44 protein-coding genes and 2 pseudogenes (1 of these 46 running past the window's edge) are annotated in these 57,671 nt (G+C 50.0%); 35 read left to right on the top strand and 11 right to left on the bottom strand.

Annotation, left to right across the window (positions count from 1 at the left end):
* The 7 genes and pseudogenes from yegQ to mdtA all read right to left on the bottom strand — a co-directional run.
* Positions 1-935 carry the 5' portion of a tRNA 5-hydroxyuridine modification protein YegQ gene (gene yegQ / locus F4V61_RS17265; RefSeq protein ID WP_024131826.1) on the bottom strand. The gene continues 427 nt to the left of window position 1, outside the view, so the window shows 935 of its 1,362 coding nt (coding positions 1-935); its start codon is at positions 933-935; the stop codon falls past the left edge of the window.
* 155 nt (positions 936-1,090) lie between these two features.
* The gene (gene baeR / locus F4V61_RS17260; RefSeq protein ID WP_079798980.1) at positions 1,091-1,813 is read right to left on the bottom strand and encodes a two-component system response regulator BaeR; all 723 of its coding nucleotides are present in this window, start codon (positions 1,811-1,813) and stop codon (positions 1,091-1,093) included.
* A complete protein-coding gene (gene baeS, locus F4V61_RS17255) occupies positions 1,810-3,213 on the bottom strand; it encodes a two-component system sensor histidine kinase BaeS (RefSeq protein WP_000870086.1) in 1,404 nt (467 codons plus the stop codon). Before baeS ends, baeR begins: the two co-directional genes overlap by 4 nt.
* Positions 3,213-3,702: pseudogene (locus F4V61_RS17250) on the bottom strand (hypothetical protein); the annotation flags it as partial. The pseudogene F4V61_RS17250 and the gene baeS, both read right to left, overlap by 1 nt.
* Positions 3,703-3,743: 41 nt before the next feature.
* Complete coding sequence (gene mdtC / locus F4V61_RS17245; protein ID WP_080161235.1) at positions 3,744-6,824, bottom strand: multidrug efflux RND transporter permease subunit MdtC; 3,081 nt, start codon at positions 6,822-6,824, stop codon at positions 3,744-3,746.
* Positions 6,825-9,947 carry a multidrug efflux RND transporter permease subunit MdtB gene (mdtB, locus tag F4V61_RS17240; RefSeq protein WP_079781369.1) on the bottom strand — a complete coding sequence of 1,041 codons (3,123 nt, stop codon included), beginning with the start codon at positions 9,945-9,947 and terminating at the stop codon, positions 6,825-6,827.
* Complete coding sequence (gene mdtA, locus F4V61_RS17235) at positions 9,947-11,185, bottom strand: multidrug efflux RND transporter subunit MdtA (protein ID WP_080161236.1); 1,239 nt, start codon at positions 11,183-11,185, stop codon at positions 9,947-9,949. Before mdtA ends, mdtB begins: the two co-directional genes overlap by 1 nt.
* Positions 11,186-11,468: 283 nt before the next feature.
* Here mdtA and F4V61_RS17230 point away from each other — a divergent pair, with 283 nt between their 5' ends.
* Positions 11,469-11,528, top strand: a complete 60-nt coding sequence (locus F4V61_RS17230) for a type I toxin-antitoxin system Ibs family toxin (RefSeq protein WP_114064816.1) — start codon at positions 11,469-11,471, stop codon at positions 11,526-11,528.
* A gap of 97 nt (positions 11,529-11,625) precedes the next feature.
* On the opposite strand, the gene yegD is transcribed toward F4V61_RS17230, so the two are convergent.
* Positions 11,626-12,978, bottom strand: coding sequence for a molecular chaperone (gene yegD, locus F4V61_RS17225; RefSeq protein WP_058345126.1), 1,353 nt, complete (start codon positions 12,976-12,978; stop codon positions 11,626-11,628).
* Positions 12,979-13,111: 133 nt separating this feature from the next.
* Between yegD and alkA the strand changes: the two genes are divergently transcribed.
* Entirely contained in the window at positions 13,112-13,981 is an 870-nt protein-coding gene (alkA, locus tag F4V61_RS17220) for a DNA-3-methyladenine glycosylase 2 (RefSeq protein WP_000494730.1), read from the top strand.
* On the opposite strand, the gene F4V61_RS17215 is transcribed toward alkA, so the two are convergent.
* A complete protein-coding gene (locus F4V61_RS17215; RefSeq protein ID WP_080161237.1) occupies positions 13,949-16,939 on the bottom strand; it encodes an MASE1 domain-containing protein in 2,991 nt (996 codons plus the stop codon). The two genes, alkA and F4V61_RS17215, sit on opposite strands and share 33 nt — an antisense overlap.
* A 330-nt stretch (positions 16,940-17,269) precedes the next feature.
* On the opposite strand from F4V61_RS17215, the gene udk reads away from it, so the two are divergent.
* From udk to asmA, 3 genes are all read left to right on the top strand, one after another.
* Entirely contained in the window at positions 17,270-17,911 is a 642-nt protein-coding gene (udk, locus tag F4V61_RS17210; protein ID WP_000132082.1) for a uridine kinase, read from the top strand.
* A 90-nt stretch (positions 17,912-18,001) separates the two neighbouring features.
* Positions 18,002-18,583: a dCTP deaminase gene (dcd, locus tag F4V61_RS17205; protein ID WP_001234784.1), complete on the top strand. Its 582-nt coding sequence runs from the start codon at positions 18,002-18,004 to the stop codon at positions 18,581-18,583.
* 40 nt (positions 18,584-18,623) lie between these two features.
* On the top strand, positions 18,624-20,480 hold the full coding sequence (gene asmA, locus F4V61_RS17200; protein WP_080161238.1) for an outer membrane assembly protein AsmA: 1,857 nt from the start codon (positions 18,624-18,626) through the stop codon (positions 20,478-20,480).
* An 88-nt stretch (positions 20,481-20,568) separates the two neighbouring features.
* Here asmA and F4V61_RS17195 read toward each other — a convergent pair whose 3' ends face one another.
* On the bottom strand, positions 20,569-22,149 hold the full coding sequence (locus F4V61_RS17195; RefSeq protein WP_038395385.1) for a TerC family protein: 1,581 nt from the start codon (positions 22,147-22,149) through the stop codon (positions 20,569-20,571).
* A 512-nt stretch (positions 22,150-22,661) separates the two neighbouring features.
* Positions 22,662-22,895, bottom strand: a complete 234-nt coding sequence (locus F4V61_RS22085; protein WP_170243780.1) for a hypothetical protein — start codon at positions 22,893-22,895, stop codon at positions 22,662-22,664.
* Here F4V61_RS22085 and F4V61_RS17190 point away from each other — a divergent pair.
* From F4V61_RS17190 to F4V61_RS17045, 30 genes and pseudogenes are all read left to right on the top strand, one after another.
* Positions 22,831-23,970 (top strand): polysaccharide export protein, encoded by a 1,140-nt coding sequence (locus F4V61_RS17190; RefSeq protein WP_079798987.1) that lies wholly within the window; start codon positions 22,831-22,833, stop codon positions 23,968-23,970. The two genes, F4V61_RS22085 and F4V61_RS17190, sit on opposite strands and share 65 nt — an antisense overlap.
* Positions 23,971-23,975: 5 nt before the next feature.
* Positions 23,976-24,425, top strand: a complete 450-nt coding sequence (gene wzb, locus F4V61_RS17185) for a low molecular weight protein-tyrosine-phosphatase Wzb (protein ID WP_000482223.1) — start codon at positions 23,976-23,978, stop codon at positions 24,423-24,425.
* A complete protein-coding gene (gene wzc / locus F4V61_RS17180; protein WP_000137210.1) occupies positions 24,422-26,581 on the top strand; it encodes a tyrosine-protein kinase Wzc in 2,160 nt (719 codons plus the stop codon). The genes wzb and wzc overlap by 4 nt, the downstream gene beginning before the upstream one ends.
* A gap of 86 nt (positions 26,582-26,667) precedes the next feature.
* On the top strand, positions 26,668-27,510 hold the full coding sequence (gene wcaA / locus F4V61_RS17175) for a colanic acid biosynthesis glycosyltransferase WcaA (protein ID WP_079832687.1): 843 nt from the start codon (positions 26,668-26,670) through the stop codon (positions 27,508-27,510).
* A gap of 2 nt (positions 27,511-27,512) precedes the next feature.
* Positions 27,513-28,001: a colanic acid biosynthesis acetyltransferase WcaB gene (gene wcaB, locus F4V61_RS17170; protein WP_038395390.1), complete on the top strand. Its 489-nt coding sequence runs from the start codon at positions 27,513-27,515 to the stop codon at positions 27,999-28,001.
* Entirely contained in the window at positions 27,998-29,215 is a 1,218-nt protein-coding gene (gene wcaC / locus F4V61_RS17165; RefSeq protein ID WP_038395392.1) for a colanic acid biosynthesis glycosyltransferase WcaC, read from the top strand. Before wcaB ends, wcaC begins: the two co-directional genes overlap by 4 nt.
* Positions 29,190-30,404 carry a colanic acid polymerase WcaD gene (gene wcaD, locus F4V61_RS17160; protein ID WP_080161239.1) on the top strand — a complete coding sequence of 405 codons (1,215 nt, stop codon included), beginning with the start codon at positions 29,190-29,192 and terminating at the stop codon, positions 30,402-30,404. Before wcaC ends, wcaD begins: the two co-directional genes overlap by 26 nt.
* 12 nt (positions 30,405-30,416) lie before the next feature.
* Positions 30,417-31,163, top strand: a complete 747-nt coding sequence (gene wcaE / locus F4V61_RS17155; RefSeq protein WP_000480139.1) for a colanic acid biosynthesis glycosyltransferase WcaE — start codon at positions 30,417-30,419, stop codon at positions 31,161-31,163.
* A gap of 15 nt (positions 31,164-31,178) precedes the next feature.
* Positions 31,179-31,733 (top strand): colanic acid biosynthesis acetyltransferase WcaF, encoded by a 555-nt coding sequence (gene wcaF, locus F4V61_RS17150; RefSeq protein WP_079781377.1) that lies wholly within the window; start codon positions 31,179-31,181, stop codon positions 31,731-31,733.
* 23 nt (positions 31,734-31,756) lie between these two features.
* Positions 31,757-32,878 (top strand): GDP-mannose 4,6-dehydratase, encoded by a 1,122-nt coding sequence (gene gmd / locus F4V61_RS17145; RefSeq protein WP_000048166.1) that lies wholly within the window; start codon positions 31,757-31,759, stop codon positions 32,876-32,878.
* A 2-nt stretch (positions 32,879-32,880) separates the two neighbouring features.
* The gene (gene fcl / locus F4V61_RS17140) at positions 32,881-33,846 is read left to right on the top strand and encodes a GDP-L-fucose synthase (protein ID WP_058819090.1); all 966 of its coding nucleotides are present in this window, start codon (positions 32,881-32,883) and stop codon (positions 33,844-33,846) included.
* Positions 33,847-33,848: 2 nt separating this feature from the next.
* Positions 33,849-34,322 carry a GDP-mannose mannosyl hydrolase gene (locus F4V61_RS17135; RefSeq protein ID WP_080161240.1) on the top strand — a complete coding sequence of 158 codons (474 nt, stop codon included), beginning with the start codon at positions 33,849-33,851 and terminating at the stop codon, positions 34,320-34,322.
* A complete protein-coding gene (wcaI, locus tag F4V61_RS17130; RefSeq protein WP_080161241.1) occupies positions 34,319-35,542 on the top strand; it encodes a colanic acid biosynthesis fucosyltransferase WcaI in 1,224 nt (407 codons plus the stop codon). The genes F4V61_RS17135 and wcaI overlap by 4 nt, the downstream gene beginning before the upstream one ends.
* Entirely contained in the window at positions 35,539-36,981 is a 1,443-nt protein-coding gene (gene cpsB, locus F4V61_RS17125) for a mannose-1-phosphate guanyltransferase (RefSeq protein WP_080161242.1), read from the top strand. Before wcaI ends, cpsB begins: the two co-directional genes overlap by 4 nt.
* Positions 36,982-37,091: 110 nt before the next feature.
* A complete protein-coding gene (gene cpsG, locus F4V61_RS17120) occupies positions 37,092-38,462 on the top strand; it encodes a colanic acid biosynthesis phosphomannomutase CpsG (protein ID WP_080161243.1) in 1,371 nt (456 codons plus the stop codon).
* Between the two features lie 53 nt (positions 38,463-38,515).
* Positions 38,516-39,910, top strand: coding sequence for an undecaprenyl-phosphate glucose phosphotransferase (wcaJ, locus tag F4V61_RS17115; RefSeq protein ID WP_058345114.1), 1,395 nt, complete (start codon positions 38,516-38,518; stop codon positions 39,908-39,910).
* A gap of 154 nt (positions 39,911-40,064) precedes the next feature.
* Positions 40,065-41,543, top strand: a complete 1,479-nt coding sequence (gene wzxC / locus F4V61_RS17110) for a colanic acid undecaprenyl disphosphate flippase WzxC (RefSeq protein WP_080161244.1) — start codon at positions 40,065-40,067, stop codon at positions 41,541-41,543.
* 62 nt (positions 41,544-41,605) lie between these two features.
* On the top strand, positions 41,606-42,886 hold the full coding sequence (gene wcaK / locus F4V61_RS17105; protein ID WP_038397742.1) for a colanic acid biosynthesis pyruvyl transferase WcaK: 1,281 nt from the start codon (positions 41,606-41,608) through the stop codon (positions 42,884-42,886).
* Entirely contained in the window at positions 42,883-44,103 is a 1,221-nt protein-coding gene (gene wcaL / locus F4V61_RS17100; RefSeq protein WP_080161245.1) for a colanic acid biosynthesis glycosyltransferase WcaL, read from the top strand. Before wcaK ends, wcaL begins: the two co-directional genes overlap by 4 nt.
* Before the next feature lie 10 nt (positions 44,104-44,113).
* Positions 44,114-45,517 carry a colanic acid biosynthesis protein WcaM gene (gene wcaM / locus F4V61_RS17095; protein WP_080161246.1) on the top strand — a complete coding sequence of 468 codons (1,404 nt, stop codon included), beginning with the start codon at positions 44,114-44,116 and terminating at the stop codon, positions 45,515-45,517.
* 176 nt (positions 45,518-45,693) lie between these two features.
* Positions 45,694-46,587, top strand: coding sequence for a GalU regulator GalF (gene galF / locus F4V61_RS17090; protein ID WP_023183910.1), 894 nt, complete (start codon positions 45,694-45,696; stop codon positions 46,585-46,587).
* A 467-nt stretch (positions 46,588-47,054) separates the two neighbouring features.
* Positions 47,055-48,080, top strand: coding sequence for an EpsG family protein (locus F4V61_RS17085; RefSeq protein ID WP_080161247.1), 1,026 nt, complete (start codon positions 47,055-47,057; stop codon positions 48,078-48,080).
* A complete protein-coding gene (locus tag F4V61_RS17080) occupies positions 48,077-48,946 on the top strand; it encodes a glycosyltransferase family 2 protein (protein ID WP_080161248.1) in 870 nt (289 codons plus the stop codon). Before F4V61_RS17085 ends, F4V61_RS17080 begins: the two co-directional genes overlap by 4 nt.
* Positions 48,919-50,121, top strand: coding sequence for a hypothetical protein (locus F4V61_RS17075; RefSeq protein ID WP_080161249.1), 1,203 nt, complete (start codon positions 48,919-48,921; stop codon positions 50,119-50,121). The genes F4V61_RS17080 and F4V61_RS17075 overlap by 28 nt, the downstream gene beginning before the upstream one ends.
* A complete protein-coding gene (locus F4V61_RS17070) occupies positions 50,118-50,774 on the top strand; it encodes a glycosyltransferase family 32 protein (RefSeq protein ID WP_080161250.1) in 657 nt (218 codons plus the stop codon). The genes F4V61_RS17075 and F4V61_RS17070 overlap by 4 nt, the downstream gene beginning before the upstream one ends.
* A complete protein-coding gene (locus tag F4V61_RS17065; RefSeq protein ID WP_171776261.1) occupies positions 50,771-51,535 on the top strand; it encodes a glycosyltransferase in 765 nt (254 codons plus the stop codon). The genes F4V61_RS17070 and F4V61_RS17065 overlap by 4 nt, the downstream gene beginning before the upstream one ends.
* Before the next feature lie 278 nt (positions 51,536-51,813).
* Complete coding sequence (locus tag F4V61_RS17060; protein WP_080161251.1) at positions 51,814-52,941, top strand: glycosyltransferase family 4 protein; 1,128 nt, start codon at positions 51,814-51,816, stop codon at positions 52,939-52,941.
* Between the two features lie 29 nt (positions 52,942-52,970).
* A complete protein-coding gene (gene galE / locus F4V61_RS17055; RefSeq protein WP_080161252.1) occupies positions 52,971-53,990 on the top strand; it encodes a UDP-glucose 4-epimerase GalE in 1,020 nt (339 codons plus the stop codon).
* A 658-nt stretch (positions 53,991-54,648) separates the two neighbouring features.
* A pseudogene (locus tag F4V61_RS17050) lies at positions 54,649-55,779 on the top strand (ISAs1 family transposase).
* Between the two features lie 436 nt (positions 55,780-56,215).
* Complete coding sequence (locus F4V61_RS17045) at positions 56,216-57,340, top strand: acyltransferase family protein (protein ID WP_141029343.1); 1,125 nt, start codon at positions 56,216-56,218, stop codon at positions 57,338-57,340.
* The last annotated feature ends 331 nt before the right edge of the window (positions 57,341-57,671 follow it).

Below are 57,671 nucleotides of genomic sequence, written 5' to 3'. Positions count from 1 at the left end.
GCGTCGTCGATGGCTTTACGGTAGACCTGCGCGGTACGGGCGCAGTAATAAAAGGATTTGGTGCGACCTTCGATTTTCAGCGAGTGGACGCCCATTTTTGTCAGGCGTTCAACATGGGCGATAGCGCGTAAGTCTTTTGAGTTCATGATATAGGTGCCATGCTCGTCTTCAAACGCAGTCATGTACTCGCCCGGTCTTTGGGCTTCTTCTATCATAAATACTTTATCCGTCGGAGCGCCGATACCGAGTGTTGGCTCAACGTTCTGTACCGGAATCGGTTCGTGCTTATGTACGATGTTGCCGACAACGTCTTCTTTTCCTTCCTGCACGTTATATTCCCAACGGCAGGCATTGGTGCAGGTGCCTTGGTTAGGATCGCGTTTGTTGATGTAGCCGGAAAGCAGGCAGCGACCGGAGTAGGCCATGCATAGCGCGCCGTGGACGAAAATTTCTATTTCCATATCAGGCACCTGCTGGCGAATCTCCTCAATCTCTTCCAGCGACAGCTCGCGGGAAAGAATCACACGGGTCAGCCCCATCTGCTGCCAGAATTTTACCGTCGCCCAGTTTACGGCGTTAGCCTGTACCGACAGGTGAATCGGCATTGTCGGGAAATGCTCGCGTACCAGCATAATCAACCCAGGATCGGACATGATCAGCGCATCCGGGCCCATCTCGACGACGGGTTTCAGATCACGGATAAAGGTTTTGAGCTTGGCATTATGCGGAGCAATGTTCACCACCACGTAGAATTTTTTCCCGAGCGCGTGGGCTTCGTTGATGCCAAGCTGCAAATTTTCGTGGTTGAATTCGTTATTACGCACGCGCAACGAGTAGCGCGGTTGGCCCGCATAGACGGCATCGGCGCCGTAGGCAAAAGCGTAACGCATGTTTTTCAGCGTTCCCGCCGGCGAAAGGAGTTCTGGTTTAAACATCATTTTCTCGTTCTGATGACAGGTCAGAACCGCCTCACCTGATGAGGCGGCTGGAGCTGGAGGAGAGTCCTCACTTTAAGGGCAGGCATTGTAGCGCTGTGGCGCGGGGAGGTAAAGGATAACGCCGGAGGGCGGGCCTGATAAGCGAAACGTCATCAGATAATTCTGCACGCATCCGCTTCCCAGCGATACCCCACCCCGTAGACTGCGCGTATAAATGACTGTTCGGCATCCAGCGATTCCAGTTTACGGCGCAGGTTCTTAATGTGGCTGTCGATAGTGCGATCGGTCACCACACGGTAATCATCGTAGAGGTGGTTCAACAATTGCTCGCGGGAAAAAACTTTACCCGGTTCAAGCGATAAGGTTTTTAGCAGGCGGAATTCAGCGGGCGTTAAATCCAGCGCTTTACCACACCAGGAGGCCAGGAAGCGGCTTTCATCAATCATTAACGGACTTTCGGCATCCAACTGCTGGAGTTCGCGCTGCGGTTTGCAGCGGCGCAAAATGGTTTTAACGCGGGCCACGACTTCGCGCGGGCTGTAAGGCTTACAGATATAATCATCGGCGCCGATTTCCAGCCCAAGCAACCGATCGATCTCTTCGATTTTTGCCGTGACCATCACAATGGGGATATCGGAAAAACGGCGGATCTCCCGGCATAGCGTCAGGCCATCCGTACCCGGCAGCATCAAATCCAACAGAATCAGATCCGGCGGCGTTTGACGCACATACGGCAGTACCTTGTCGCCGTGATTGATGAGCGTGGGGGTGTAACTCGCCGCGCGCAAATAGTCGATAATCAACTGTCCCAACTTGGGTTCATCTTCAACGATCAAAATGCGCGGCGTGTTTTCATCAATGGGTAATTCAGTCATACATCTCTCTGTAAATCGCGATCCAGCGGTAACTCTACTGTAATGCTAACCCCGCCAAAAGGCGAATGAGCGGCGTGAAGATGACCATTATGCGCGTGTACAATATTGACGCATATCGCCAGCCCCAGCCCTGAGCCCCCGCTGGCGCGGTTACGGGACACTTCCGTCCGGTAAAAGCGTTCAAAAAGCTTTTGTAACTGCTCATCACTGACGCCTGGCGCGGAGTCGGCAAAGGTCAGGAATAATGATTTGTCGCGTTGTTCGGCGGAGATATGCAGACCGCCGCCGCTGTCGGTGTAGCGTAGACTGTTTTCCAGCAGATTATTAAACAGTTGCATCAGGCGATCCGGGTCGCCAAAGACAGTCATGCTATCAGGCAATGCGTAATGTAGCGTCAGCTCTCGGCTGGTAAAACGTTCGCTGAACGCGCCGCCAGCGACTTCAAGCAGGGGAACAAGGTCGACGGTGGTTTTTTGGTAAGCCAGCGCGCCTTCGTCAGACAACGAAAGCTGATGTAGATCGTCAACCAATTTCGTGAGCGTACCGACTTCCGCCTGTAGCGATATAACGGATTCAGGCGTGAACTGGCGAACGCCATCCTGAATGGCTTCCAGTTCGCCGCGCAATACGGCCAGCGGCGTGCGTAGTTCGTGGGAAATATCCGCCATAAAGTCGCGGCGCATCTGCTGGTTTTTTTCCAGCGTGCTGGCAAGCTGGTTAAAGTCCTGCGCCAGTTTTCCCAGCTCATCAGCGCTGGTTGGAGTCACGCGCGTGGTAAAATCCCCCGCCGCCAGTCTGTGCGTACCCTCGACCAACCGTTTGACGGGGGCGAGCAGGCCGCGCGCCAGCAAAAACGTCGCTAGCGCGGCCAGCAACGTTGATAACGCCACGATCATCCAACTGGCGCGCCGCTGCTGCTTATCAAAATTAATATCCGTACTGCGCGTCAGCCGCTCGACAGGGGAGGCGATAACCGCGCCGACTTCGGCGCCATTGACCAGAATGGGCCGACGAGTACCGTCATGCGGCACCGGGCTGCGTGGGCCGACCAGCACCCTGCCATTTTGATCGACCACCCAGAACTGGGTACGCCAACCGTGCGGCGGCATACCAGGGCCGGGTTTATCACGGTCGTTGTCGTGCTCAAATGAACGCAGAATCTGAAAAACGAAGCGATCGTTGTTGCGTAAAAAACGCCAGTTGCCGTGCTGCTGGTACTGCTCGCCAAGCGCATCGCCCAGCATTTGTAGTCGCTGCTCGTTGCCGTGTTTGATATAGTCAATAAATCCGCGTTCAAAACTGACGCGCACGGCCCAATGCATACTGATCAGCAACACGATGCAGGTAGCGAAAATCGCCAGAAACAGCTTGCCGGTAATACCGGGCCGCCAGACTTTCATTACAGGCTCCTTTTACGCCGTGAAATGACCATATTTTGTTGTGTATCGTTCGGCAAGCGGGCAAAAATTATCGCCGGTAGCGCGATAATAACCGCCATACATGGCCAGGTATACATAAAGACGTGATGTGTAGCGCTACTGTCTACACCAATAAAAACCAAGACCAATTTGCAAAAAAACCGGCGTGATAAACGGCTGCATACCGCTGCCGATACGCCCGGCAAAACGGTCCTGTAACCCCAGTGAAAACGTGGGCGTGCGGAACAATCGCAGGCTAAATAACGAGCCTGATTTTTTTGCATGAAAGAGATAGAGCAGAATTGCTGCCGCGCCGCCCGCAGCAAGTGCGGCTAATACCTGGGGCGAGATCCCCATGCTTTTACTGCCGTTCAGCGCCAGTACCGCCATGCCGATGGCTAACTTCGCCATAGAGGGCAGCGCAGTGTTGACGATTATGGTATCTGGCGACGGCATAAAAAAGCCGAATGCCATGCTCCAGAGTTGCCGGCGGCGGCTGTCAGGACATTCTGTCATATCTCTACTACCGGTTTGCTATTTTTACGCGAAAAACGCAGCCGCAGACGGTCGAAAAAGAGGTACACCACCGGCGTGGTATAGAGAGTCAGGAGCTGACTCATGACCAAACCGCCGACAATGGTTATCCCCAGCGGCTGCCGTAATTCCGAACCGTCTCCGCCAGATAACACCAATGGCAATGCGCCGAACATCGCCGCCAGCGTGGTCATCATTATTGGACGGAAGCGTAGCAAGCAGGCCTGGAAAATGGCTTGTTCCGGCGTCAGGCCGCCGCTTCGTTGCGCTTCAAGCGCAAAATCGACCATCATAATGGCGTTTTTTTTCACAATGCCAATTAAAAGCATGATCCCTATCAGGGCGATTAGACTGAAAGGAGCATTGAAAAGCTCCAGCGCCAGAAGCGCCCCAACGCCCGCTGATGGCAGATTAGAGAGAATGGTCAGCGGATGGACGTAGCTTTCGTACAGTATCCCCAGCACAATGTAGACGGTAGCGATCGCCGCCATGATCAGAATAAGCTGCGAATTCATGGTCTGCTGGAAGACTTGCGCCGTTCCGGCAAAACTGCCGCGTACCGTCGGGGGGACGCCAAGCTGCGTCATGGTGCGATTAATAGCTTCCGTCGCCTGTGATAACGATGTGCCGTTCGGCAGGTTAAAGGCAATAGTGGACGCCGCGGAGAGCCCCTGATGGTTCACCGACAGCGGCGCATTGGCTGGTCGCCATTGGGCGAAATAAGAGAGGGGGATCGCTTTTCCGTCGTGATTGATAACAAACATTTTCTCCAGCGCGCTGATATCCTGGGAATAGCGCGGATCGACTTCCATCACCACTTTATACTGGTTCATCGGTTGATAAATAGTGGAAATTTGCCGCTGGCCGAAGGCATTATTTAACAGACTGTTTGCGGCCTGGACATCAATGCCCAGCCGTGACATGGTGTCGCGGTCATAGATAAGATTCATCTCCGCGCCGTTATCCTGATGGTCGGAGTTAATGTCCGCCAGTTGCGGCAGGGCAGAGAGCGCTTTGCGTATTTTCGGCTCCCATTCGCGCAGCGCCGCCAGAGAGTCAGACAGCAACGTGTATTGATAACTGGCGTTAGCCTGACGCCCACCGATGCGAATATCCTGTACCGCCATCAGAAACAGTCTGGCGCCAGGTTCTTTTGTCAGTTTGACCCGCAGCCGGTCAATGATTTGCTGCGCGCTCTCTTTGCGCTCGCCGCGCGGCTTCAGCGTAATAAACATCATACCGCTATTTACACGCGATCCGCCGGTAAAACCGGTAACATTATTCACCGCCGGATCGTCGCGAATAATTTTCATAAAATCCTGCAGCTTGCCGCGCATGGCCTGGAAAGAGATACTCTGGTCGGCCTGAATACCGCCCATTAGCACGCCGGTGTCCTGCTCTGGAAAGAATGTTTTAGGGATGGCGATATAAAGCCAGATGTTCAGCGCAATGGTGCCAAGAAAAACCACGCCGACAAGGCGCGTATGGTTGAGCACCCATTTTAACGACGTGCCGTAACTCTGTTGCAAGGCCACCAGCAGGCGACCAACGCCCCGTTTACGCGGCTGGGTGCGCGGTTTGCTTGATTTAAGCATCCAGCCGCACATCATCGGCGTCAGGGTGAGCGAGACGACCAGCGAAATGCCAATCGCTACCGAGAGGGTGACGGCGAATTCACGTAATAACCGCCCCGGCAGGCCGCCCATTAATAGCAGCGGCAGAAATACCGCTACCAGCGACAGGCTCATGGAGATGACCGTAAACCCGACTTCCTGCGTGCCCTGCAATGCCGCTTGCAAAGGTTTCATTCCCGCTTCCAGATGGCGGGTGATATTTTCCAGCACCACAATCGCGTCATCAACGACAAATCCGGTCGCGATAGTCAGCGCCATCAACGACAGATTATTGAGGCTAAAACCGCACAGATACATGGCGGCGAAAGTGCTGATGAGCGAAACAGGAACGGCGACGGCGGGTATCAGCGTGGCGCGCCCGGAACGCAGGAATAAAAACACCACCAGAATCACCAGCGCGACAGAGATAGCCAGCGTTTCTTCTACCTCTTGCAGTGACGCGCGAATCGTCGGCGAACGATCCTGAGCGATTTGTAAATCGATAGCAGCGGGGATCATTGCCTGCAGTTCCGGCAGTTTTGCCCGGATGCTGTCTACCGTCTGAATAATGTTGGTCTCCGGCAGCTTACGGATCATCAATAAAATAGCGGGCTTAGCGTTTGTCATCCCGGCGTTACGGACATCCTGTACCGAGTCGGTGACGCTGGCGACGTCGTCCAGACGCACTGCCGCGCCATTTTTATAGCGAATAATCAGCGGCTGGTACTCGGCGGCGGTTTTCAGTTCATCGTTGGTCTGTATTTGCCAGCGGTGGACGTTATCTTCAATCGCGCCTTGCGGTCGACGTACGTTGGCGCTATCGATCGCTTTGCGAACCTCATCCAGCGAGACGCCCTGGTTAAACAGCGCCTGCGGGTTTAAACCTATGCGTACCGCGGGCAGGGAACTGCCGCCGACGTCAACATCGCCGACGCCGTCAATTTGCGCGATGGTTTGCGCCAGTTGGGTAGAGGCGAAATCATACAGTTCGCCCTGTGACCAACTGTCCGAGGTGAGCGTTAAAATCATAATCGGCGCGTCGGACGGGTTGGCCTTGCGATACGTCGGGCGACTGGGCATTCCGCTTGGCAACAGGTTTTGCGCGGCGTTAATGGCGGCCTGCACGTCTCGCGCCGCGCCGTTAATATCGCGATCGAAATTAAATTCGAGAATAATGCGCGTACTGCCGAGCGAGCTGCTGGAGGTCATTTCATTGACGCCTGCAATGCGCCCCAGAGAGCGTTCCAGCGGCGTTGCTACCGACGAGGCCATGGTTTCCGGCGAGGCGCCCGGCAGCGAGGCTCTAACCATAATCACCGGGAAATCGACCTGCGGCAGCGGGGCGACCGGCAGCAGCCGAAAGCCCAGAATGCCGCACAGCGTAATGGCGGCAGCAATCAAAATGGTGGCGACCGGGCGGTAGATGAAAAGGGCGAAAAAGCGCATCTACGCCTCCTCTTTATGGCGCGGAAAACGGCTTTTCACGTACAGCGACAGGCGATCGAACAGCAAATAGATTACGGGTGTAGTAAACAACGTTAATATTTGGCTAACCAGTAAGCCGCCCACCATCGCAATCCCCAACGGGCGACGTAATTCCGCGCCAACGCCGGTGCTCAACATTAATGGCAATGCGCCGAGCAATGCCGCCAGCGTGGTCATCAGAATCGGTCGAAAACGCAGCAAACAGGCCTGGAAGATAGCGTCGCGCGGATACATTCCCTGTTCGCGTTCGGCGGCGAGGGCGAAGTCAATCATCATGATGGCGTTTTTCTTTACGATGCCGATCAGCAAAATAATGCCGATAATAGCGATAATATCCAACTCGCTTCCGGCAATCATCAGCGCCAGCAGCGCGCCGACACCTGCCGTGGGCAGCGTTGAGAGAATCGTGATCGGATGGATAAAACTCTCATACAGCACGCCGAGTACGATATACATCGCCACCACGGCGGCGACAATAAGCCAGACGGTATTGCCCAGTGCCGCCTGGAAAGCGAGCGTACTGCCCTGAAACTGCGTGGTAATATCCGCTGGCAGGGCGAGCGTTCTTTCCGTATTGAGGATCGCCTGCACCGCATCGCCGAGCGAATAGCCCTCTGGCACGTTAAACGAAAATGTCGTCACCGGGAACTGATCTAAATGATTGATGGAGAGCGGAGTGAAGCGTTGCTCAATGCTGGCAATCGCGCTGAGCGGTATGGTGCCGCCGTCGTTGCCCGTCAGGCGAATGGTCTCCAGCGCCGCCAGTCCCGGCTTGTTGGCGGTATTGTGTTCCAGCACGACGCGATACTGGTTCGCCTGGGTATAAATCGTCGAAATCAAGCGTTGTCCGAAGGCGTTGTAGAGCGCGTTATCCACATCCGCCATACTGATGCCCAGACGGCTGGCGCTATCACGGTCGACATTCACCCAGGCCGCTAATCCCCGATCCTGCCAGTCGCTGCTTACCTCAGAGAGCTGCGGTAACGACTGTAAGGCGTTCAGCAGTTTTGGCGCCCAGTGGCTGAGCGCATCGAGCGTAGTGGCCCGCAGTGTAAACTGATACTGCGTGCGGCTGACCTGCGTGTCGATGGTTAAATCCTGCGTCGGCTGGAGATACAGCGCCACGCCGGGAATAGTCGCCACGGCAGTTTGCAGCCGGGAAATCACCTGTTGTACGCGGTCATCACGCTCATCCAGCGACTTGAGGTTAATTTGCAGGCGCGCGCTATTCAGCGTGGGATTAGCGCCGTCTACGCCGACAAAGGTGGTCAGGCTTTGCACCGCCGGGTCTTGTAATATCCGCTCCGCAACCTGATGCTGACGCTGGGCCATACTGGCATACGATGATGATTGCGGCGCCTGCAGCGTCCCCTGGATAATGCCGTTATCCTGTACCGGAAAGAACCCCTTCGGGATGACTATCCACAGCATAACGCTGAGCAGTAGCGTGGCGAATGCCACGCTCAATGTGAGCCACGGATGGTTGAGCACTTTCGCTAATCCGCGTCCGTAGCTGGCGATCACGCGGTCAAACAACCGTTCACAGGCGCGGGAAAAGCGATTTTGTTTACGCAAAGATTGCTGGCTGAGCATACGCGCGCACATCATGGGCGTTAGCGTCAAAGAGACGACGGCGGAGATCAAAATCGCTACCGCCAGCGTCACCGCAAATTCGCGGAACAGTCGACCAACAATATCGCCCATAAAGAGCAGCGGGATCAGCACCGCAATCAGTGAAAAGGTGAGGGAAATAATGGTAAAGCCGATTTCGCCCGCGCCTTTGAGCGCCGCCGCCAGCGGTTTTTCTCCTTTTTCGATGTAGCGCGAGATGTTCTCGATCACCACAATCGCATCGTCCACCACGAAACCCGTGGCGATAGTGAGCGCCATCAGCGTCAGGTTATTAATGGAAAAATCCAAAAACACCATCACCGCAAAGGTGCCGATAAGCGACAGCGGTACGGCGACGCCGGGAATAATTGTGGCGGGAATATTACGTAAAAACAGATAGATAATCATGACAACCAGCGCGATCGCCAGCATCAGTTCAAACTGGGTATCGCGCACGGAAGCGCGAATATTGGTGGTGCGATCGGACAGTACCGTAACCTTCACCGATTTCGGCAGGCTTTCGGTCAACTGGGGCAGCATCTGGCGAATGCTGTCCGCTGTCGCAATGATATTGGCGCCGGGCTGGCGCTGAACGTTCATCACGATAGCCGGCGCTTTATTCGCCCACGCGCCGAGCCAGCTATTTTCCGCCCCTTGTTCAACGGTGGCGACGTCGCCCAGTCGTACCGGCGCGCCGTTTTTATACGCGATGATAAGCCTGCGGTATTCGTCGGCAGACTGCATCTGATCGTTAGCGGAAAGTGTCACCGCCCGTTCAGGCCCATCCAGACTGCCTTTCGCCGAGTTGACGTTGGCGCCGGTAATGGCGGTACGGATGGTTTCGCTGGTCAGACCGAGCGCGGCGATGGCCTGAGCATTCAGTTTTACGCGTACCGCAGGGCGTTGGCCGCCGGCAAGCGTTACCAGCCCGACGCCGGAGACCTGCGAGATCTTCTGCGCCACGCGGGTTTCTACCATGCCTTCTACCTGTGTCATCGGCACTGCGTTTGAGGTTACGGCAAGCGTCATAATCGGCGGGTCCGCTGGATTGACTTTGCTGTAAATCGGCGGATTTGGCAGGTCGGAAGGCAATAAATTGGTGGCTGCGTTAATCGCCGCCTGTACTTCCTGCTCGGCGACATCCAGCGGCAGCGTCAACTGAAACTGTAGCGTCACCACCGATGCGCCGCCGGAGCTTTGCGACGACATCTGTTTTAGCCCTGACATCTGGCCGAACTGGCGCTCAAGCGGCGCGGTAACGGCGGAGGTCATCACATCCGGGCTGGCGCCAGGGTAGAGCGTAACAACCTGAATGGTGGGGTAGTCAACTTCCGGCAACGCGGCGACGGGCAGGAAGCGGTAGCCGATAATTCCGGCGAGTAACATCGCCGCCATCAGCAGCGTGGTGGCGACGGGGCGCAGAATAAACAGGCGCGACGGGCCGCCCGTGCTGCCCGGAGGTAATACCTGCATCAGGCGCGCGCTCCTTTTTGACCCTCATGGCGGTTGGGTGATTTTTCATCCGCCGCGGTGAGTTGCGGCTTAACGACTTCGACTTTTGCGCCTTCCGTCAGCCGATCGATACCATCGGTAACGACGCGATCGCCTGCGGACAATCCTGCGCTGATTACCACGTTTCGGTTATCCTGAATACCGACTTTTACCCGCTTCTTGCTGACGTTATTTTCGTCGTTCAGCACCCACACAAAGTGGCCCTCATTGCCCATCTGCACCGCCGCGGCAGGCACCACAACGGCATTTTGTTCGGTATCGACCAGCATCCGGGCGTTCACAAATTGATTAGGGAACAGCGTATCGTCCTGATTAGTAAAGCGTGCTTTAATTTTGATCGTTCCCGTCGTGGGATCAATCTGGTTGTCCAGACTGAGCAATACGCCTTCGCTCAATTTGTGCGAGTTAGTCCGATCCCAGGCTTCTACGGTCAGCGTTTTCCCCGCTTTTTGCGCCTGAACCACGGTGGCGATATCGCTTTCCGGCAGGGTAAAAATGAGATCAATCGGGTGCGTTTGTGTAATGACGACAATACCCGCAGTATCGCCGCTGGAAATCTGATTGCCGATATCTACCTGTTTCAGACCGACACGACCCGCGACCGGGGCGGTGATACGACTCCAGTCGAGCTGTAACTGAGCGCTGGCGACGTTGGCTTCATCCGCTGTAATTGTCCCCTGGAGTTCATTGACCTGCGCCTGTTGCGCATCCAGTTCCTGACGGGAAACCAGATTGCTTTTTGCCAGTTGCTGATAGCGGGCCAGATCGCGACGCGCATTCGCCAGCGTCGCGTTATCTTTTGCCAACTGTCCCTGGGCCTGCGCCAGTGCGACCTTAAACTGGCTGGGATCGATTTGCGCCAGCAGATCGCCGGCGTTGACCTGCTGGCCTTCCTGAAAGTGCAGGGCGATGAGTTGACCATCCACGCGGCTACGCACCGTAACGGTATTTGCGGCGGTCACGGTGCCCAGCCCGCTCAGATAACGCGGTACGGCCTGCGTGGTCGCCGTCGCGGCTTGTACCGGCGCCAGAGGACCGTAGCGCATCCCGCGGCGACCTGCGGCGGTATGCGGCGCTTGTGCGGCGACGCCCGGCGCGGCGGTCAGGCTTTCGCTACGGCTATGCCAGAACCAGAACGCGGCGGCGGCCACAACAACCCCAATCGCTATTGCCCAGCGGAAAGTATTACTGCCTTTCATCGTTTTAAGTTTCTCATCCTGAAACGTTTTGCGGAATGTTGCTCCCTCTATTGTAGTCAGCAGGGAAGGGAGAAAAATGGAGGAATTATGGAACACGGTCGGGATTATTCTGAATGGCGACCTCGCGTTGCGAGTCGCTACGCAGCTATCATCGGTGAAAATCGTTCACGCGGCAAAGTGCGGTTAAGTGGCGGTACGACAATGGAGGTAAGCCACCGATTTCAGCAGGACGCTGAAACAGGAAAGCCCCTCCCGAGGAAGGGGCCAAAATAAGGAAAGGGTTATGATGACGTCAGTCATCATACTGGTGATACTCTTAGTGATTAGCTTCCAGACTTACTAAGATGCCAGGGGGAGGAGAATCCTCCCTTACCCTCACTCCTGACGTTAAGCCACATTAAGAATAATGTCAATTCATCAGCGCTGAGCTTGCGAGGCGCTTAGCGGAAAACGACCTCCGCCCAGCGCGCCAGCCCTGCGGTGACGGAGCCGAAATCATCGCCGCCCGCGATGGGTATGCCCGGTAGCTGTTCAGAAAGCGCTTTTTTAATCAATGGCGAACGGGCGCTGCCGCCGGTCAGATAGATGACATCCGGTTTTTCCTGCGCGCTTTCCAGCGCCAGTTGCACCTGTTCCAGAATGCGCGCTAATGGCTGATCCAGCGCCGCTTCCAGCCCTTGCTGGCTGATAGCGACCGCCAGTTCGTCACTGATAAATGGCAGTCTCGCCGTCACATCCGCTTGTCCGGAAAGGGCGATTTTGCTCTCTTCCGCGCAGCGTACCAGGCGGTAGCTAAGCCGCTGACGCCAGACCTTGAGCAGCAACGCGACCTTGTCTGCTTCACGCGCGTTGCGAACTAACTCATTCAACAGACGACCATTCGCGCTGCTGTAAAAATCGCTTTGCGCCGGGACGTCGTTAATCGCGACGGCGTTCCACCACGGCAGCACCGGCAGGGCGATGCCTTTTTCGGTTTCGCCGCCCATGCCCAGCAAAGGCATCAGATTTTTAAAGGCCAGCGCGATATCCAGATCGTTTCCGCCCACGCGGCAACCGCTGTGTCCCAGCAGGCTGTTTTCACGATCGGCGCGCTGACGCCACTGCGGCCCCATCAGCAGCATGGAACAGTCGGTGGTGCCGCCGCCAATATCCACGACCAGCACGCGCTTCTCTTCCTGCAGCGTGGCCTCGTAGTCCAGGCCCGCCGCGACCGGTTCATACTGAAATACCACCTCCTGAAAACCGGCGCGTTTTGCCGCCCGCTCCAGAATACCTTGCGCCTGGCGGTTTGCGTCGTCGCCGCCAAGCCCCTGAAAGTTGATCGGACGACCAATTACCGCCTGGGTAATAGCCTCCGGTAATTGGCTGTGCGCCATAGTGCGGATATGTACCATCATGGCGCAGACCAAATCTTCAAACAGCGCGACCTGCTGCGGCTTCAGGCCGCTGGCGCCTAGAAAAGATTTTGGCGATTTGACGAACCAGACTTCCTGGGGATCGTCAATATAGTGCGCCAGCGACGCCAGACCAAACTGTACGCTTTGCGCGTGAACCTCAATATCTTCCTCGCGGTTGTAGCGTATTGCGCGGCGCAGCAGCGCCTGGGTTTCTTCATCCGTTGCCGGCACATCATAATGGCGGTATAGCCACTCGCTCACCGCTTCACGCGTCGGCGCGCACAGCATAGACGGCAGCAACGTGCTGTTATTTTCCATCGTAAGCAACTGTGGACGCCCGTTGCGCATAATAGCGACAGAGCAGTTTGCCGTACCGTAGTCAAATCCAATAAACACCTTAAAATCCCCATGCCAGTGAAGAAGGGGCGTGACTTTAGCGAAATGTCGTCGCGACGACAACTGGAATATGAAAGCAAGGCGTTACGCGCGATTAGCGTTTATGCTGAAGCGTCGAATAAAGGAGAAAAGCATGTTTACCCTGAGCTGGCAGCCGCCTTATGACTGGTCGTGGATGTTGGGCTTTCTTGCCGCGCGTGCGGTGGATGGCGTTGAAACGGTGGGTGAGGGCTTTTATGCGCGCAGCCTGGTTGTGGGGGAGCATCGCGGGCTGGTAAGCGTAAGGCCCAATCTGTCTAACCATACTTTGCAGATTACCTTGAGCGCCGGCTTGCTCCCTGTCGCGTCGGCGTGTCTGGCGAAGATTTCGCGTCTGTTTGATCTTGACTGCCAGCCCGCGCAGGTCGCCGTCGCGCTGGGGCGACTGGGCGAGGCCAGGCCGGGGTTGCGCTTACCGGGGTCAGTCGATACCTTTGAGCAAGGCGTGCGGGCGATACTGGGGCAACTGGTGAGCGTCGCGATGGCGGCAAGGTTGACGGCGAAAGTGGCGCGCCGCTATGGCGAGACGCTGCCGGACGCGCCTGATTATGTCTGTTTTCCCGGTCCGGAAACGCTGGCGTTGGCCGATCCGTTGGCTCTGAAAGCGCTGGGGATGCCGCGTCGGCGTGCCGAAGCGCTGATTCATCTGGCGCAGGCGACGCTTGTGGGAAAACTTGCGCTCACCGCGCCGACGGATATTGAGCAGAGCGTTAAACATTTGCAAACATTTCCGGGCATTGGACGCTGGACGGCGAACTATTTCGCCCTGCGCGGCTGGCAGGCAAAAGATATCTTTTTGCCCGATGATTACTTAATTAAGCAGCGATTCGCCGGGATGACGGCCGCGCAGATCCGACAATACGCGGAGCGCTGGAAACCGTGGCGTTCTTACGCGCTACTGCATATCTGGTATACCCACGGCTGGCAGCCGTCAATGGATAGCGAAATAGCTGGTATTCAGTAACAGATCCAGCGGCTGAGTTTCGGCGATGGCATCGCCATAAATCAGATCCACGCCAATGCTGGAGAGCGTATCCAGCACCTGTGAGTTTTGTACCGGCCCGGCGAGCGTTTTGATGTCCAGACGCTGGGCGTGCCCCTGGATAATCGAAGCCAGCATTTCATCCATTAAACTCTCATGAATGTTGGCGATAAGGTCGCTATCCAGCAGTAAATAATCGGCGATATGCGGGTTCAGTAAATTAAAAAGATGTAAATCGCGCCCGACCTGGCTGAGAATAATTTGGCAGCCGCGTTGCCGCAATTTTTGCAGAGTCGCAACGGCGGTCTCCGCCTGCTTAACGATAACGTCAGCCGGAATAATCAGGTGTAATAACCGTGGCGGCAGTGGGCTATGCTCCCGTTGCTCCAGTAGTTCATCAATAAGGGTGGCGCTGCATAATCCTGCGGCAGACAGCGGCAGCGCGACGCTTAATCCTTTGCTGGCGACGGCGGTCGCCGCATGGTGGAAAAATTCATGGAATACCCGTCGGTCGAGCGCGTGATGCAGCGCGGGATCGGCTAATCCTGCCCGGAACGCGCGCTCTTCCATGACGTCCCCTTCGCTGGTCCACAGCCTGAGCGAGACCAGCCAAAAGCTGGTAGCCTCCGGTGTACGCGGCGCCACGACGTTTCTGGCAAGCATCAGCAGATGGTTAGTTTTAATCATGCGCCACTGTTCTTCCAGCGGCATCATTCCCCTTGACGGGGTTAATACATCCTGCGGTTCGTACACGGTCAGACGGCTGCGGCCGCTATTTTTCGCGGCGTAGCAGGCAATATCTGCCTGAGACACGACCTCTGTGAGCTGGCAGTTATGTTCATTTATCATCGTGATCCCGGCGCTGGCGCCGATCCGATGCAGGCGCCCTTCCCACATAAAATGATAATCATTAATGGCGTTGATAAGCCGCGTCACGGTAAAGCACGCGCTGTCACTATTACAATCCGGCAGCAGCAGCCCAAACTCGTCGCCGCCCAGACGGGCTAAGAGATCGCCGGATCGAAGCATACTGAGCATCAGCGACGCGAGTTCGCGCAACAAGGCGTCGCCGGCGGCATGGCCCGCGCTGTCGTTAACCGCTTTAAAACGGTCCAGATCGATAAACACCAGCGCATGATGTTGAGGCGATTCCTGTATCGTTTGCAGGCGCTGTTGAAGCCGTTTTTCAAAACTTGCGCGGTTGGCGAGATGGGTAAGGGCGTCGTGGGTTGCGCTGTAGCTGAGCTGGCGTAACATTTTTCGTGATTCGGTGACATCCTGGATAACCAGAACCGAACCAATATTGTCGCCGTCAAGCGTACTGAGCGGCGTGATGCTGTAATGAATATCGTAGCTGCCGCCGTTACGACAATGGAGCACCACCTCCTGTTCCATGTCAGATCGCGACCTGTCGGCGCGGTAAATATCCTCCAACAGCGGACCATTATTACCTGACGTAATGCGTAGAACCGTTAATAACGGCACGCCTAAAGCATTTTCTTGCCGCCAGCCGCTCATCTTCTCAGCGATCGGGTTCATAAAGGTGATATTCATATCGACATCAATACACACCACTGCTTCTCCGATAGAGTCGAGAGTGATGTGCAACCGCTCTTTTTCCTGAAATAGCGCTTCGTTCGCCAGCGTAATACGCTCCATCAACCGCTGGTTCTCCTGCTCGCTTTGCTTTAGATCGTTAATATCTTCGATCTGGGCAATAAAATAGAGAGGTTGATTGTCTTTATGACGAACCAGCGAGACGGCCAGCAGCGCCCAGACAACCTCGCCGCTGCGGGTGTAGTAGCGTTTTTCCATGGAATAACTGTTGATATCGCCGCGCACCAGCATGTTTAGCTGCTCAAGATCGTTGTTCAGGTCTTCCGGCCAGGTCAGTTGCTGAAATGTCATCGCGCGTAATTCATCCTGGCTGTAGCCAAGAAAATGGCTCAGGGATTTATTGACCTGTAGCCACTGGCCCTCCATACCAACCAGCGCCATGCCAACAGCAGAATATTCCATCGCGTTGCGAAAACGGGCTTCGCTTTCCGTGATGTGCTTACGCTCCGTGCGAAACGCGTACATTACCATCGTCATCATATTGGCGGGCAGCAGGATCATTAAAAAAGGCAGCCACGGCATATTGACCATCACGTCGATTTTCGGCGTGGCGAGCAGAGTAGGGTCATTGGCCAGCATTAGCGAGACCATAATAACGGTAGCCAGAAAAATTAAAAACGCCTCCATTCGCGGCAGGCGCACCGCGCTCCACATCAGCAGGACGATAACGCATGTAAATGGCCACGGGATATAGCGCATGGCGAGCCAGCTTAGCGTCAGCGTAATCACCAGCGTCAATAGCGTTTCCAGCAACAGATGTGGATCGCGATGACGTAACAGATAGTGTGGTTTAAACAGTAAACCTAATGGCGCCAGCGCCAGAGCGCCGATGGCTTCCGATAATACCCAAATCAGACTCGCTTTCGAGGCGACCGCTTCCGGCGCCATCAGCCAAAATAACAGGCCGCCGAGTAGCGGAGGAATCACAGCGCTGCCGATAGCCAGACGGAACCAGTCATTCAAATTTTGTAAGGGGTTATACCGGGGGAGCAACTTTCGCAGCAGTAGCGCGCCAGTGACCGCTTCGATAATATTAATTGCCATCCAGCTAAAATTAAGCGAGGCGGCTGGAAATAAAGTCAGCGAGGCGCCGATACTGCCAAGCGAGCAGGCGACCGCGATCCCCGGCCACAGACGGCCCGCATGGCGGTAAAACGCTACCATCATAATGGAGGTGGGGAACCACAGCGGCGCGAGTTGGGTGCCGAAACGCGATAACGCGAGCGAAAAGAGCGTAAAGACAAACGCGACCAGGCCTAAACTGACCAGACGCAATAGCGGGTGGGGGACGGTAACGAAAACATGTTGGGATGGTTTACTCATTACCGCTCTATCCGAATCGCCGGTAACGTCGCGGAATACCGGACGCGTCAGTTTACTCTGTTATTATGCTAGTATAAACGCGTAATGATTTATACGCTGGCTGTATATAAATTGTGGTGCCTGGCATATTCATCCTCCAGATGGGGCTTTAAATCCGCCGCCCGCGTTAAAACTGAACGCTTTTACGTCGCGACGTCGAATGTACCGCCGGCAAATTAACCGTGGCACAGCGCCGGACTGGTATCGCGCCGCTGAAATCCCTATAATTGCCGCGTTTGGCGTTTCGGCGCCGCCCTTCCTTACATCCAGGTTAATCAGGTCGCTAAATTTATGACTGATCAGTCTCATCAGTGCGTCATTATTGGTATCGCTGGCGCATCGGCTTCCGGCAAGAGTCTTATTGCCAGTACCCTTTACCGCGAATTGCGTGAACAAGTGGGTGACGAACATATTGGCGTTATTCCCGAAGACAGTTATTACAAAGATCAAAGCCATCTGTCGATGGAAGAACGCGTAAAAACCAACTATGACCATCCGAACGCGATGGATCACAGCTTGCTATTTCAGCATCTCCAGGCGCTTAAGCGCGGTTCGGCGATTGAATTACCGGTATATAGCTATGTTGAGCATACCCGTATGCAGGAAACGGTTCGCGTAGAACCGAAGAAAGTGATTATTCTTGAAGGCATTCTGTTACTGACCGACGCGCGTTTGCGTGAAGAGATGAACTTCTCTATTTTTGTCGATACGCCGCTGGATATCTGTTTGATGCGCCGTATCAAACGCGATGTGAACGAGCGTGGTCGCTCAATGGATTCGGTGATGGCGCAATATCAGAAAACGGTGCGTCCGATGTTCCTGCAATTTATTGAGCCTTCCAAACAATATGCGGATATTATCGTGCCGCGCGGCGGTAAAAACCGCATCGCTATTGATATTCTGAAAGCGAAAATCAGCCAGTTCTTTGAATAAATCTGGCGAATTGTGTACCGTTCAGTGATAACCTGGTTAGCCCTTGATGTGCATGATTTAAGGGCTTGATGCGCGAAAGGAGAAAGTGCCATGCGTTTATGCGACCGAGATATTGAAGCCTGGCTGGATGAAGGCCGTTTGTCTATCACCCCGCGACCTCCCGTAGAGCGCATTAACGGCGCGACGGTCGATGTACGTCTTGGCAATAAATTTCGAACCTTCCGTGGCCATACGGCGGCGTTTATCGACCTGAGCGGGCCGAAAGATGAAGTGAGCGCGGCGCTTGATCGCGTGATGAGCGATGAAATTGTTTTGCCGGACGGCGAGGCATTTTATCTGCATCCGGGCGAACTGGCGTTGGCCGTAACCTATGAGTCCGTTACCCTGCCGCCGGATTTAGTGGGATGGCTGGATGGCCGTTCCTCGCTGGCGCGTCTGGGACTGATGGTGCATGTGACCGCGCACCGTATCGATCCCGGCTGGTCAGGTTGCATTGTGCTTGAGTTTTACAACTCAGGGAAGCTGCCGCTGGCTTTACGTCCGGGTATGCTCATCGGCGCCCTGAGCTTTGAGCCGCTGTCCGGCCCGGCGGCGCGGCCTTATAACCGCCGTCAGGATGCCAAATATCGCGATCAGCAGGGCGCTGTTGCCAGCCGGATTGATAAAGACTGAGAGCTATTCGGCGCAATACAGCCGGTCCATTGAGGGTAGCATGAGACGATTTCTGACGACGCTGATGATTCTCCTGGTCGTGCTGGTGGCCGGATTCTCTGCGTTGGTATTGTTGGTCAATCCGAATGATTTCCGCGCCTATATGGTGCAGCAGGTTGCCGCGCGTAGTGGGTATCAGTTGCAACTGGACGGGCCGCTGCGTTGGCACGTATGGCCGCAGCTCAGTATCCTTTCCGGGCGGATGACGCTAACGGCGCAAGGCGCCAGCGAACCGCTGGTGCGGGCTGACAATATGCGCCTGGACGTCGCCTTATGGCCGCTATTGAGTCATCAGCTTCATGTTAAGCAGGTCATGCTGAAAGGCGGGGTGATTCAACTGACGCCGCAAACGGAAGCGGTACGCAGTGATGATGCGCCGATCGCGCCGAAAGACAATACGTTGCCGGACGTAGCGGAAGATCGTGGCTGGTCGTTTGATATCCGTAGTCTGCGCGTTGCCGACAGCGTACTGGTTTTCCAGCATGAAAATGATGAACAGGTCACGGTGCGCGATATTCATCTGAATATGGAACAGGACGCCGAACATCGCGGCACGTTTGATTTTTCGGGGCGCGTGAACCGCGATCAACGGGATCTTTCGTTATCGTTCAACGGAACGGTGGATGCTTCCGATTATCCGCATAATTTAACCGCCGGTATTGAACAACTGCGCTGGCAATTGCAGGGCGCGGATCTACCGGCACAGGGGATTGAAGGGCAGGGACAATTCCAGGCGCAGTGGCAGGAGGCGCAAAAACGTCTTTCATTTAATTACTTAAATTTAACGGCGAATGACAGTTCACTGACCGGCCACGTTCAGGTCACGATGGCGGAACGGCCGGAATGGCAAATTGACCTTCAGTCCGCCAGGCTTAATCTGGATAATCTGTTGCCGCATCATAACACCGTGGCACAGACGAACGGCGCGGCGTCGCAAGTACAAAATACGCTCCCTCTGACCAGGCCAGTTATCGCGGCGCGTGTTGATGCGCCGCCCTATCAGGGGCTGCAAAGTTTTACGGCGGCGATTTCTTTGCGGGCGGATTCCGTTCGCTGGCGGGGAATGGACTTTACCCAGGTTTCGACGAAGATGATTAATCAGGCCGGGTTGCTGGATATTAACGAGTTGCAGGGGAAACTGGCCGACGGTCAGCTATCGCTGCCCGGCACTCTGGATGCCCGCACGACCAGTCCGCGTGTCATATTCCATCCTCGTCTCAACGATGTTGAGATTGGGACTATCCTGAAAGCCTTTCATTATCCGATTAGCCTAACCGGTAAGATGTCGCTGGCTGGCGATTTCTCTGGGGTGGATATTGACGCGGAGGCTTTTCGTCACAGTTGGAAGGGAAAAGCGCATGTTGACATGAGCAATACGCGCCTTGAAGGAATGAATTTCCAGCAACTGGTGCAGCAGGCCGTCGAGCGGAGCGGCGGCGACGCGCAGCAGTCGCAGGATAATATGGACAACGCGACCCGGCTGGACCGCTTCACTACCAATCTAACGCTGAACAAGGGCACGCTGACGCTCGACGATATGGTCGGACAATCTTCCATGCTGGCGTTAACCGGCAGCGGAACGCTGGACCTGGTTGAGCAGAATTGCGATACGCAATTTAACCTCCGCGTGCTGGGCGGCTGGAGCGGCGATAGCAATCTCATTACCTTCCTGAAAGAGACGCCGGTGCCGCTGCGGGTATATGGCAAGTGGCAGGAGTTGAATTACACTCTGCAAGTTGATCAGTTATTGCGTAAGTATTTGCAGGATGAGGCTAAGCGTCGACTCAATGACTGGGCGGATCGCAATAAAGATACCCGCAACGGTAAAGATGTGAAAAAACTACTGGATAAGCTGTAGTTTTTGGTCAAAGGGGAGTGCCGGATGGCGACGCCGACGCGTCTTATCCGGCCTCCGAGCAATCAGGCAGGGGAAGGCGTGCCCGGCGTTACACCTCATATTCAGATTCATCGTTATGCAGCGGAATTAACTGCACTTTCTGCACACGATGGCTTTCCACCTGTAATGTTTTCAGCAAATAATTACCCACCTGAACCTCTTCGCCTGTTTTTGGTATTCGCTGCAAATATTCCATCAATAATCCGGCAATCGTATGGTATTCCCGCTTTTCATCCAGCGGTAGCGGCACGTACTGCACCAAATCCTCCAGCGGCATATGACCATTTGCCGTCCATGATCCGTCCGGATTTTTCTGGATGTCGTGGCGGGCGTCAATTTCCTCGACTTCATTCGGCAGATTACCGGCGATAGTCTCCATGACATCGCTTAATGTCACAATGCCTTCAACGGAGCCAAACTCATCTACAACAAAGGCAAAATGCGTTCTGGCGTTACGGAACTGCTCAAGCGCAGGCAGCAGCGGCAACGTTTCCGGGAACACCAACGGTTGGCGAATCAGCGCCCGCAGGTTGAGCGGTTCGCCGCGAAGGGATTGTTGCAACAGATCGATGACATGGACGACGCCGAGTAAATCTCCCTGCTCATTTTCGCCGGTCACGACCAGACGCGTATGCTGGTTTTTTTCCAGCAGAGCGCGGATTTCCGCTTCCGGCGCGTTGAGATCGATATGCTCAATATCGTGACGCGACGTCATGATGCTACTCACGGTACGCTGGTTAAGATTCAGCACTCGCTCAATCATCCTGCGCTCCTGCGGATTAAAAATCTGGCTGTCGTCATGGTCTGCCAGCATCGCGGCGGTTTCCGCATCCAGTTCGGCATCCTCTTTTTTACCGCTAATCAGACGCATCACAGCTTCCGTTGTGCGCTGGCGCAGTGTATGGTTAGCGGAAAGAAAACGGCGGCGGTTAAAAATCGCCAGTTGGTTGAGCGCCTCGATCATCACCGAGAAGCCGATAGCCGCGTACAGATATCCTTTCGGAATATGGAAACCAAACCCTTCCGCCACCAGGCTAAAGCCAATCATCAACAGGAAGCTAAGGCACAAAATTACAATGGTCGGATGGTTATTCACAAACCGGGTAAGTGACTTGCTGGCCAGCAGCATCAGGCTAATGGCGACGATCACTGCCGCCATCATGACCGCCAGGTGATCGACCATCCCCACGGCGGTAATCACGGAGTCGAGAGAAAAGATAGCGTCCAGTACTACGATCTGCGCAACGACCGCCCAGAATTTCGCGCCCTTACGCTGGGTAGGGTTGGCGCTATCTTTCCCTTCCAGCCGTTCGTTAAGCTCCATCGTGGCTTTAAAGAGCAGGAAGAAGCCGCCGAACAGCATAATGAGATCGCGGGCGCTGAAGCTAAGCGCCTGCACGCTAAAGAGCGGCTTAGTCAGGGTGACCAGCCACGAGATTGACGCCAGCAGCAGCAGGCGCATGACCATCGCCAGTATCAGGCCGGTAATGCGCGCGCGGTCGCGCTGCCCCGGCGGTAGTTTTTCGGCGAGGATGGCGATAAAGACCAGATTATCAATGCCGAGAACAAGTTCGATAACGATTAACGTCACCAGTCCGGCCCAGATTGACGGATCGGCAATCCATTCCATAGTAAGAGCAATACCTTCTGTAATATGACAATTGTCACAATTCGATCATGGATAATGCTGCGGGAAAATGCAATGGCGCAGAGCAACTTCTCTTTATTCCGGGGCTATAAAATAAATTTAAAATAGCAGTAATGTTTCTGTCAGAAACTAAATAATGTTAAGAATATATTTAGGAAATATCTCAGGTTGAACGGCGTAAATAAATATTGTCAACATCAATAAAATCCTAAAATTATCTGTTAACTCATTTAATATTAATCTTAAAAATAAAGAATGGCAGGTTTGTTACCTTGCCTGCTATTAGGTTAGCTGCAACAATTCTTGCAGGATTAAGATAGCGTTCATAAATATCCTGTCACGACGTCGAGAAAACTATTAATACGTAACCTTTATTTCACTGAAGATTTTTATCTGAATGAGGATGAAATCGCAGGGGGAGTGAGAAAATTTAAAATAATCAGTGCATTGGTAGCCAGGAAGCCAGGGGCGGTAGCGTGCCTGAAAGCCTGGTTCTAAGCCTTTATTACTCTGTCAATAGCCTGCGGATGAATCCATTTTTTTTCAGAATGATGCCAGTTAATTTTCTCTTCCATTAACTGCAAGGTAAAGGTAAATGTGCATGAATGAAGCTGTTGTTTAAATTGCACAGGATAATGACTCTGCCAAAGTGATAAATAATCAATGATGAAATCCAAAATGAAATTGATGCCATTATTGGCGTCGCTCAGCTTGATAAGTGGTTGCACAGTTCTTCCGGGCAGCAATATGTCTACGATGGGGAAAGATGTGATCAAACAGCAAGACGCTGACTTTGATCTCGACCGGATGGTCAATGTGTATCCGCTGACGCCACGGCTGGTTGAGCAATTACGTCCGCGGCCCAATGTCGCGCAACCAAATATGTCGCTGGACCAGGAGATTGCCAGCTATCAGTATCGCGTCGGGCCTGGCGATGTGCTGAATGTCACCGTCTGGGATCACCCGGAATTGACCACGCCAGCGGGCCAGTACCGTAGCTCAAGCGATACCGGCAACTGGGTACAGCCGGACGGCACCATGTTTTATCCCTACATTGGCAAGGTTAGCGTCGTCGGTAAAACTTTGTCAGAGATTCGCAGCGATATTACCGGGCGTTTAGCGAAGTACATCGCGGACCCGCAGGTGGATGTCAATATCGCCGCTTTCCGCTCGCAAAAAGCGTACATCTCCGGCCAGGTGAATAAATCCGGCCAGCAGGCGATTACTAACGTGCCGCTAACCGTCCTGGATGCGATTAACGCCGCGGGCGGCCTGACCGATATGGCGGACTGGCGCAACGTCGTGTTGACGCACAACGGCAAAGAACAGCGCATTTCGCTACAGGCGCTGATGCAAAATGGCGATCTTAGCCAGAACCGCTTGCTCTACCCAGGCGACATCCTGTATGTGCCGCGCAATGACGATCTGAAAGTCTTTGTGATGGGCGAAGTGAAAAAACAGAGCACTCTTAAAATGGACTTCAGCGGCATGACGCTCACCGAAGCGCTAGGCAATGCGGAAGGCATCGATCTGACCACCTCCAACGCCAGCGGCATCTTTGTGATTCGTCCGTTGAAAGGCGAGGGGGGACGCGGCGGCAAGATCGCCAATATTTACCAGCTTGATATGGCTGACGCTACCTCGCTGGTGATGGCGACGGAATTCCGACTTCAGCCTTACGATGTGGTGTACGTCACGACCGCGCCAGTCGCTCGATGGAACCGTCTGATCAATCAGTTGCTGCCGACCATTAGCGGTGTCCGTTATATGACGGATACGGCCAGCGACATTCATTCCTGGTAATCGTTATGTTTAACAAAATTTTAGTGGTCTGTGTGGGGAATGTTTGCCGTTCCCCGACGGCGGAACGTTTGCTAAAGCGTTTTCATCCCTCGCTGACGGTCGCGTCCGCCGGGTTAGGCGCGCTGGTCGGCAAAGGGGCCGATCCTGCGGCGGCGAGCGTGGCGAGCGCCCACGATCTGTCTTTGGAAAACCATTGCGCAAGGCAAATTTCCGCGCGTCTGTGCCGGGAATATGACCTGATTCTGACGATGGAGAAATGTCACATCTCTACCCTGTGCGATATTGCGCCGGAAATGCGCGGCAAGGTAATGCTGTTTGGTCACTGGGACAGCGAGCGTGAAATACCGGACCCGTATCGCAAAAGCCGCGATGCGTTTGAGGCGGTGTACACATTACTGGAAAGGTCTGCCCGCCAGTGGGCGCAGGCACTGAATGCAGAGCAGGGAAAACCATGACAGAAAAAGTAAAACAATCTGCGGCGGCAACGGGTAGCGATGAAATCGATATCGGGCGTCTGGTAGGAACGGTGATTGAAGCGCGCTGGTGGGTATTGGGGACGACGGCGATATTTGCGCTGTGCGCGGTGATTTATACGCTTTTCGCCACGCCCATTTATAGCGCCGATGCGCTGGTGCAGATTGAACAAAACACCGGTAATTCGCTGGTACAGGATATTAACAGCGCATTAGCGAATAAGCCGCCGGCTTCCGATGCGGAAATTCAACTAATCCGATCGCGTCTGGTGCTGGGGAAGACGGTTGACGATCTGGATCTGGATATTGCCGTGACCAAAAATACCTTTCCGCTGTTCGGCGCCGGGTGGGATCGGCTGATGGGACACCAGAATGAAACGGTGAAAGTCACGACATTCACCCGGCCAGAGGCGATGAGCGGACAGATTTTCACCCTAAAGGCGCTGGACGATAAACGTTATCAGTTGGTCAGCGACGGCGGATTTAGCGTGCAGGGCGTTGTGGGGAAGACGCTGAATAAAGGCGGCGTGACGATGCGGGTAGAGGCGATTGACGCCCGTCCCGATACGGAATTTACGGTGAGTAAATTCTCAACGCTCGGCATGATCAATAATCTGCAAAATAACCTCACCGTGACGGAAACAGGAAAAGACACCGGGGTCCTGAGCCTGACGTTCACTGGAGAGGATCGCGACCAGATCCGCGATATTCTCAACAGTATTACCCGTAACTATCTGGAACAGGATATTGCGCGTAAATCTGAAGAAGCAGGGAAGAGCCTGGCGTTTCTGGCAAAACAGTTGCCGGAAGTCCGCAGCCGTCTGGATGTGGCGGAAAATAAGCTAAACGCTTTCCGTCAGGATAAAGACTCGGTGGATTTGCCGCTGGAGGCGAAAGCGGTACTTGATTCGATGGTTAATATTGATGCCCAGTTGAATGAGTTGACGTTTAAAGAGGCGGAAATTTCCAAGCTCTTTACCAAAGCGCATCCGGCTTACCGCACCCTGCTGGAAAAACGTAAAGCGCTGGAAGATGAAAAAGCCAAACTGAACGGGCGGGTGACGGCGATGCCGAAAACCCAGCAGGAGATTGTGCGTTTGACCCGCGATGTGGAGTCAGGTCAGCAGGTCTATATGCAACTGCTCAATAAGCAGCAGGAGCTGAAAATCACCGAAGCCAGCACCGTTGGCGACGTGCGCATCGTTGACCCGGCGATTACCCAGCCGGGCGTGTTGAAGCCGAAAAAGGCGTTGATTATTCTCGGCAGCATTATTCTGGGATTATTGTTATCGGTTATTGGCGTGCTGCTGCGCTCGCTCTTTAATCGCGGTATTGAAAGCCCGCAGGCGCTGGAGGAGCACGGGATCAGCGTCTATGCCAGTATTCCGCTGTCGGAATGGCAAAAAGCGCGCGATAGCGTCAAAACCATTAAAGGGATTAAGCGCTACAAGCAGAGCCAGTTGCTGGCGGTGGGCAACCCGACCGATCTGGCGATTGAGGCGATTCGTAGCCTGCGCACCAGCCTGCATTTCGCCATGATGCAGGCGCAAAATAATGTCCTGATGCTTACAGGCATCAGCCCCTCTATCGGCAAAACCTTTGTTTGCGCCAACCTGGCGGCGGTCATCAGCCAGACGCATAAGCGGGTATTGCTGATCGACTGCGATATGCGCAAGGGCTACACCCACGAACTGCTCGGCACCAATAACGTGGACGGTTTATCTGACATTCTGGCGGGTAAAGGGGAGATGACCTCCTGCGCGAAATCTACGGCAATCCCTAATTTTGATCTTATTCCGCGCGGTCAGGTACCGCCTAATCCATCGGAACTGTTGATGAGCGAGCGCTTCGGCGAGCTGATTGCCTGGGCAAGCAGCCGCTATGACCTGGTATTAATCGACACGCCGCCGATTCTGGCCGTTACTGACGCCGCGATTGTTGGTCGCCACGTAGGGACGACGCTGATGGTGGCGCGTTATGCCGTCAACACCTTAAAAGAGGTGGAAACCAGTCTGAGCCGTTTTGAACAGAATGGCATTCAGGTCAAAGGCGTGATCCTCAACTCCATTTTCCGTCGGGCGACTGGCTACCAGGATTACGGCTATTACGAGTATGAATACCAGTCAGATGCCAAATAAAAAATGAAGCGTGCCGGGTGGCGCGGCCTGCGACGGCAGGCCGGATAAGCATAGCGCCATGCGGCAAAACTATCTGGGGAACAAGCATGACAACAGACAATCCGCTGATCTCAATTTATATGCCAACCTGGAACAGGCAGCAGTTGGCTATTCGGGCGATTAAATCGGTACTACGTCAGGACTACCAGCACTGGGAGATGATCATCGTAGATGATTGCTCCTCGTCTTATCAGCAGCTACAACAATTTGTTGAGGATCTGAACGACTCACGCGTTCGTTATACTCATAACGAGAGTAACACTGGCGCCTGCGCGGTACGCAATCAGGCCATTATGCAGGCGCAAGGGCACTATATTACCGGTATTGACGATGACGATGAATGGACGCCAAACCGTCTGAGCGTGTTTCTGGCCCATAAGCATCAGCTCACTACGCACGCTTTTTTGTATGCCAACGACTATGTGTGCGAGGGCGAGGTCTACTCTCAGCCTGCCAGCCTGCCGCTGTATCCGAAATCCCCTTATTCGCGCCGCTTGTTTTATAAGCGCAATATTATTGGCAACCAGGTTTTTACCTGGGCCTGGCGTTTTAAAGCATGTCTGTTCGATACCGAGCTCAAGGCGGCGCAGGATTATGACATTTTTCTGCGCATGGTGGTGGAGTATGGCGAACCGTGGAAAGTCGAAGAGGCGACGCAAATTTTACATATCAACCACGGCGAGATGCAGATTACCTCTTCGCCGAAAAAGTTCTCCGGCTATTTCCATTTTTACCGTAAGCACAAGGATAAATTCGATCGCGCCAGCAAAAAATACCAGCTTTTTACGCTGTACCAAATTCGCAATAAGCGAATGACCTGGCGCACGTTACTGACGTTGCTCTCCGTGCGTAATAGCAAACGTCTGGCGACCGGGCTGCGGGGGCGATAACGATGCTGGAAGACTTACGCGCGAATAGCTGGAGTTTACGACCCTGTTGTATGGTGCTGGCCTACCGTATCGCTCATTTTTGTTCCGTCTGGCGCAAAAAGAATGTGCTGAATAATCTGTGGGCCGCGCCGGTACTGGTGCTATATCGCGTGATCACAGAGTGTCTGTTCGGGTATGAAATCCAGGCTGCGGCGACCATTGGCCGTCGCTTTACTATCCACCATGGTTACGCGGTAGTGATCAACAAACATGTCGTAGCAGGCGACGATTTTACCATTCGCCACGGCGTCACCATCGGCAATCGAGGGACGAACAGCCTGGCCTGTCCGGTGATTGGCGACGGCGTCGAGCTGGGGGCGAATGTCATCCTGCTTGGCGACATTACTATCGGTAATCACGTTACGGTTGGCGCTGGCAGCGTGGTGCTTGACAGTATTCCGGACCATGCGCTGGTGGTAGGGGAAAAAGCACGGGTAAAGGTCAGCACATGAATATTCTGCAATTTAATGTACGGCTGGCGGAAGGCGGCGCGGCGGGGGTGGCGTTAGATCTCCATCTGCGGGCGCTGCAAAAAGGGCTGACATCGCATTTTGTCTATGGTTATGGCAAAGGCGGAAAAAAAAGTGTCAGTCACCACCGTTATCCGCAGGTGGTAAAACAGACGCCGCGCGGCACGGCCATCGCCAACATTGCGCTGTTTCGTTTCGTTAATCGCGATCTGTTTGGCAACCTTGACAATCTTTACCGCACGGTTATCCAGACATCCGGCCCGCTGGTGCTGCATTTTCATGTGCTCCACAGTTACTGGCTGAACCTGGCGGGCATCGTGGCGTTTTGCGAAAAAGTTAAAATGCAAAAAACGGACGTCACGTTGGTCTGGACGCTGCACGATCACTGGAGTGTCACTGGCCGTTGCGCCTTCACCGACGGTTGCGACGGCTGGAAAAACGGCTGCCAAAAATGCCCGACGCTAAGTAATTATCCGCCGGTAAAGGTGGATCGGGCGCACCAGCTTATTGACGGAAAACGTCAGTGTTTTCGTGACATGCTGCGGCTGGGTTGCCGGTTTATTTCGCCGAGCCAGCATGTGGCCGGGGCCTTTAACCGCATTTATGGCGCGGACCGCTGCCGGATTATTAACAACGGTATCGATCTGGCGACCGAGGCAATTCTCGCGGAGCTATCGCCTGCGCCGCAGATCGCTGACAAACCACGGATTGCCATCGTGGCGCATGACTTGCGCTATGACGGTAAAACCGACCAGCGTCTGGTACGCGACATGATGGCGCTGAGCGAAAAAATTGAACTGCATACCTTCGGTAAATTTTCGCCTTTTACCGGGAAAAACGTTGTTAATCACGGTTTTGAAACCGATAAACGTAAATTAATGAGCGCGCTCAATGAGATGGATGCGCTGGTTTTTAGCTCGCGGGTCGATAACTATCCGCTGATTTTGTGTGAAGCGCTCTCAATCGGCGTACCGGTGATCGCCACCCACAGTGAGGCGGCGCAGGAGGTGCTGGCGAAATCCGGCGGTCGAACCTTTGCCGCTACAGATGTACTACGCCTGGCGCAGCGGCGTAAGCCGGAGATTGCTCAGGCGGTATTTGGCGCAACGCTGGACGACTTTCGCATACGTAGCCGCGCCGCGTACAGCGGCCAACAGATGCTGGAGGAGTATGTCTCGTTCTATCAGAATCTGTAGCTACCTGCTGCTGCCGCTGATCTACTTACTGGTCAACGTTAAAATTGCCCAACTGGGTGAAAGCTTTCCTGTTACCATCGTCACTTTTTTACCGCTGTTGTTACTGTTATTTGTGGAACGCCTCAGCGTAAAAAAATTGCTGATTGCGTTAGGCATCGGCATGGGCCTCACGGCGTTTAACTTCCTGTTCGGTCAGTCGCTGAATGCTGGTAAATATGTGACGTCCACCCTGCTGTTTGTCTATATTGTGGTCATTATCGGGATGGTTTGGAGCATTCGCTTCAGAACCATTTCTGCGCATAACCACCGAAAGATTTTGCGTTTTTTTTATCTGGTGGTGAGCGTAGTGGTCACGCTCGCAGCGGTTGAGATGGCGCAAATTATCCTCACTGGCGCCAGCAATATTATGGAGGGAATTTCGAAATATCTTATTTACAGTAATAGCTATGTACTGAACTTCATAAAATTTGGCGGCAAGCGTACCACTGCGCTTTATTTCGAACCAGCGTTTTTCGCTTTGGCACTAATCTCAATTTGGCTTAGCATCAAACAGTTTGGTATCAAAACCCCGAAAAGCGATGCTATGATTCTGGCAGGGATAATATTATCAGGATCGTTTTCAGGGGTAATGACCTTTATCCTGTTTTACCTTCTGGAGTGGGCGTTCCAATATTTGAATAAGGATGCGATAAAGAAAAAACTTCCGCTGGCGCTTGTCTCATTAACCTTGTTTTTGATTGGGGTAATGATTGCATTTCCTTATATTGCGACACGTCTTAGCGATTTAGGGACAGAAGGTTCATCTTCTTATTATCGTATTGTGGGACCCTTAGTCATGGTCGGATATTCCTTGACCCATATTGATGGTGTAGTCAGATTTGGCTCACTTTACGAATATGTTGCATCATTCGGAATCTTTAACGGTGCGGATGTCGGGAAAACCATAGACAATGGATTGTATCTACTGATTATTTATTTTTCCTGGTTCGCAGTGCTAATGACGCTGTGGTATATGGGGAAAGTTTTAAAAATGGCGCTAAATGCGTTTGGCGATAATCGCAATTTTCGGGTGCAGCTCTATCTTTTTACGCCGGTGTCGCTGTTTTTTACCGGTTCAATATTTAGTCCGGAATATGCTTTTTTAATCGTCTGTCCGTTCATTTTGCGCAAGGCGTTAAAAATTTCATAACGGGGTGGTGGCATGTTTTTAAGCGTCGTTACCGTCGCCTTTCGCAATTACGAAGGGGTGGTAAAAACCTGGCGCTCGCTGCGCAATCTGGCACGCGATCCGGGGCTGTCATTTGAATGGATCGTGGTGGATGGCGGTTCGGAGGACGGCACGCGTGAATTTCTGCAAAAACGAAACGGTGAGTTTAACCTGCGTTTTATCAGTGAGAAAGATCGCGGTATTTATGATGCCATGAACAAAGGCATTGCGCTGGCGCGGGGGCGCTATACGCTATTCCTCAATTCTGGAGATGCGTTTCATGATGATGTCGCGCTGTTTGTCCGCCAACTGGCGCGACAAAAGAGCGAGGCGATGTATATTGGCGACGCGCTGCTGGATTTTGGCGGTGGACATAAAATACGTCGGAAGGCTAAACCCGGATGTTATATCTACCATAGTTTACCAGCCAGCCATCAGGCGATATTTTTCCCGACGGCAGGGTTAAAAAAGCATCCTTATGATTTGCAATATAACGTCTCTTCTGATTATGCGCTGGCAGCCCGACTTTATAAAGCAGGCTATCCATTCCGGCGAATTAAAGGACTGGTATCTGAATTTTCGATGGGCGGCGTGTCAACTTCAAATAATCTGGAATTATGTCAGGATGCGAAAAACGTACAGCGAAAAATATTACACGTGCCAGGTTTTTGGGCGCAATTATCCTATTTATTACGTCTGAAAACGACGGGTAAAACAAAAGCGCGGTATAACAAAGTTTAATCACCGGGAGTTATTATGCAGGATCTTAACGGCTTTACGGTGCCGAAAGGGTTCCGCGGCGCTAATGTGCTAAAAGTACAATTATGGTGGGCGGTACAGGCGACATTATTCGCATGGTCTCCGCAAATATTGTATCGCTGGCGAGCCTTTTTACTGCGTCTGTTTGGCGCCAGAATCGGAAAAGACGTGGTTATTCGACCGTCAGTAAAAATTACCTATCCGTGGAAATTAACCGTCGGTGATTATGCCTGGGTCGGCGACGACGCCGTGTTATATACGTTAGGTGAAATTAGTATTGGCGCACATGCGGTCATTTCACAAAAAGGGTATTTGTGTACCGGTAGCCATGATTATACCAGTGATCATTTCGATATTAACGCCGCGCCGATTGTTATTGGCGAAAAATGTTGGCTGGCGACCGATGTTTTTGTCGCGCCCGGCGTGACGATAGGTTATGGCACCGTCGTCGGCGCGCGTAGCAGCGTATTTAAATCATTACCGGCAAATGCGATTTGTCGGGGCAATCCCGCAGTAGTAACGCGCCAGCGCGTTCAGAAAGTTACTCCCTAACGGGACTATTTAAGGAAATGAAAATGTCAAAAGTCGCTCTCATTACTGGCGTAACCGGACAGGATGGGTCTTACCTGGCAGAATTTCTGCTGGAAAAAGGGTATGAGGTGCATGGTATCAAGCGCCGCGCGTCATCGTTTAATACCGAGCGCGTGGATCATATCTATCAGGACCCGCACAGCAGCAACCCGAAATTTCATCTGCATTATGGCGACCTGACCGACGCCTCCAACCTGACCCGCATTTTACAGGAAGTGCAGCCGGATGAAGTCTACAACCTGGGCGCGATGAGCCACGTGGCGGTGTCGTTCGAGTCGCCGGAATATACCGCCGATGTGGATGCGATGGGCACGCTGCGCCTGCTGGAGGCGATCCGCTTCCTCGGTCTGGAGAAGAAAACCCGTTTCTATCAGGCCTCCACTTCTGAACTGTACGGTCTGGTACAGGAGATCCCGCAGAAAGAGACCACGCCGTTCTACCCGCGTTCCCCCTATGCGGTGGCGAAACTGTACGCCTACTGGATCACCGTCAACTATCGTGAATCCTACGGTATCTACGCCTGTAACGGCATTCTGTTTAACCACGAGTCCCCGCGTCGCGGCGAAACCTTCGTCACCCGTAAGATCACCCGCGCCATCGCCAATATCGCCCAGGGACTGGAGTCCTGCCTGTATCTCGGCAACATGGACTCGCTGCGCGACTGGGGTCATGCGAAAGATTACGTGCGGATGCAGTGGATGATGTTACAGCAGGAGCAGCCGGAAGATTTCGTGATTGCCACCGGCGTGCAGTATTCCGTACGCCAGTTTGTGGAGCTGGCGGCGGCGCAACTGGGGATAAAACTGCGCTTTGAAGGCGAAGGCATTGATGAGAAAGGGATCGTGGTATCCGTGACCGGACACGATGCGCCGGGCGTGAAACCGGGCGACGTGATTGTGGCCGTGGATCCGCGCTATTTCCGTCCGGCGGAGGTGGAAACCCTGCTGGGCGACCCGTCCAAAGCGCATGAGAAACTGGGCTGGAAACCGGAAATCACCCTGTCGGAGATGGTCTCGGAGATGGTGGCGAACGATCTGGAGGCCGCGAAAAAACACTCACTGCTGAAATCCCACGGTTATGAGGTGGCCATCGCGCTGGAGTCCTGAGAATGAACAAGCAACGAATTTTTGTGGCGGGACATCGCGGGATGGTGGGCTCCGCCATTGTACGGCAGCTTGCGCAGCGCGGCGATGTGGAGCTGGTGCTGCGGACCCGCGATGAGCTGGATCTGCTCGACGGGCGCGCGGTACAGGCGTTCTTTGCCGGAGCGCGTATCGACCAGGTCTATCTGGCGGCGGCGAAAGTGGGCGGCATTGTCGCCAACAACACGTATCCGGCAGATTTTATTTACCAGAACATGATGATAGAGAGCAACATTATTCACGCCGCGCACCTGCACAACGTGAACAAGCTGCTGTTTCTCGGCTCGTCCTGCATCTATCCGAAACTGGCGACGCAGCCGATGGCGGAAAGCGAACTGCTACAGGGGACGCTGGAGCCGACCAACGAGCCGTATGCCATCGCCAAGATCGCCGGGATAAAACTGTGCGAGTCCTACAACCGCCAGTACGGTCGTGACTACCGTTCGGTGATGCCGACCAACCTGTACGGCCCGCATGACAATTTTCATCCGGACAATTCACATGTGATTCCGGCGCTGCTGCGCCGTTTCCATGAAGCCGCGCAGAGCAACGCGCCGGATGTGGTGGTGTGGGGCAGCGGGACGCCGATGCGCGAATTTTTGCACGTTGACGATATGGCGGCGGCCAGCATTCATGTGATGGAACTGGCGCGCGAAGTGTGGCAGGAGAACACCGAACCGATGCTGTCGCACATTAACGTCGGTTCCGGCGTGGACTGTACCATCCGCGAGCTGGCGCAGACCATCGCAAAGGTGGTGGGTTACAAAGGTCGGGTGGTGTTCGACGCTACGAAGCCGGACGGTACGCCGCGTAAATTGCTCGACGTCACGCGCCTGCACCAGCTTGGCTGGTATCACGAAATTTCACTGGAGGCAGGACTTGCCGGTACTTACCAGTGGTTCCTTGAGAATCAACAACGGTTCCGGGGGTGAGAATGTTTTTACGTCAGGAAGATTTCGCCGCCGTGGTACGAACCACGCCCCTCATCTCCCTCGATTTCATCGTGGAAAACGGCCAGGGGGAAATCCTGCTGGGCCGGCGTCTCAACCGTCCGGCGCAGGGCTACTGGTTTGTACCGGGGGGACGGGTGTGCAAAGACGAAACGCTGGAGGCCGCCTTTGAACGGCTGACGCAGGCGGAACTGGGCGTGCGTCTGCCGCTGGCGGCAGGGACGTTTTATGGCGTGTGGCAGCACTTCTATGACGACAATTTTTCCGGCGCGGACTTTTCAACTCACTACATCGTGCTCGGCTTTCGCCTGCGTGTGGCGGAGAGTGCTTTACATCTGCCTGACGTCCAGCATGGCAGTTACCGCTGGCTGACGCCGGAACAGCTTCTGGCAAGCGACAATGTTCACGATAACAGTCGGGCCTACTTCTTTCCTGACGCGCCGGCGGTGGGCTTATGAAGATTCTGGTCTATGGCATTAACTATTCGCCGGAACTGACCGGTATCGGCAAATACACCGGCGAAATGGTGGCGTGGATGACGCGTGAAGGCCATGAAGTGCGGGTTATCACCGCGCCGCCATACTACCCGCAGTGGAAGGTCGGCGAGCGCTATTCCGCCTGGCGCTATCGCCGGGAAGAGGGCGAAGCCACCGTCTGGCGCTGCCCGCTGTATGTGCCGAAACAACCCTCTACCTTAAAACGGCTGCTTCATCTGGGAAGCTTTGCATTGAGCAGCTTTTTCCCGTTGATGGCGCAGCGTCGCTGGAAGCCGGATCGGATTATCGGCATTGTGCCGACGCTCTTTTGTACGCCGGGAATGCGCCTGCTGGCGAAACTCTCCGGCGCGCGTACCGTACTGCATATTCAGGATTACGAGGTGGACGCCATGCTCGGTTTAGGGATGGCGGGAAAAGGCAAGCGCGGCAGCGTAGCGCGGTTAGCATCGGCCTTTGAACGCAGCGCGCTGCATAACGTTGATAACGTCTCGACCATCTCTCGCTCCATGATGAATAAAGCGCGGGAAAAGGGCGTCGCGGCGGAAAAAATCCTCTTTTTTCCAAACTGGTCGGAAGTAACGCGTTTTCAGGATGTTAACGACGCTGACGTGACGGCTTTGCGCCAGCGACTCGGCTTGCCCGGGGATAAAAATATCGTGCTCTATTCCGGCAATATCGGTGAAAAGCAAGGACTGGAAAAGGTGATTGACGCCGCGGAACGATTACGCGATCGACCGCTGATTTTCGCAATTGTCGGCCAGGGGGGCGGCAAGACGCGGCTGGAGAACATGGCCCGCGAACGCGACCTGCCAAATATTAAATTCCTCCCGCTTCAGCCTTACGACGCCTTACCCGCGCTGCTGAAAATGGGCGACTGCCATCTGGTAGTGCAAAAGCGCGGCGCGGCGGACGCGGTACTGCCCTCTAAGCTGACTAACATTCTGGCGGTTGGCGGCAACGCGGTGATTACCGCTGAGCCGCACACCGAATTAGGACAACTTTGCGCGCGCTATCCGGACATCGCCGTTTGCGTGGAACCGGAGTCGGCCGACGCGCTGGTGGCCGGGATTAGCCAGGCGCTCGCCATGCCGAAAAACAACACGGCGGCACGTGAATACGCCGAACGCATGCTCAATAAAGAGAACGTGCTAAGCCAATTTATTGCAGATATTCGGGGATGATAATGCGTCAGACAAAATTATATCCGGTGGTGATGGCCGGCGGCTCCGGTAGCCGGTTGTGGCCGCTTTCCCGTGTGCTTTACCCAAAACAGTTTCTGTGCCTGAAAGGCGATCTCACCATGCTGCAAACCACCATTTGCCGTCTGAACGGCGTGGAGTGCGAAAGCCCGGTGGTTATCTGCAACGAACAGCACCGTTTTATCGTTGCCGAACAGCTCCGCCAGCTCAATAAGCTGACGGAGAACATTATTCTTGAGCCCGCCGGGCGCAATACCGCGCCGGCGATTGCGTTGGCGGCGCTGGCGGCGACGCGCCAGCATACGGACTGCGATCCGCTGATGCTGGTACTGGCGGCGGATCATGCGATCGCCAATGAAGAGGCCTTCCGCGACGCGGTGCGCGGCGCCATGCCCTATGCCGACGCGGGCAAACTGGTGACCTTCGGTATCGTGCCGGATCTGCCGGAAACCGGCTATGGCTATATCCGGCGCGGTGATGTCGTGCCGGGCGCGACGGATGCGGTGGCTTTTGAGGTGGCGCAGTTCGTTGAGAAGCCGGGGCTGGAAACCGCCCAGGCCTACGTCGCCAGCGGCGATTACTACTGGAACAGCGGCATGTTTCTGTTCCGCGCCGGACGCTATCTGGAAGAGCTGAAAAAGTTCCGCCCCGATATTCTGGCCGCCTGTGAACAGGCGATGCGCGGCGTCGATCCGGATCTTGACTTCATTCGCGTGGATGAAGAGGCCTTCCTCGCCTGTCCGGAAGAGTCTATTGACTATGCGGTGATGGAGCGGACGGCGGACGCGGTGATGATGCCGATGGACGCGGGCTGGAGCGATGTCGGCTCCTGGTCGTCGCTGTGGGAGATCAGCGCCCATACCCCGGAGGGGAACGTCCACCACGGCGACGTCATCAGCCATAAAACCGAAAACAGCTACGTTTACGCCGAATCCGGCCTCGTGACCACCATCGGCGTGAAGGATCTGGTGGTGGTGCAGACCAAAGACGCGGTGCTGATTGCCGATCGCCACGCAGTGCAGGACGTAAAAAAGGTGGTGGAGAAAATCAAGGCCGACGGGCGTCATGAGCACCACATGCACCGTGAGGTTTACCGTCCGTGGGGCAAATACGACTCCATCGACGCGGGCGAGCGCTACCAGGTGAAGCGTATTACCGTCAAGCCGGGTGAAGGGCTTTCGGTGCAGATGCACCATCACCGCGCCGAGCACTGGGTGGTGGTGGCAGGCACCGCCAGAGTCACCATCAACGGCGAGGTTAAGCTGCTCGGTGAAAACGAGTCCATCTATATTCCGCTGGGCGCAACGCACTGCCTGGAAAATCCGGGAAAAATACCGCTCGATTTAATTGAAGTGCGTTCCGGCTCGTACCTCGAAGAGGACGATGTGGTGCGGTTCGCGGACCGTTACGGGCGAGTCTGACGCCTTAACTTGTGCCCGGTAAGCGCAACGCGCCATCCGGCAACGAACAACAATAACGATGTTGGCCATTTACGGTCAGGGCTAACTGTTGCCTGAAGAAGGGTAAGAACATGACAAAATTAACCTGTTTCAAAGCCTACGATATTCGCGGCAGGCTGGGCGAAGAGCTGAACGAAGAGATTGCGTGGCGGATTGGCCGCGCCTGCGGCGAATTTCTGAAGCCGAAAACCATCGTGCTGGGCGGCGACGTGCGCCTGACCAGCGAGGCGCTGAAGCTGGCGCTGGCGAAAGGGTTACAGGATGCGGGCGTCGACGTGCTGGATATCGGTATGTCCGGCACCGAAGAGATTTACTTCGCCACCTTCCACCTCGGCGTGGACGGCGGTATTGAAGTGACCGCTAGTCATAACCCGATGGACTACAACGGTATGAAGCTGGTGCGCGAGGGCGCCCGCCCGATAAGCGGCGACACCGGTCTGCGCGACGTTCAGCGCCTGGCGGAAGCTAACGACTTCCCGCCGGTCAACGACGCCGCGCGCGGCAGTTACAGAAAAATCACCCTGCGCGACGCCTACATCGACCATCTGACGGGGTATATCGACCTCAAAAATCTTACGCCGCTGAAGCTGGTATTTAATGCCGGCAACGGCGCGGCGGGGCCGGTCATCGACGCCATCGAAGCGCGGCTGAAGGCGCTGGGCGCGCCGGTGGAGTTCATCAAAATTCACAACACCCCGGACGGCACCTTCCCGAACGGCATTCCCAATCCGTTGCTGCCGGAGTGTCGCGACGACACCCGCAAGGCCGTTATCGAACACGGGGCGGACATAGGCATCGCCTTTGACGGCGACTTCGACCGCTGCTTCCTGTTTGATGAGAAAGGGCAGTTTATCGAGGGGTACTACATTGTCGGCCTGCTGGCGGAAGCGTTTCTGGAAAAACATCCGGGGGCGAAGATTATCCACGACCCGCGGCTGACCTGGAACACCGAAGATGTCGTGACGGCGGCAGGCGGGACGCCGGTGATGTCGAAAACCGGGCACGCTTTTATCAAGGAGCGGATGCGCCATGAAGACGCCATCTACGGCGGAGAGATGAGCGCGCATCACTATTTCCGCGATTTCGCTTACTGCGACAGCGGGATGCTCCCGTGGCTGCTGGTGGCGGAGCTGGTATGTCTGAAGGGGCAGTCGCTGGGCGAACTGGTGGCGGACCGGATGGCGGCGTTCCCGGCGAGCGGGGAAATCAACAGCAGGCTGGCGGAGCCTGAGGAGGCCATCGCGCGGGTGGAGCGGCATTTTGCGGATGAGGCGCTGGCGGTGGACCGCACTGACGGCCTCAGCATGTCATTCCCGGACTGGCGCTTCAATCTGCGCTCATCGAACACCGAACCGGTGGTGCGCCTGAATGTGGAATCACGCGGCGATATTCCCCTGATGGAAGCGCGAACACGTACTCTGCTGGCGTTACTGAATCAGTAACGTCGGATCACCCCTTACCGCCTGCGGGTAAGGGGCCAATCACAGGAACAACGATGACAAATCTAAAAAAGCGCGAACGAGCCAAAACCAATGCATCGTTAATCTCTATGGTGCAACGCTTTTCAGATATCACCATCATGTTTGGCGGGCTGTGGTTCATCTGTGAAGTCAGTGGACTGCCATTCCTGTACATGCACCTGTTGGTGGCGCTGATCACGCTGGTTGTTTTTCAAATGCTGGGCGGGATGACTGATTTTTATCGCTCCTGGCGCGGCGTCAAAATATCGACAGAGTTAACGCTGCTGTTGCAAAACTGGACGCTGAGCCTGATCTTCAGCGCCGGCCTGGTGGCGTTTAATAACGACTTCGACAACCGCCTTGCCACCTGGCTGGCCTGGTATGCGTTGTCCAGCCTGGGCTTAGTGTTATGCCGTTCATTTATTCGTTTTGGCGCGGGCTGGCTGCGCAATCGTGGTTATAACATTCGCCGGGTTGCGGTCGCCGGAGATTTGCCTGCGGGTCAGGCGTTGCTGGATAGCTTCCGTCACGAGCCGTGGCTGGGTTTTGAGGTGGTGGGCGTCTATCACGATCCCAAACCGGGCGGCGTCTCTGCTGATTGGGTCGGGAACTTCGAGCAGTTAATTGACGATGCGAAAGCTTCGCTAATTCACAATGTTTATATCGCCATGTCAATGAGCGACGGCGCCATGGTGAAAAAACTGGTGCGCGAGCTGGCCGACACCACCTGCTCGGTGATCCTTATTCCCGATGTGTTCACCTTTACTATTCTCCACTCGCGCGTGGAGGAGATGAGCGGCGTTCCGGTCGTTCCGCTGTATGACACGCCGTTGTCAGGGATAAATCGTCTGCTAAAACGGGTAGAGGATATCGTGCTAGCGTCGCTGATACTGCTACTCATCTCGCCGGTACTGTGCTGCATTGCGCTGGCGGTCAAACTAAGCTCGCCCGGTCCGGTGATTTTCCGCCAGACACGCTACGGCATGGACGGCATGCCGATCAAGGTCTGGAAATTCCGCTCAATGAGAGTCATGGAGAACGACAATGTCGTTACCCAGGCGACGCAAAACGATCCCCGCGTGACAAAGGTAGGTAATTTTCTACGCCGCACCTCGCTGGATGAATTGCCGCAGTTTATCAACGTGCTAACCGGCGGAATGTCCATCGTTGGTCCACGTCCTCACGCGGTGGCGCATAACGAACAGTATCGTCAGTTGATTGAAGGTTACATGCTACGCCACAAGATGAAGCCGGGCATCACCGGCTGGGCGCAAATTAATGGCTGGCGCGGTGAGACCGATACGCTGGAGAAAATGGAAAAACGCGTGGAATTCGACCTGGAATACATCCGCGAGTGGAGTATCTGGTTCGATATCAAAATCGTTTTCCTGACGATTTTCAAAGGGTTTGTGAATAAAGCGGCGTATTAAGAACCTGACCCACAAGGCTATTTTACTTGCCATATTGAACCAGGGCAGTGCTCAAAATCCTCACGTACTGCGTGTACGCTCCGGTTTTTCCGCGCTGTCCGTGTTCAATCTGGCTGCGCCAATGACGCCTTGTGAACAGGTTCTGGAGAAGAGAATGAGTTTACGACAAAAAACGATCAGCGGCGCGAAATGGTCGGCTATCGCTACGATTATCATCATCAGTCTGGGGTTGATTCAGATGACGGTGCTGGCGCGCATTATCGATAACCACCAGTTTGGCCTGTTGACCGTCTCGCTGGTGATTATCGCGCTGGCCGACACGATCTCGGACTTTGGCATCGCCAACTCGATTATCCAGCGTAAAACGATTGGGTATCTGGAGTTGACCACGCTCTACTGGCTAAACGTTGGGCTTGGGATTGTGGTGTGTGTGGCGATGTATCTGCTGAGCGATTTCATCGCTGGCGTATTGCACAATCCGGATCTTGCGCCGCTAATTAAAACGTTGTCGCTGGCGTTTATCGTGATTCCCCACGGGCAGCAGTTCCGCGCGCTGATGCAAAAAGAGCTGGAGTTCAATAAGATCGGCATGATCGAAACGACCTCCGTGCTGGCGGGGTTTACCTTTACGGTGATTAGCGCCCATTACTGGCCGCTGGCGTTAACCGCTATTCTCGGCTATCTGGTGAACAGCGCGGTGCGAACGCTGCTGTTTGGCTACGTTGGCCGCAAGATTTACCGCCCGGGACTGCATTTTTCGCTGGCATCGGTGTCTACGAACCTGCGTTTTGGCGCGTGGCTGACGGCGGACAGTATCGTTAATTACATCAACACGAATTTATCGACGCTGGTACTGGCGCGAATTCTCGGCGCAAGCGTCGCCGGGGGATATAACCTCGCGTACAACGTGGCGGTTGTGCCGCCGATGAAACTTAATCCAATTATTACTCGCGTGCTGTTCCCGGCATTCGCCAAAATTCAGGATGATACCGAAAAGCTGCGTGTTAACTTCTACAAGTTACTTTCCGTGGTGGGAATTATCAATTTTCCCGCGCTGCTGGGCCTGATGGTAGTGGCGAACAATTTTGTGCCGCTAGTGTTTGGCGAGAAATGGAACAGCATTATCCCGATCCTGCAATTGCTGTGCGTGGTGGGGCTGTTGCGCTCGGTCGGCAACCCGATTGGTTCGCTGCTGATGGCGAAAGCGCGCGTGGATATCAGCTTTAAGTTCAACGTCTTTAAAACGTTTCTTTTTATCCCGGCGATTCTCATTGGCGGTCATCTGGCGGGGGCGATTGGCGTGACGCTGGGGTTCCTGATGGTGCAAATCATCAACACCATTCTGAGCTACTTCGTGATGATCAAGCCGGTGCTGGGTTCCAGCTATCGTCAGTACATTCTTAGTTTGTGGCTGCCGTTTTATCTCACATTGCCGACGCTGGCGGTGAGCTATGGACTGGGCATTGTATTGCGTGGGCACTTTTCGATCGGCGTCGTGCTGGTAACGCAAATTGCAGTCGGGGCACTGGCGTTAATAGTGATGATAATTGTTTCCCGCCATCCGCTGGTGGTGGAGATGAAACGTCAATTTTGTCGCAGCGAAAAAATGAAAACCCTGTTACGGGCAGGCTGAGTCCCCCCATTTTTTGCCGGATGGCGGCTTATGTCTTCTCCGGACTACGATTTGAGGTCTTTATGAAATTATTAATACTGGGCAATCACACCTGCGGCAATCGTGGCGATAGCGCGATTTTACGCGGTCTGCTGGATGCGATTAACCACTTCCAGACAGAGGCGCAGGTGGACGTGATGAGCCGCTATCCGGTGAGTTCGTCATGGCTTTTGAATCGTCCGGTGATGGGCGATCCGCTTTTTTTGCAGATGAAACAGCATAACAGCGCCGCTGGCGTCATGGGGCGGGTAAAAAAAGTGTTTCGTCGTCGCTACCAGCATCAGGTGCTGCTTTCCCGCGTAACCGACACTGGAAAACTGCGTAATATCGCCATTGCACAGGGGTTCACCGACTTTGTCCGGCTGCTCTCCGGCTATGACGCCATTATTCAGGTTGGCGGTTCATTCTTTGTCGATCTCTACGGCGCGCCGCAGTTTGAGCACGCGCTGTGTACCTTTATGGCGAAAAAGCCACTGTATATGATCGGCCACAGCGTCGGGCCGTTTCAGGAGGCGCAGTTTAATCAACTGGCTAACTACGTGTTTGGCCATTGCGATGCGTTGATCCTGCGTGAGTCGGTGAGTCTGGATCTAATGAAACGCAGCAACATCACCACGGCGAAGGTGGAGAAGGGTGTGGACACTGCATGGCTGGTAGACCATCATGCGGGGGATTTTGAGCCGGGCTATGCGGTGCAGCACTGGTTGACGATAGCGGCGAAACAAAAAACCGTCGCGATTACGCTGCGTGAACTGGCACCCTTTGATAAGCGTCTTAACACCACTCAGGAAGCCTATGAGAAAGCTTTCGCCGGGGTGGTTAACCGGATCATTGAAGAAGGGTACCAGGTGATCGCGCTCTCGACCTGTACCGGTATCGATAGTTACAACAAAGATGACCGGATGGTGGCGCTGAGTTTACGCCAGCACATCAGCGATCTGTCACGTTATCACGTGGTGATGGACGAGCTTAACGATCTTGAAATGGGCAAAATCCTCGGCGCGTGCGTACTGACCGTTGGCACCCGTCTGCACTCGGCGATTATCTCGATGAATTTCGCCACCCCGGCAATCGCTATCAACTATGAACACAAGTCCGCTGGCATCATGCAACAGTTGGGGATGCCGGAGATGGCGATAGATATCCGCCATCTGCTGAACGGTAGCCTCAACGTCATGGTCGCTGATACGCTGGGACAGTTGCCGCAGGTCAATGAACGTCTGGTAGCGGCGGTACGCCGCGAGCGCGAGCAGGGGATGCGGATGGTGGAGTCGGTATTGACCCGTATCGGGGAGGCGCAATGAAAGTCGGCTTCTTTTTACTGAAATTTCCGCTTTCCTCGGAGACCTTCGTTCTCAACCAGATCACTGCGTTTATTGATATGGGGTTTGATGTGGAAATCGTCGCCCTGCAAAAAGGCGATATGCAAAACACTCACGCTGCCTGGGAAAAGTATCATTTGGCGGCAAAAACCAGCTGGTTACAGGATGACCCTCAGGGGCGGCTGGCGAAACTGCGCTATCGGGCATGTAAAACGCTGCCAGGGCTGCATCGAGCAGCGACCTGGAAAGCGCTTAATTTTCTCCGCTATGGCGATGAGTCCCGCAACCTGATCCTCTCGTCTATTTGCGCGCAGGTGAACCAGCCTTTTGTGGCGGATGTGTTCATCGCTCACTTTGGCCCAGCGGGCGTGACGGCGGCCAAACTACGCGAACTGGGCGTACTTCGCGGCAAAATCGCGACTATTTTCCACGGTATTGATATCTCCAGCCGTGAGGTGCTCAGCCATTACACGCCAGAGTATCAGCAGTTGTTTCGTTGGGGCGATCTGATGCTGCCTGTCAGCGATCTGTGGGCCGGTCGCCTGAAAAATATGGGTTGCCCGCCGGAGAAGATTGCCGTTTCGCGCATGGGCGTCGACATGACGCGTTTTACCCATCGTCCGGTGAGAGCGCCCGGAGTGCCGCTGGAGATTGTCTCCGTCGCGCGCCTGACCGAGAAAAAAGGCCTGCATGTGGCGATTGAAGCCTGTCGACAACTGAAAGCGCAGGGCGTAGCGTTTCGCTACCGTATTCTGGGCATTGGCCCGTGGGAACGTCGGCTGCGCACGCTCATCGAGCAGTATCAGTTAGAGGATGTCATTGAGATGCCGGGTTTTAAACCGAGCCATGAAGTGAAGGCGATGCTGGATGACGCCGACGTTTTTTTGCTGCCGTCGATTACCGGTACGGATGGCGATATGGAAGGTATTCCGGTGGCGCTGATGGAGGCGATGGCGGTGGGGATTCCCGTAGTATCTACCGTGCATAGCGGTATTCCGGAACTGGTGGAGACCGGCAAATCCGGCTGGCTGGTGCCGGAAAACGATGCGCAGGCGCTGGCGACCCGGCTCGCTGAGTTCAGCCGGATTGACCACGATACGCTGGAAACGGTGATCACCTGCGCCCGTGAAAAAGTGGCGCAAGATTTTAATCAGCAGGTGATTAATCGCCAGTTAGCCAGCCTGCTGCAAACGATGTAAACGAGGTTGTATGTCTGCGAATAAATTCTCCCGACGTACTCTCCTGACGGCAGGCTCCGCGCTTGCCGCTCTTCCTTTTCTGCGTGCTTTGCCTGCGCAGGCGCGTGAACCTCGCCAGACGGTCGATATTAAAGATTATCCGGCGGATGACGGTATCGCCTCTTTCAGACAGGCATTCGCCGACGGTCAGACCGTGGTAGTGTCGCCAGGATGGGTGTGTGAAAATATCAATGCGGCGATAACGATTCCAGCGGGAAAAACATTGCGTGTACAGGGCGCGGTACGCGGCAATGGCCGGGGGCGGTTTATTTTGCAGGACGGGTGTCAGGTGGTAGGAGAGCAGGGCGGCAGCCTGCACAATGTGACGCTGGATGTTCGCGGATCGGACTGTGTGATTAAAGGCGTGACCATGAGCGGCTTTGGCCCCGTCGCGCAAATATTCATTGGCGGTAAAGAACCGCAGGTGATGCGCAATCTGCTTATCGATAATATCACTGTCACCCATGCTAACTACGCCATTCTTCGCCAGGGATTTCATAACCAAATGGATGGCGCGCAGATTACGCATAGCCGTTTTAGCGATCTACAGGGCGACGCCATTGAGTGGAATGTCGCAATTAACGACCGCAACATCCTGATTTCCGATCACCTCATTGAACGTATTGACTGCACCAATGGCAAAATCAACTGGGGGATCGGCATCGGGCTGGCGGGCAGCACCTATGACAACAGCTATCCTGAAGACCAGGCGGTAAAAAACTTTGTGGTGGCCAATATTACCGGATCCGATTGCCGACAACTGGTGCACGTAGAAAATGGCAAACATTTCGTCATTCGCAACATAAAAGCCAAAAACATCACGCCCGATTTCAGTAAAAAAGCAGGAATTGATAACGCTACGATCGCAATTTATGGCTGTGATAATTTCATCATTGATAATATTGATATGACGAATAGCGCGGGGATACTTATCGGCTATGGCGTCGTTAAAGGAAAATACCTGTCAATTCCACAAAACTTTAAATTAAATGCGATTCGGTTGGATAACAGCCAGCTTGCTTATAAATTGCGCGGCATTCAAATTTCCTCAGGTAACGCCCCCTCTTTTGTCGCCATCACCAACGTACGGATGACGCGTGCTACGCTGGAACTGCATAATCAACCGCAGCATCTGTTTCTGCGTAATATCCACGTGATGCAAACCTCAGCGACTGGCCCGGCGCTCAAAATGCACTTCGATTTACGTAAAGATATCCGTGGGCAATTTATGGCCCGTCAGGATACGCTGCTTTCCCTCGCCAATGTTCATGCCATCAATGAAAACGGGCAGAGTTCGGTGGACATCGACAGGATTAATCACCAGACCGTAAATGTTGAAGCGGTGAATTTTCCGCTGCCGAAGCGGGGAGGGTAAATGCCGCTATTTTTACGAAAATTCCTGGGAAAAAGTTGTTCATACTTAATGTTATGGTGCCGACTAAGACGTAACGTAGGGCGTGCCATCATTATCCTGGCAGCAGAGTAATTCATGCTGGCGAAAACAAGTTAAAGAGCTATAATTCAGCAACCATTTTACAGGTGGATGAAACAATGATGAATTTGAAAGCAGTTATACCGGTAGCGGGTTTGGGTATGCACATGTTGCCTGCCACCAAGGCAATCCCAAAAGAGATGCTACCGATCGTCGACAAACCGATGATTCAGTACATTGTCGATGAGATTGTGGCTGCAGGGATCAAAGAAATCGTGCTGGTGACTCACGCGTCTAAAAACGCCGTTGAGAACCACTTCGACACCTCTTATGAACTTGAATCACTTCTTGAGCAGCGCGTTAAGCGCCAGCTACTGGCGGAAGTGCAATCTATCTGCCCGCCGGGCGTGACTATCATGAACGTTCGCCAGGCGCAGCCGTTAGGGCTGGGGCACTCTATTCTGTGCGCGCGTCCGGTCGTGGGCGATAACCCTTTCATTGTGGTACTTCCGGATATTATTATTGATGATGCTACCGCCGATCCGTTACGCTATAACCTTGCGGCGATGGTGGCGCGTTTTAATGAAACGGGCCGCAGCCAGGTGCTGGCGAAGCGCATGAAAGGTGATTTATCGGAGTATTCTGTTATCCAGACTAAAGAACCTCTGGATAATGAAGGCAAAGTCAGCCGGATTGTGGAATTTATCGAAAAACCGGACCAGCCGCAGACGCTGGACTCTGATTTGATGGCAGTAGGCCGTTATGTGCTTTCAGCCGATATTTGGGCGGAGCTGGAAAGAACCGAACCGGGTGCCTGGGGGCGTATCCAGCTCACGGATGCTATTGCTGAACTGGCGAAAAAACAGTCGGTTGACGCGATGCTGATGACGGGCACAAGCTACGATTGCGGCAAAAAGATGGGCTATATGCAGGCATTTGTGAAATATGGGTTGCGCAACCTGAAAGAAGGGGCGAAGTTCCGTAAGAGCATAGAGCAGTTATTGCATGAATAAGTATTAACAACCGTGATGAATGGTTGGTAATAAAAATAATAACGGCGGTAAACATTCTAAACAGCATGGTTGCTGAAAGGGTGTTGACTGCCGTTTTAGTTTTGGATAAAGGGCTTTAGTAACAAGGGGTTACCTGCAACATTTTAATGCTGGTTTTATAAGATTAATCCTTGTTTCCAAAGGCAATTGATAAGACAATTAGCGTTTAAGTTTTAGTGAGCTTTGCCCTGCTGGGCGAGGTTTGTAACAAGTCGATATGTACGCAGTGCACTGGTAGCTGATGAGCCAGGGGCGGTAGCGTGTGTAACGCATTGATGCTTAACATTTTTTATATATTCTTGTGGGAATTTAAATAGCATGAGTTTAATGGCTTTTCTAATTGTAGATAGTGCATTTTAAACAGTGTATAAATATACAACCATAAAATATGGTTATGGTTATATCATCTCTTTTACATATTAATTATTATGCTTATTTATAATGCAGTTTTCTTTTTATTGCTGCTATGCGCTTTATTGGATTTAAATGACAAAAGAACCTTTTTTTTATTTTTATTGCCGTTAGTAGTTTTGCTTATATTAACGGGATTTCGTGGAAATGGTGGTGATGATTTTTTTGTTTATGAACAGTACTTTAGTTCAATACCAATAGCACTATATAATTACGGTAGCGGTTATTTCTATCTTAACGTGCTTGTTAAGCATTTTGGCGATTATGAGTTTTTTATTTTTATATCTTCACTGTTATGTCTTTCTCTGCAGTCATTTTTTATTTATTTTGAAACAAAAAGTCCATGTATTGTCTTGCTATTATTTTATTCAACCAGTTTTTTATGGCTAGATTTTATTCTTATTAGACAATCAATTGCCGTGGGATTTTTTGTAATTGCACTCAGTTTGTATGCGAATAATAGAATTAAAACAGCTTTTTTATTTTGTGTTGCTGCCGGGTTGTTCCATGAGACAGCATTTTTTGCTGCAACTTTAATTTATGTTTTAAGCAAATTAGGGAGGAAAAATATTTTTATTTTTATTTTTATCTTATTTATACTATCACCTTTTCTTTCAAAAGGTTTAGTTGCTATAAACGACATTACCATAAAAAATAAAAACATAGAGTTGTATATTGGAGAACATGCTTTACCAAGTATGGCTAATATTATTGAGCTTCTCATAGCTATGTTGTCTTTTATAATAATGAAAAGAGTTAAAGGATTTAGGAATGATAAAGAATCCAAACTTTATGAAGTTATAATTATATCATCCTGTTGTATATTATTATTATCTTATACAGTACCTACTTTGGCTCGTTTTCTTGAGTATTATCGATTGTTCTATGTTCTATTACTAACTCGCATGTTAATGCATTTTGATTTAAGAGGTCGATATTTGATATTTATTGTTGTTGCAGTATATTGCTTCGTCCGCATAAATAGTTTTATATATCAGTTCGATTCTGGATTTGACTATATTTTTAATGGGGATTTCCTATGAGTGTTATTTTTTCGATAATTACACCTACCTATAATAGATCACAAGAGTTAGAACTGTTATTTAATAGTTTGAATCGACAGGATGTAATTGGCTTTGAGTGGATAGTTATTGATGATGGCTCTATAGATAATACGAAAGAACGAGTTAAAAAATATATAGAATATAGTAAAAACTTATATGATATTAAATATTTTTATCAAGAGAACCAAGGGAAAAATTCTGCTGTTAATAAAGGCATTCAAAATGCTAGTGGTGAGTATATAGTCATTATTGACAGTGATGATTATTTATGTGATAATGCTTTATCTTGCGTAAAACATTATATAGATCAAGGTCTGTTTAGCCTAAATAAAGATTTAATAGGAATATCCGGAGTTAAAGTTGATGAGCAGATGAGCCCGGTATGTTTTATTTCTGATGCTAATATGACTATTATGAGTCATTATGATTGGTTTTATCGTCAACATCGCTTAGGAGATCGGATTGATTTTTATAAGGCATCTGTGCTGAAAACTAATATAATTAACAATTTCCCTAAAGAAAAATTTATTACTGAAGATGCTTTATGGCTCAATTTAAAAGGGAAAAAACTTTTTATAAATGAGCCATTGTTAATAGTAAAATATACGGACGATGGTTTGAGTTCTCGATATAGAACCTTACTCAAGCAGAATCCATTTGGTTCAGCTTATTATTATTATGTACTTCTGATTAATAGTGATAACGTTCTAATTAAATGCAAAGCATCGACGCTAATAATATATTATATAATATTAACTATCATGAAAAACAATAATAGTTTTATCGGGCTTCTATCCATCTTAATATCACCTATAACATGTTTATTAAAATTATTTCAAAAATAAAAAAAATTTTCTTACCAAGTATTACACTTGGCGCATCAACAATATTTTTCTTTTCAATAGGTTTTTTATATGGAATAGATGAAAAATCAGACTTTATATTACTTACAATTACAATTTTATCAACAATAGGAACCATTTTACAGGTTTCATGGTATGGGTTATTGCCTCGCCTAACATCAAGTAAATCTGAAAAATTTACGACTTATATAATTTCTAATGGTTTTATCTACTGCTTTATAATAAATTTGATACCTTTCTTTTTTATAGCAATAGATAGCTTTCATAATATATTTTTATCTGGTTGTCTGTATTCGCTAATATACCAGCTTCACCAATTTTATAAGAACGTATTTGTTTATATTGGTAGATTGAAGGCCTTTTATATTTTTGATGCATGCGGATACAGTTTTAGTATCTTATTGATGGTAATGTTTCACTGTAAGGTTGTTCATTTCTCAGCTAGTGAATTTTTCTTACTATTGGCTTTTAGTTGGTTTTGGATTTTATTGGCTGAGGTTATCTTTCTGAGAAAATATTTAAATTTTAGCTTTTCAGTAAAACCAATATATGTTTGTATTATGCCAACCTGGAAGACTAGGATTGCTAATAGTGGATTTATTATTAAAGATCTATTAACGTCTTATATGTTAAATACATTAGTTCCAAGTGGTGGGTTAACAATATATTCATATGCAAATAAAATTTCCACGGCTATTTTTCAGTTATTTTCACAATATAAGATTAATTGTTGGATTGGCGAGATAAAAAAAGTAGGCCTAAAAAAAGTTCGAATAGAGAATATAAAGAAAGTATCCTTATTGTCTGCAGCTGACTACTGTTTGTTTTTATGCATGACTTTTGCCATTGTCTTTTCAATAATCTTTATTGCTAAAATAAAAATAGATATGAACTGGGCTTTGTTAAGTTTTATAAGTTCTGGAACATTATATTTAATACAATCTGTTGAACAACCGTTCGCTCGTTTTGTTTATATGTCCCGAGCGTTTTCAAATATTACATTCACGGATGGCATGAATTTTATTTCATACATGCTGTTTTTTATCTTTGGGTATATTGATGCAAATATCTATATTATAATGCTCGGTATTATAGTTGCTCAGTTATTTTCATTGTATTTATATTCGATATATTGTAATAGGCTGCTTTCAAGATGATCCCTAAAATTATCCATTATTGTTGGTTTGGGCAAAAACCTAAACCTGCTCTCGTAAAAAAATGTATGAGCACATGGCAAAAAATATTGCCAGATTGGGAAGTAATTGAGTGGAATGAAAATAATTCGCCAATTTCTGTTCCATATGTTAGTCAGGCAATAAACGATAAACGTTACGCCTTTGCTGCAGATTATGTACGATTTTATGCGTTAAAAACTGTGGGAGGCGTATACCTTGATACTGATATAGAGTTAATTAAAGAGCTATCTCCACTTTTAGCTAACAAATTTTTCATTGGTAGAGAATCAGAACAATATATCAATGCCGCTGTTATGGGGAGTGAAAAAGAAGGTCGAATAGTAACATTGATTCTCGATGAGTTAAAATCAAGGACTGGTAAAAATTTTGAGTCGATACCTAAAATCATAACAGATACTCTTAAGAAAAATGATAGTTTAGATATAGATGAAAAGATTTATGATATTGATTTTTTTTATCCATATAATCCTTTTGATAATATGCGTAATGAAATAAAACAGTTATTTTTCAGTGATATTACCGCTAATACTTATGCTATTCATCACTGGCAACAAAGTTGGCACTATACTTTAAGTGAAAGAGTAATAAATAGAATTAAGGCATTGATTAAGTGAATACAAATATTCTAATAAGTATTGTTATGGCATCTAATAAGATAGATGAATTCTTGTACCTTGCGGTTAACTCTATATTGGAGCAAACGTATCAAAATATAGAGTTGATTTTTATCGCAAACGGCGAAAAATCTAGCGACATTTCTTCATTTTTATTAAATAGAGTAAAGGATAAGCGATTAAAAGTTATTGAAACTCCAATTAGTCAATTATCTTTTTCCCTAAACTTAGGGATTTCATATGCTAAAGGTCAATATATTGCACGTATGGATGCTGACGATATTAGTTTACGTGATCGTTTAGTTAAACAAATAAATTATATAATTAAGCATAATCTAGATATGGTCGGTACAGATATAAAACTTATAAATAGTAAAGGAGAAGATATTGGAATTAGACGTTACCCTAAAAATATTAATAGGATAAATAAAGAACTTTTATATAGAAATACTTTTTCACATAATACAATACTAATAAAAAAAAATATTCTCCTTGCTGTCAGGGGATATAATTCAGGTTTTAATTCGGAAGATTATGATTTATGGTTACGTTTAAGACGATACGGTGTGAAATGGGATAATATGGAGGAGTGTCTTTTAGAATACCGTATTCATGATGCTTCGACACAACGTAGAAGACTGGGATATGCTGAAGCAGCTGGCTATTCTTTACGTGAGTTTCTTTTAAATCCTTCATTTCTAGGATTAGTAGCCATCTTTTTTCATATAATGAAAGTCTACATCCGTTCTAAAAAAGAATAGACAATTATTAAGTAAATTACTTTAAAAGATACTTTTTAAAGATATTTAATATAGTTTATAAATATTTTTGAAAATCTGTAATTCATCACATAATGCTACTACTGTAACTAAAAGAGTTATAATGATTTCATAAGTTTAATTTATAGTCTTATTTACAATTAAGTTGTTCTAATATAATTTTTGAAAACTATAAGCGATTACTTACTGACATTCATGGTGTTTTCTTGAAAGACAGCATTGATGAATAGTATAAGCATAAATATGGGATATTATTACCAATGAGAGTAGTATTAATAGGTAATCTTTCGAGTACGGTCATCTTATTTAGAGAAAAATTAATTCGTAAATTAAAAGAAAATAATGCTCAGGTTTATACACTAACAATAGATAAAGATCCGGCTAATTTCAAGAAAATATATAGCTATGGCGCTTATGCTGATTCTTATAATTTTTCAAGAACAGGGCTCAATCCATTTTCTGATATTATTAATACCTATAGATTATCTAAGAAAATTAAAAAAATTAAACCTGACATAGTCTTATGCTTTTTCCCAAAACCTGTTATATTCGGAACATTAGCTGCAAGATTAGCTAGGGTTAAGAAAATTTATCCTCTTTTGGAAGGCTTAGGTTTTTGTTATACCGAACATCTAAACAATGAAGGCATAAAGAAAATTATATTAAAAAAAATACAGACTTTTTTATATAGAATTTGTTTACCGCTTTCTAGCAAAGTTCTTTTTTTAAATAGCGATGATTATAAAGATCTTATTATTAAAAATAATATACCTATTAAAAAATACGATATTATAGGTGGTATTGGTGTAGATCTAAAAAAATTTCACTATTCACTGCCAAAAGTTAAGCCAATGCATTTTGGTATGGTTTCTCGCCTTCTGGTAGAAAAAGGAGTTAGAGAGTTTGTTGAAGCTGCGAGGATTCTCAAAGCGAAGTATCCAAATACTGAATTTAGCATCGCAGGGTCGGTTGATGATAATCTTGGTGGGATTTCTCTTGAACAGGTTAATGCTTGGAAAAAGGAAAGTTTTATACATTTTTCGGGACAATTGGTTGATATAAATGAATATTTAAATAATATAAGTGTTTTTGTTTTGCCATCATATCGCGAGGGTGTTCCTCGTAGTACTCAAGAAGCTATGGCAGTCGGGCGCCCTGTCATTACAACAGATGTTCCTGGGTGCCGTGAGACCGTACAGAATAGTGTTAATGGGTTTCTGATCCCACCATGGGATGTTAAAGCCCTAGTTGAGGCAATGAGCTTTTTCATACTGAACCCAGAGAAAGTAATTACAATGGGGAAGGAAAGCAGAGTCATGGCTGAGGAGAAATTTGATGATAATGCAGCAGCTAATAAATTAATCCAGATTTTATATGGTTATGATTAAGAAAAATATATAATAGGAACTAAGTTATTATGTCCATACTTATTACAGGTGGTACTGGTTATATTGGATCACATACTGCTCTAACATTGCTTGAAAAAGGGAACAAAGTAGTAATCATTGATAACTTGTCAAACTCCTCACGTAATTCCCTTAATGGTATAAAGAAAATTACTGGTTTGGAGCCTACTTTTTATGAAGGAAATATTTCAGATAAAAATTTGTTAAAAAAAATATTCTCAGAAAATTCAATCGATAATGTAATGCATTTCGCAGGTTTGAAATCTGTCGCTGATTCGGTTTTGCTTCCATTGGATTATTATGAGAATAATATATCAGGTACTCTTTGTCTTTTAGAAGAAATGAAAATTGCACAGGTAAAAAATTTAATATTTAGCTCCTCTGCAACAGTATATGGTGAACCCCAAAAAATCCCGTTAACTGAAAATTGTAAAACTGGAGGAACAACAAATCCTTATGGTACTTCAAAGTTGTTCCTTGAAAAAATATTAAATGATATTGCTATCGCGTATCCTGATTTTAGGATAACGATTCTTAGATATTTTAATCCCGTTGGTGCACATCCATCTGGTATTATCGGTGAGGACCCAAATGGGACACCCTGTAATCTTATGCCTTATATTTGTCAGGTTGCAATCGGAAAATATACTCACGTATCAATTTTTGGTAGTGATTATCCTACTGATGATGGAACTGGAGTTCGTGATTTTATCCATGTAATGGATTTAGCTGAAGGACATGTAGCCGCTTTAAAATACATTAATGATGGGCCTAATCTTAAGATATATAACTTGGGAACTGGAAGAGGTTATTCAGTTCTTGAACTCTTAAAAACGTTTGAGCGAATGACATCTATTTCCGTTCCGTATGTGTTCACAGAACGGCGAGCCGGTGATATTGCAGAGTGTTGGTCTGATCCTACTAAAGCTCGTGTTGAACTTGGTTGGGTGGCTAAGCGAAAAATTGATGATATGATTAAAGACGCGTGGAATTGGCAAATTAAACACCTTGATAGTTATGAAACTAACTAATTTTATAACTAATAGTTGTCATTATTGCTGGTTGAAATTTTATTTACATAAATATGAGCTTTTCCTCTTAAGAATACTTCTAACAGAAGTATGCAATTTACAGATAGTAGAAAACTGGTACTTTATTACATGATGAAAGAGCTCGTTGAATTTCTTGAAGCGCCTTACCGTATCCTGTTAGCGGTGAAGTGGGCGCAGGTACTGATACAGTCACCGATTCGCTGAAACCGTAACTGAAAAAAGGCAAAATTAATATTGACGCTGGCAATATCTTTTTCTAAGACACTATCCGGCGTAACAGTTAGCTTTCTGCAGAAGGTTTTAACCTCATATATATTAGTGAGAAGGGAGCTTTGAAAGGGGTGTACATTATATCTGGTAGTCAGAAAGGTGCCTTCGCGCTGTTGCGCCTATACTAACGAAGATTGTTGACGAATTCAGTAGGCGGTACGGGATATTGTTGCTTATTCTGATAGAATCATATTCCGGTTCCAACTCTCTCTGCAGTAGTGATCTTAGGAAAAAATCACGTAGTGATCGTTTCTTATACAGATAAAATGGCACGTTTTGTTTGAAAATACACAGTTTGTTGACTTAAAAACTATCATTTTGCTATCAGTTATGATCAATTATCTCCTAAAAAATAAGGAGATGAAAGATGTATATAGAAAAATTAATGGTTCATATATCAATTATTTCTGACTATAAACAAGCATGGAAAATTGAACATAAATTATCAGATATTCTTCCACTGGCTATTTGTTCCGTTATTTCTGGTGCCGAAGGTTGGGAGGATATTCAGGTTCTTGGTGAAACTCATATTGATTTTTTAAAACAACATGGCGACTTCGAACATGGTATTCCTGTTCATGATACGATCGCTCGTGCAATTTCCTGCATAAGCCCTGATAGTTTCCATGATTTTTTAGTAACGGGGTGTGTGCTTGCTATGGTTCAAAATATAGTTGTGTGATTGAAATTGACGAAAAACTTTGAGGTTTTATGATAAACACTGTAGACGAAGATCTATTCATATAATCAGCGCCTTTTCTGCGAAGAATAGTATTGTTTTAGGACAATTGAGGACTGGTAAATAAAACAATGAAATATCGCTATGCCTGAGTTAATTAACTTATTAGATATTAATGGTAAAGTTATCACCTCTGATGCAATGGGTTATCAAAAAGATATTGATGAAAAGCTTGTTTTTTCAAGAGGGATGTTATTTATTCGCTGTTAAAGGCAATAAGAATAGGTTATAGTGTGCGTTTGGAGTTAAATTTCCGCTAAAAGAACTCAATGACGCTAAATATGATAGTTGTTCAACGGCAGAATAAGGTAAAGGACGAAAGGAAAAACACTTATATGTTGTCAGTAATGTACCAGATGAACTTATTGACTTTACCTTTGAGTGGATATGGTTAAAGAAATAATGTGTTGCCGTGTCTTTTCGAGAGGAAACAGCGGCTCAGATGAAAGAGCATACAATGCAAATACGCTATTATATAATCCCAACAGATTTACAGCAAAGAAGTTTGCCTCATAAGTAAGGGAGCATTGGCGGATAGAAAATCGTTTGCAAAAGTCTTTAGATGTAGCCATGAACGAAGATGATTGCCGAATAAGAAGAGGGAATATGGCGGAATTATTTTCAGGGATAAGACATATTGCGGTGAAAATTCTTCGGTAGGGGAACGCATTCAAAGCAGGGCTGAGGGGTAAGATGAGAAAAGCTGCGATGGATGACAAAAATCTGGCTACTGTCCTTGCAGGGGGGCGGGTTTCGTAATCTTTCCCTGGTGGTGAATTATTATGACAGTTATCATGCCGTAGCACTGCTGGTTAAGCTGATTCAGGCTAAGCATGTCTATTTGGCATGCATATTTATAAATGTATTGATAAAAAGAGTTTCCCATATCATTTTTTGAAAAAAATGAAAATAAATAAGGTAATTTAATTTTAGGTAAGAGAAACATGCATTTGGTGTCTAATAGAACACATGTTTTAATGTTTTATAAAGTACTTACCGTTCAGCGAAATTATATTAAATGAAAAGCCTTCCAGGAAAAATATTTGCTGAATACGAACTAAGGTTAACATTGAAGGGGGCTGCTTTTATATGTATTAAATAGGGCATATACCACTAAGGGACAAAATATAAATTTAAAAAGGCGTGCTGTAAAGTTTTTTAATATAAAACTGTATGTAAATAAAAAGAGGGAATAGTGGCAAGAGTCAAAATTTCGAGCATTCATTACCTTCGTGGAATTGCTGCTTTAATGGTCGTTTTCTATCATTTGAGAACAACATTAAATAATGTCTATGCCCAATCTGATTTGGGCGACATAATGTTTGGTTATGGTGCCTTTGGTGTTGATTTATTTTTTGTTATTAGTGGCTATATTATCTGCTATTCTACAGAAAAAAAAGAATATCGCATGCAAGTGAAATATGTCATACGTCGTATATTTAGAATTTACCCTCTATTAATAGTATCTTTATTAGTATTTTTTTTATTTGTTGATGATGCATCAAAAATCAATGTTTTAATAAGGTCTGCTGTTCCATTGAATGCTAATTATTCTGCTGGATCTCCTTTTTTTGGTTATAATCTTCTTAGTCCAGCATGGACGTTAACTTATGAAATTGCTTTTTATATTATTTTTCTTGCATCATTTACTCTATCTCACAGATATAGATGGTTAATGTCAAGTGTTATAATAATTTTACTGGTTTGCGGAATTCAAAAATGGCAAGTTGGTAGCGTAACATTCAATGCTTATAATAATAATTCATTTAAGGATGGGAGTTTTTGGCACGCACCATTAACATTTTTAGCATCTCCACTTTTTATAGATTTTGTCTATGGAATATGTATTTATAAAATACATAGTATAATTAAGAATATAAATGTGACGGAAAGGTTAATATCATGGATTAAAGCATTTTCACTATTCATCTTTGCGCTAGCAATCCTCGAGATTTTTTCTACACAAGTGTACGGACATGGACCACTATTATGGGGGTTATGGTGTGCAATATTACTTTTATCAGGGCTTCTTTATGAAACTTTTGCAACAATCCCTAAAAGTAAAATTCTTCATTTTTTAGGTGATATTTCATACTCATTATACTTAACGCATGCGATCATAATTGATATGTTTTACAAGTATAATGCTGAATTTTCTATTTTTGGTAAACCGCACGGCATTTCACATGTAGCATATATATTAATATTGTCACTGTTTTTAGCTTATATTGTTTATAGGTTAATTGAACTACCGTTTATAAAAATAGGCAAATTGATTAATAGTTTTTTACTCGATAAAAACCATAGTATTAATCGCTAACGAAGCGATGTTTTATGAAACACTTTAGTATGATTCATTCCTTACTTTTATTAAAACTGTGAGGCTATAGTAAATACAGGTCCAATTGCTCTCTTCTCTGTAAACAGTGACAATCTAAACTGGAATATCTGCTCTCTTTTCCACTTTACTGGGAGGTATATTCACCATGGAAAAGCCTCGCTGACCTTCCCCCTGTAAACAGTGCCAGTCTAAACTGAAGTAGCCGGTCTTTCTTTCACCTCACAGAGAGGCGCATTGCCATGAAAAAGACCCGTTATACCGAAGAACAGATTGCGTTTGCACTGAAACAGGCTGAAACCGGCACCCGCGT

The sequence above is a fragment of the Salmonella enterica subsp. arizonae genome, assembly GCF_008692845.1.
Lineage (GTDB): Bacteria > Pseudomonadota > Gammaproteobacteria > Enterobacterales > Enterobacteriaceae > Salmonella > Salmonella arizonae.
The sequence above is the reverse complement of the archived record's forward strand: the minus strand, read 5'-3'. Positions and strand labels throughout refer to the sequence as shown.

What these genes read in the sequence shown, in the direction of transcription:
- baeR (WP_079798980.1), bottom strand. Translation starts at nt 1,813, where the DNA reads ATGACTGAATTACCCATTGATGAAAACACGCCGCGCATTTTGATCGTT.
- baeS (WP_000870086.1), bottom strand. Translation starts at nt 3,213, where the DNA reads ATGAAAGTCTGGCGGCCCGGTATTACCGGCAAGCTGTTTCTGGCGATT.
- mdtC (WP_080161235.1), bottom strand. Translation starts at nt 6,824, where the DNA reads ATGCGCTTTTTCGCCCTTTTCATCTACCGCCCGGTCGCCACCATTTTG.
- mdtB (WP_079781369.1), bottom strand. Translation starts at nt 9,947, where the DNA reads ATGCAGGTATTACCTCCGGGCAGCACGGGCGGCCCGTCGCGCCTGTTT.
- mdtA (WP_080161236.1), bottom strand. Translation starts at nt 11,185, where the DNA reads ATGAAAGGCAGTAATACTTTCCGCTGGGCAATAGCGATTGGGGTTGTT.
- alkA (WP_000494730.1), top strand. Translation starts at nt 13,112, where the DNA reads ATGTTTACCCTGAGCTGGCAGCCGCCTTATGACTGGTCGTGGATGTTG.
- F4V61_RS17215 (WP_080161237.1), bottom strand. Translation starts at nt 16,939, where the DNA reads ATGAGTAAACCATCCCAACATGTTTTCGTTACCGTCCCCCACCCGCTA.
- udk (WP_000132082.1), top strand. Translation starts at nt 17,270, where the DNA reads ATGACTGATCAGTCTCATCAGTGCGTCATTATTGGTATCGCTGGCGCA.
- dcd (WP_001234784.1), top strand. Translation starts at nt 18,002, where the DNA reads ATGCGTTTATGCGACCGAGATATTGAAGCCTGGCTGGATGAAGGCCGT.
- asmA (WP_080161238.1), top strand. Translation starts at nt 18,624, where the DNA reads ATGAGACGATTTCTGACGACGCTGATGATTCTCCTGGTCGTGCTGGTG.
- F4V61_RS17195 (WP_038395385.1), bottom strand. Translation starts at nt 22,149, where the DNA reads ATGGAATGGATTGCCGATCCGTCAATCTGGGCCGGACTGGTGACGTTA.
- F4V61_RS17190 (WP_079798987.1), top strand. Translation starts at nt 22,831, where the DNA reads ATGATGAAATCCAAAATGAAATTGATGCCATTATTGGCGTCGCTCAGC.
- wzb (WP_000482223.1), top strand. Translation starts at nt 23,976, where the DNA reads ATGTTTAACAAAATTTTAGTGGTCTGTGTGGGGAATGTTTGCCGTTCC.
- wzc (WP_000137210.1), top strand. Translation starts at nt 24,422, where the DNA reads ATGACAGAAAAAGTAAAACAATCTGCGGCGGCAACGGGTAGCGATGAA.
- wcaA (WP_079832687.1), top strand. Translation starts at nt 26,668, where the DNA reads ATGACAACAGACAATCCGCTGATCTCAATTTATATGCCAACCTGGAAC.
- wcaB (WP_038395390.1), top strand. Translation starts at nt 27,513, where the DNA reads ATGCTGGAAGACTTACGCGCGAATAGCTGGAGTTTACGACCCTGTTGT.
- wcaC (WP_038395392.1), top strand. Translation starts at nt 27,998, where the DNA reads ATGAATATTCTGCAATTTAATGTACGGCTGGCGGAAGGCGGCGCGGCG.
- wcaD (WP_080161239.1), top strand. Translation starts at nt 29,190, where the DNA reads ATGTCTCGTTCTATCAGAATCTGTAGCTACCTGCTGCTGCCGCTGATC.
- wcaE (WP_000480139.1), top strand. Translation starts at nt 30,417, where the DNA reads ATGTTTTTAAGCGTCGTTACCGTCGCCTTTCGCAATTACGAAGGGGTG.
- wcaF (WP_079781377.1), top strand. Translation starts at nt 31,179, where the DNA reads ATGCAGGATCTTAACGGCTTTACGGTGCCGAAAGGGTTCCGCGGCGCT.
- gmd (WP_000048166.1), top strand. Translation starts at nt 31,757, where the DNA reads ATGTCAAAAGTCGCTCTCATTACTGGCGTAACCGGACAGGATGGGTCT.
- fcl (WP_058819090.1), top strand. Translation starts at nt 32,881, where the DNA reads ATGAACAAGCAACGAATTTTTGTGGCGGGACATCGCGGGATGGTGGGC.
- F4V61_RS17135 (WP_080161240.1), top strand. Translation starts at nt 33,849, where the DNA reads ATGTTTTTACGTCAGGAAGATTTCGCCGCCGTGGTACGAACCACGCCC.
- wcaI (WP_080161241.1), top strand. Translation starts at nt 34,319, where the DNA reads ATGAAGATTCTGGTCTATGGCATTAACTATTCGCCGGAACTGACCGGT.
- cpsB (WP_080161242.1), top strand. Translation starts at nt 35,539, where the DNA reads ATGATAATGCGTCAGACAAAATTATATCCGGTGGTGATGGCCGGCGGC.
- cpsG (WP_080161243.1), top strand. Translation starts at nt 37,092, where the DNA reads ATGACAAAATTAACCTGTTTCAAAGCCTACGATATTCGCGGCAGGCTG.
- wcaJ (WP_058345114.1), top strand. Translation starts at nt 38,516, where the DNA reads ATGACAAATCTAAAAAAGCGCGAACGAGCCAAAACCAATGCATCGTTA.
- wzxC (WP_080161244.1), top strand. Translation starts at nt 40,065, where the DNA reads ATGAGTTTACGACAAAAAACGATCAGCGGCGCGAAATGGTCGGCTATC.
- wcaK (WP_038397742.1), top strand. Translation starts at nt 41,606, where the DNA reads ATGAAATTATTAATACTGGGCAATCACACCTGCGGCAATCGTGGCGAT.
- wcaL (WP_080161245.1), top strand. Translation starts at nt 42,883, where the DNA reads ATGAAAGTCGGCTTCTTTTTACTGAAATTTCCGCTTTCCTCGGAGACC.
- wcaM (WP_080161246.1), top strand. Translation starts at nt 44,114, where the DNA reads ATGTCTGCGAATAAATTCTCCCGACGTACTCTCCTGACGGCAGGCTCC.
- galF (WP_023183910.1), top strand. Translation starts at nt 45,694, where the DNA reads ATGATGAATTTGAAAGCAGTTATACCGGTAGCGGGTTTGGGTATGCAC.
- F4V61_RS17085 (WP_080161247.1), top strand. Translation starts at nt 47,055, where the DNA reads ATGCTTATTTATAATGCAGTTTTCTTTTTATTGCTGCTATGCGCTTTA.
- F4V61_RS17080 (WP_080161248.1), top strand. Translation starts at nt 48,077, where the DNA reads ATGAGTGTTATTTTTTCGATAATTACACCTACCTATAATAGATCACAA.
- F4V61_RS17075 (WP_080161249.1), top strand. Translation starts at nt 48,919, where the DNA reads ATGTTTATTAAAATTATTTCAAAAATAAAAAAAATTTTCTTACCAAGT.
- F4V61_RS17070 (WP_080161250.1), top strand. Translation starts at nt 50,118, where the DNA reads ATGATCCCTAAAATTATCCATTATTGTTGGTTTGGGCAAAAACCTAAA.
- F4V61_RS17060 (WP_080161251.1), top strand. Translation starts at nt 51,814, where the DNA reads ATGAGAGTAGTATTAATAGGTAATCTTTCGAGTACGGTCATCTTATTT.
- galE (WP_080161252.1), top strand. Translation starts at nt 52,971, where the DNA reads ATGTCCATACTTATTACAGGTGGTACTGGTTATATTGGATCACATACT.